The sequence below is a fragment of the Rahnella sp. BCC 1045 genome (assembly GCF_019049615.1).
Classification (GTDB): Bacteria; Pseudomonadota; Gammaproteobacteria; order Enterobacterales; family Enterobacteriaceae; genus Rahnella; species Rahnella contaminans.
Genome location: NZ_JAFMOZ010000134.1, coordinates 1 through 57,671, shown reverse-complemented (window position 1 = coordinate 57,671; position 57,671 = coordinate 1). Strand labels below are relative to the sequence as shown.

General features: G+C 55.2%; 56 protein-coding genes (1 of these 56 running past the window's edge). 27 read left to right on the top strand and 29 right to left on the bottom strand.

Annotated features, from left to right (window positions below; genetic code table 11):
* From hisD to J1782_RS17110, 5 genes are all read right to left on the bottom strand, one after another.
* Window positions 1-309, bottom strand: the 5' end (the start) of a protein-coding gene (gene hisD / locus J1782_RS17130) for a histidinol dehydrogenase (RefSeq protein ID WP_152326192.1). Its footprint begins 1,032 nt before the window's first position; 309 of the gene's 1,341 nt are visible here — the first part of the coding sequence; the start codon lies at window positions 307-309; its stop codon lies off the left edge, out of view.
* A gap of 16 nt (window positions 310-325) precedes the next feature.
* The gene (locus J1782_RS17125) at window positions 326-1,096 is read right to left on the bottom strand and encodes an ABC transporter ATP-binding protein (protein WP_101079694.1); all 771 of its coding nucleotides are present in this window, start codon (window positions 1,094-1,096) and stop codon (window positions 326-328) included.
* Entirely contained in the window at window positions 1,096-1,905 is an 810-nt protein-coding gene (locus J1782_RS17120; RefSeq protein ID WP_101079695.1) for an ABC transporter permease, read from the bottom strand. The genes J1782_RS17125 and J1782_RS17120 overlap by 1 nt, the downstream gene beginning before the upstream one ends.
* On the bottom strand, window positions 1,902-2,912 hold the full coding sequence (locus J1782_RS17115) for an ABC transporter substrate-binding protein (protein ID WP_217153579.1): 1,011 nt from the start codon (window positions 2,910-2,912) through the stop codon (window positions 1,902-1,904). Before J1782_RS17115 ends, J1782_RS17120 begins: the two co-directional genes overlap by 4 nt.
* A 278-nt stretch (window positions 2,913-3,190) precedes the next feature.
* Window positions 3,191-4,171, bottom strand: a complete 981-nt coding sequence (locus tag J1782_RS17110) for a LysR family transcriptional regulator (protein WP_165057494.1) — start codon at window positions 4,169-4,171, stop codon at window positions 3,191-3,193.
* Between the two features lie 187 nt (window positions 4,172-4,358).
* Between J1782_RS17110 and argH the strand changes: the two genes are divergently transcribed.
* From argH to J1782_RS17065, 9 genes are all read left to right on the top strand, one after another.
* Window positions 4,359-5,786, top strand: coding sequence for an argininosuccinate lyase (gene argH, locus J1782_RS17105; protein WP_152326197.1), 1,428 nt, complete (start codon window positions 4,359-4,361; stop codon window positions 5,784-5,786).
* A 37-nt stretch (window positions 5,787-5,823) separates the two neighbouring features.
* Complete coding sequence (locus tag J1782_RS17100) at window positions 5,824-6,696, top strand: amino acid ABC transporter permease (RefSeq protein ID WP_217153578.1); 873 nt, start codon at window positions 5,824-5,826, stop codon at window positions 6,694-6,696.
* 11 nt (window positions 6,697-6,707) lie between these two features.
* The gene (locus J1782_RS17095) at window positions 6,708-7,472 is read left to right on the top strand and encodes an amino acid ABC transporter ATP-binding protein (protein WP_101079700.1); all 765 of its coding nucleotides are present in this window, start codon (window positions 6,708-6,710) and stop codon (window positions 7,470-7,472) included.
* Window positions 7,473-7,510: 38 nt separating this feature from the next.
* Window positions 7,511-8,332: an ABC transporter substrate-binding protein gene (locus J1782_RS17090; protein ID WP_152326199.1), complete on the top strand. Its 822-nt coding sequence runs from the start codon at window positions 7,511-7,513 to the stop codon at window positions 8,330-8,332.
* A gap of 21 nt (window positions 8,333-8,353) precedes the next feature.
* Window positions 8,354-9,211 carry a polysaccharide deacetylase gene (locus tag J1782_RS17085; protein ID WP_217153577.1) on the top strand — a complete coding sequence of 286 codons (858 nt, stop codon included), beginning with the start codon at window positions 8,354-8,356 and terminating at the stop codon, window positions 9,209-9,211.
* Window positions 9,204-10,106, top strand: coding sequence for a polysaccharide deacetylase (locus tag J1782_RS17080; protein ID WP_165057499.1), 903 nt, complete (start codon window positions 9,204-9,206; stop codon window positions 10,104-10,106). Before J1782_RS17085 ends, J1782_RS17080 begins: the two co-directional genes overlap by 8 nt.
* A complete protein-coding gene (locus tag J1782_RS17075; RefSeq protein WP_217153576.1) occupies window positions 10,099-11,454 on the top strand; it encodes an MmgE/PrpD family protein in 1,356 nt (451 codons plus the stop codon). Before J1782_RS17080 ends, J1782_RS17075 begins: the two co-directional genes overlap by 8 nt.
* Before the next feature lie 114 nt (window positions 11,455-11,568).
* The gene (locus tag J1782_RS17070) at window positions 11,569-12,612 is read left to right on the top strand and encodes an oxidoreductase (RefSeq protein WP_152326203.1); all 1,044 of its coding nucleotides are present in this window, start codon (window positions 11,569-11,571) and stop codon (window positions 12,610-12,612) included.
* A 51-nt stretch (window positions 12,613-12,663) separates the two neighbouring features.
* Complete coding sequence (locus J1782_RS17065) at window positions 12,664-13,674, top strand: bile acid:sodium symporter family protein (RefSeq protein ID WP_217153575.1); 1,011 nt, start codon at window positions 12,664-12,666, stop codon at window positions 13,672-13,674.
* 77 nt (window positions 13,675-13,751) lie between these two features.
* Here J1782_RS17065 and add read toward each other — a convergent pair whose 3' ends face one another.
* From add to malX, 3 genes are all read right to left on the bottom strand, one after another.
* A complete protein-coding gene (gene add, locus J1782_RS17060; RefSeq protein ID WP_152326205.1) occupies window positions 13,752-14,750 on the bottom strand; it encodes an adenosine deaminase in 999 nt (332 codons plus the stop codon).
* Between the two features lie 137 nt (window positions 14,751-14,887).
* Window positions 14,888-16,075: a MalY/PatB family protein gene (locus J1782_RS17055; protein WP_217153574.1), complete on the bottom strand. Its 1,188-nt coding sequence runs from the start codon at window positions 16,073-16,075 to the stop codon at window positions 14,888-14,890.
* Window positions 16,076-16,136: 61 nt separating this feature from the next.
* Entirely contained in the window at window positions 16,137-17,750 is a 1,614-nt protein-coding gene (malX, locus tag J1782_RS17050) for a maltose/glucose-specific PTS transporter subunit IIBC (RefSeq protein ID WP_217153573.1), read from the bottom strand.
* Window positions 17,751-18,006: 256 nt separating this feature from the next.
* On the opposite strand from malX, the gene malI reads away from it, so the two are divergent.
* Window positions 18,007-19,038, top strand: coding sequence for a Mal regulon transcriptional regulator MalI (gene malI / locus J1782_RS17045; RefSeq protein WP_152326208.1), 1,032 nt, complete (start codon window positions 18,007-18,009; stop codon window positions 19,036-19,038).
* Window positions 19,039-19,167: 129 nt separating this feature from the next.
* Here malI and J1782_RS17040 read toward each other — a convergent pair whose 3' ends face one another.
* Entirely contained in the window at window positions 19,168-19,464 is a 297-nt protein-coding gene (locus J1782_RS17040) for a DUF1161 domain-containing protein (RefSeq protein ID WP_152326209.1), read from the bottom strand.
* 110 nt (window positions 19,465-19,574) lie between these two features.
* The gene (locus J1782_RS17035) at window positions 19,575-19,931 is read right to left on the bottom strand and encodes a DUF1283 family protein (RefSeq protein ID WP_152326210.1); all 357 of its coding nucleotides are present in this window, start codon (window positions 19,929-19,931) and stop codon (window positions 19,575-19,577) included.
* A 134-nt stretch (window positions 19,932-20,065) separates the two neighbouring features.
* On the opposite strand from J1782_RS17035, the gene J1782_RS17030 reads away from it, so the two are divergent.
* Entirely contained in the window at window positions 20,066-20,392 is a 327-nt protein-coding gene (locus J1782_RS17030; RefSeq protein WP_217153572.1) for a YnfA family protein, read from the top strand.
* Window positions 20,393-20,395: 3 nt separating this feature from the next.
* Here the strand turns inward: J1782_RS17030 and J1782_RS17025 are convergent, their stop codons facing one another.
* On the bottom strand, window positions 20,396-21,301 hold the full coding sequence (locus J1782_RS17025; RefSeq protein WP_217153571.1) for a LysR family transcriptional regulator: 906 nt from the start codon (window positions 21,299-21,301) through the stop codon (window positions 20,396-20,398).
* A gap of 329 nt (window positions 21,302-21,630) precedes the next feature.
* Here J1782_RS17025 and J1782_RS17020 point away from each other — a divergent pair, with 329 nt between their 5' ends.
* Window positions 21,631-22,926 carry an NCS2 family permease gene (locus J1782_RS17020; protein WP_104922061.1) on the top strand — a complete coding sequence of 432 codons (1,296 nt, stop codon included), beginning with the start codon at window positions 21,631-21,633 and terminating at the stop codon, window positions 22,924-22,926.
* Between the two features lie 121 nt (window positions 22,927-23,047).
* On the opposite strand, the gene ydfG is transcribed toward J1782_RS17020, so the two are convergent.
* From ydfG to J1782_RS16980, 8 genes are all read right to left on the bottom strand, one after another.
* The gene (ydfG, locus tag J1782_RS17015) at window positions 23,048-23,797 is read right to left on the bottom strand and encodes a bifunctional NADP-dependent 3-hydroxy acid dehydrogenase/3-hydroxypropionate dehydrogenase YdfG (RefSeq protein WP_152326213.1); all 750 of its coding nucleotides are present in this window, start codon (window positions 23,795-23,797) and stop codon (window positions 23,048-23,050) included.
* Between the two features lie 168 nt (window positions 23,798-23,965).
* On the bottom strand, window positions 23,966-25,021 hold the full coding sequence (locus J1782_RS17010) for an aldo/keto reductase (protein ID WP_217153570.1): 1,056 nt from the start codon (window positions 25,019-25,021) through the stop codon (window positions 23,966-23,968).
* A gap of 47 nt (window positions 25,022-25,068) precedes the next feature.
* On the bottom strand, window positions 25,069-26,514 hold the full coding sequence (locus tag J1782_RS17005; RefSeq protein ID WP_152326215.1) for an MFS transporter: 1,446 nt from the start codon (window positions 26,512-26,514) through the stop codon (window positions 25,069-25,071).
* Between the two features lie 115 nt (window positions 26,515-26,629).
* Window positions 26,630-27,724, bottom strand: a complete 1,095-nt coding sequence (locus J1782_RS17000; RefSeq protein WP_152326216.1) for an ABC transporter ATP-binding protein — start codon at window positions 27,722-27,724, stop codon at window positions 26,630-26,632.
* Entirely contained in the window at window positions 27,725-28,678 is a 954-nt protein-coding gene (locus J1782_RS16995) for a carbohydrate kinase family protein (protein ID WP_217153569.1), read from the bottom strand.
* Window positions 28,679-28,703: 25 nt separating this feature from the next.
* A complete protein-coding gene (locus tag J1782_RS16990) occupies window positions 28,704-29,543 on the bottom strand; it encodes a carbohydrate ABC transporter permease (protein WP_217153568.1) in 840 nt (279 codons plus the stop codon).
* Window positions 29,540-30,442: a carbohydrate ABC transporter permease gene (locus J1782_RS16985; protein WP_217153567.1), complete on the bottom strand. Its 903-nt coding sequence runs from the start codon at window positions 30,440-30,442 to the stop codon at window positions 29,540-29,542. Before J1782_RS16985 ends, J1782_RS16990 begins: the two co-directional genes overlap by 4 nt.
* 69 nt (window positions 30,443-30,511) lie before the next feature.
* The gene (locus J1782_RS16980; protein WP_208951140.1) at window positions 30,512-31,762 is read right to left on the bottom strand and encodes an extracellular solute-binding protein; all 1,251 of its coding nucleotides are present in this window, start codon (window positions 31,760-31,762) and stop codon (window positions 30,512-30,514) included.
* A gap of 316 nt (window positions 31,763-32,078) precedes the next feature.
* Between J1782_RS16980 and J1782_RS16975 the strand changes: the two genes are divergently transcribed.
* The 6 genes from J1782_RS16975 (at window position 32,079) to xdhC (ending at window position 40,017) form a co-directional block, all read left to right on the top strand.
* Window positions 32,079-33,251, top strand: a complete 1,173-nt coding sequence (locus tag J1782_RS16975) for an ROK family transcriptional regulator (protein ID WP_193333141.1) — start codon at window positions 32,079-32,081, stop codon at window positions 33,249-33,251.
* 120 nt (window positions 33,252-33,371) lie between these two features.
* Window positions 33,372-34,724: a guanine deaminase gene (gene guaD / locus J1782_RS16970; protein WP_217153566.1), complete on the top strand. Its 1,353-nt coding sequence runs from the start codon at window positions 33,372-33,374 to the stop codon at window positions 34,722-34,724.
* Window positions 34,721-35,392, top strand: a complete 672-nt coding sequence (locus J1782_RS16965) for a TetR family transcriptional regulator C-terminal domain-containing protein (protein ID WP_165057534.1) — start codon at window positions 34,721-34,723, stop codon at window positions 35,390-35,392. The genes guaD and J1782_RS16965 overlap by 4 nt, the downstream gene beginning before the upstream one ends.
* Window positions 35,393-35,403: 11 nt before the next feature.
* On the top strand, window positions 35,404-36,807 hold the full coding sequence (gene xdhA, locus J1782_RS16960) for a xanthine dehydrogenase small subunit (protein ID WP_217153565.1): 1,404 nt from the start codon (window positions 35,404-35,406) through the stop codon (window positions 36,805-36,807).
* Window positions 36,800-39,217, top strand: a complete 2,418-nt coding sequence (xdhB, locus tag J1782_RS16955; RefSeq protein ID WP_217153564.1) for a xanthine dehydrogenase molybdopterin binding subunit — start codon at window positions 36,800-36,802, stop codon at window positions 39,215-39,217. Before xdhA ends, xdhB begins: the two co-directional genes overlap by 8 nt.
* Before the next feature lie 11 nt (window positions 39,218-39,228).
* Window positions 39,229-40,017, top strand: coding sequence for a xanthine dehydrogenase accessory protein XdhC (xdhC, locus tag J1782_RS16950; protein WP_208951144.1), 789 nt, complete (start codon window positions 39,229-39,231; stop codon window positions 40,015-40,017).
* Window positions 40,018-40,044: 27 nt separating this feature from the next.
* Here the strand turns inward: xdhC and J1782_RS16945 are convergent, their stop codons facing one another.
* Both J1782_RS16945 and J1782_RS16940 read right to left on the bottom strand, forming a co-directional pair.
* Entirely contained in the window at window positions 40,045-40,347 is a 303-nt protein-coding gene (locus J1782_RS16945) for a helix-turn-helix transcriptional regulator (protein ID WP_152326227.1), read from the bottom strand.
* Window positions 40,331-40,669 (bottom strand): type II toxin-antitoxin system RelE/ParE family toxin, encoded by a 339-nt coding sequence (locus J1782_RS16940; protein ID WP_255562213.1) that lies wholly within the window; start codon window positions 40,667-40,669, stop codon window positions 40,331-40,333. Before J1782_RS16940 ends, J1782_RS16945 begins: the two co-directional genes overlap by 17 nt.
* 320 nt (window positions 40,670-40,989) lie before the next feature.
* Here J1782_RS16940 and J1782_RS16935 point away from each other — a divergent pair, with 320 nt between their 5' ends.
* The 5 genes from J1782_RS16935 (at window position 40,990) to J1782_RS16915 (ending at window position 46,548) form a co-directional block, all read left to right on the top strand.
* Window positions 40,990-42,051, top strand: coding sequence for an ABC transporter ATP-binding protein (locus tag J1782_RS16935; protein ID WP_217153563.1), 1,062 nt, complete (start codon window positions 40,990-40,992; stop codon window positions 42,049-42,051).
* Window positions 42,052-42,105: 54 nt separating this feature from the next.
* The gene (locus tag J1782_RS16930) at window positions 42,106-43,107 is read left to right on the top strand and encodes an ABC transporter substrate-binding protein (RefSeq protein WP_193333127.1); all 1,002 of its coding nucleotides are present in this window, start codon (window positions 42,106-42,108) and stop codon (window positions 43,105-43,107) included.
* 19 nt (window positions 43,108-43,126) lie between these two features.
* Window positions 43,127-44,860, top strand: coding sequence for an iron ABC transporter permease (locus J1782_RS16925; protein WP_217153562.1), 1,734 nt, complete (start codon window positions 43,127-43,129; stop codon window positions 44,858-44,860).
* 93 nt (window positions 44,861-44,953) lie between these two features.
* Complete coding sequence (locus J1782_RS16920) at window positions 44,954-45,568, top strand: dual specificity protein phosphatase (protein WP_254303104.1); 615 nt, start codon at window positions 44,954-44,956, stop codon at window positions 45,566-45,568.
* A gap of 284 nt (window positions 45,569-45,852) precedes the next feature.
* Complete coding sequence (locus J1782_RS16915; RefSeq protein WP_217153560.1) at window positions 45,853-46,548, top strand: GntR family transcriptional regulator; 696 nt, start codon at window positions 45,853-45,855, stop codon at window positions 46,546-46,548.
* A 50-nt stretch (window positions 46,549-46,598) separates the two neighbouring features.
* On the opposite strand, the gene fetB is transcribed toward J1782_RS16915, so the two are convergent.
* From fetB to manA, 4 genes are all read right to left on the bottom strand, one after another.
* A complete protein-coding gene (gene fetB, locus J1782_RS16910) occupies window positions 46,599-47,372 on the bottom strand; it encodes an iron export ABC transporter permease subunit FetB (RefSeq protein ID WP_152326232.1) in 774 nt (257 codons plus the stop codon).
* Complete coding sequence (gene fetA, locus J1782_RS16905; RefSeq protein ID WP_217153559.1) at window positions 47,359-48,030, bottom strand: iron ABC transporter ATP-binding protein FetA; 672 nt, start codon at window positions 48,028-48,030, stop codon at window positions 47,359-47,361. The genes fetB and fetA overlap by 14 nt, the downstream gene beginning before the upstream one ends.
* Window positions 48,031-48,221: 191 nt before the next feature.
* Complete coding sequence (locus tag J1782_RS16900; protein ID WP_152326234.1) at window positions 48,222-49,745, bottom strand: YdgA family protein; 1,524 nt, start codon at window positions 49,743-49,745, stop codon at window positions 48,222-48,224.
* Between the two features lie 144 nt (window positions 49,746-49,889).
* Window positions 49,890-51,071 carry a mannose-6-phosphate isomerase gene (gene manA, locus J1782_RS16895; protein WP_165057553.1) on the bottom strand — a complete coding sequence of 394 codons (1,182 nt, stop codon included), beginning with the start codon at window positions 51,069-51,071 and terminating at the stop codon, window positions 49,890-49,892.
* Between the two features lie 261 nt (window positions 51,072-51,332).
* On the opposite strand from manA, the gene fumC reads away from it, so the two are divergent.
* Entirely contained in the window at window positions 51,333-52,730 is a 1,398-nt protein-coding gene (gene fumC, locus J1782_RS16890) for a class II fumarate hydratase (protein ID WP_165057555.1), read from the top strand.
* Between the two features lie 84 nt (window positions 52,731-52,814).
* On the opposite strand, the gene tus is transcribed toward fumC, so the two are convergent.
* On the bottom strand, window positions 52,815-53,750 hold the full coding sequence (gene tus / locus J1782_RS16885) for a DNA replication terminus site-binding protein (protein ID WP_217153558.1): 936 nt from the start codon (window positions 53,748-53,750) through the stop codon (window positions 52,815-52,817).
* A 177-nt stretch (window positions 53,751-53,927) separates the two neighbouring features.
* Between tus and J1782_RS16880 the strand changes: the two genes are divergently transcribed.
* Entirely contained in the window at window positions 53,928-54,509 is a 582-nt protein-coding gene (locus J1782_RS16880; protein ID WP_165057559.1) for a DNA-3-methyladenine glycosylase I, read from the top strand.
* Window positions 54,510-54,536: 27 nt separating this feature from the next.
* Here J1782_RS16880 and J1782_RS16875 read toward each other — a convergent pair whose 3' ends face one another.
* Complete coding sequence (locus J1782_RS16875) at window positions 54,537-55,496, bottom strand: GlxA family transcriptional regulator (RefSeq protein WP_217153557.1); 960 nt, start codon at window positions 55,494-55,496, stop codon at window positions 54,537-54,539.
* Window positions 55,497-55,611: 115 nt separating this feature from the next.
* Here J1782_RS16875 and J1782_RS16870 point away from each other — a divergent pair, with 115 nt between their 5' ends.
* Window positions 55,612-56,253: an HD domain-containing protein gene (locus J1782_RS16870; RefSeq protein WP_152326240.1), complete on the top strand. Its 642-nt coding sequence runs from the start codon at window positions 55,612-55,614 to the stop codon at window positions 56,251-56,253.
* Window positions 56,254-56,309: 56 nt separating this feature from the next.
* On the opposite strand, the gene yqfB is transcribed toward J1782_RS16870, so the two are convergent.
* Window positions 56,310-56,618, bottom strand: a complete 309-nt coding sequence (yqfB, locus tag J1782_RS16865) for a N(4)-acetylcytidine aminohydrolase (protein ID WP_217153606.1) — start codon at window positions 56,616-56,618, stop codon at window positions 56,310-56,312.
* Between the two features lie 204 nt (window positions 56,619-56,822).
* Here yqfB and J1782_RS16860 point away from each other — a divergent pair, with 204 nt between their 5' ends.
* Window positions 56,823-57,431 (top strand): class I SAM-dependent methyltransferase, encoded by a 609-nt coding sequence (locus J1782_RS16860; protein WP_217153556.1) that lies wholly within the window; start codon window positions 56,823-56,825, stop codon window positions 57,429-57,431.
* Window positions 57,432-57,488: 57 nt separating this feature from the next.
* On the opposite strand, the gene J1782_RS16855 is transcribed toward J1782_RS16860, so the two are convergent.
* The coding region (locus tag J1782_RS16855) for a hypothetical protein (protein ID WP_217153555.1) at window positions 57,489-57,671 on the bottom strand (183 nt) is incomplete at its 5' end.

The following is a 57,671-nucleotide window of genomic DNA, read 5'->3' as shown; positions in this document are numbered from 1 at the left end:
GTGGAATGCGCGAATGTTTTCCACCGAGAAACGGATGGATTCGATGACCTGTGGATCAAGGCGTTCAAACGCCGTGGCGAACTCAGAATCTTCCGCCATGATGCTCATTTCCGGCGCGGTGACCGCGTCGAAATCGCGGGCAAAGCGTTGCAGGGCGGCGTCGCCATCGGTGCGCACGGCGTCGATAATCGGTGCCACACGCTCAATGAAAAAGGATAAATCCGCTTCGGTGCGCTGGAATAATGCCGGTGGCAGGTCAGTCGAATCGCTCAGGTCATGAAAAGTCACAGATTGAAAAGGTGCAGACATGGTAAATCTCCGGTGATCAGGCCAGCGCGGCGCGGGTGTGGCCGCTGCGGATAGTATGGAGAACCTGACGTTGCAGGTCAGTGAATTCAGGGCTGGCGGTCAGTTCTTCGCGGCGCGGGCGCGGCAAGGGCACATCAAACGTTGCCTGAATGGTGCCCGGTCCCATCACCACGATGCGGTCGGAAAGATAAACCGCTTCCTCGATATCGTGGGTGACGAACATCACCGTCAGCCGGTGTTGCTCCCAGATACCGGTGAGCAGTTCCTGCATCTGGTGGCGCGTCATGGCGTCGAGCGCGCCGAAAGGTTCATCCATCAGCAATATTTTCGGACGATAGGACAACGCGCGCGCAATCGCCACGCGTTGTTTCATACCGCCGGAAAGCTCGGACGGCCAGGCATCGGCAAACGCCGTCAGCTGAACCAGTTCGAGATGCTGATCGGCTTTTTCGCGGCATTCTGCCCGGCTGAACCCGGCGGCTTTGAGCGCAAATTCGATGTTCTGCCGCGCCGTCAGCCACGGTAATAAAGTATAGGACTGAAACACCACGCCACGGTCGATGCCCGCACCGCGTATGGTTTGCCCGTCAACCTGCACGTCGCCGCTGTCGTAATCCTCAAGGCCTGCCGCGATGGACAGCAGGGTGCTTTTGCCGCAACCCGACGTGCCGACGACCGAGACAAATTCGTTGTCCGCCAGCGTCAGGCTGATGTCGTGCAGAACTTCGCGCGTCTGTTTTCCGACCTGGAAACTTTTGTGCAAATGAGAAATGGTTAAAACCGACATTACGCACGCCTCTTGTTGTAGCGGAACAGTACGCGCTCGGCGGCACGCATAATCTGGTCGCTGATTAACCCCAAAATCCCCAGCAGCAGGATGTAACCGATGATGGTGTCGGTCTGGAAGAAGCGCTGGGAAACGACGATGCGGTAACCCAGCCCGGAGGTGGAGGCCACCAGTTCGGCCAGCACCAGCCACGTCCACGCCCAGCCGAGACTGATGCGCAGTGCGTCCCAGATGCCCGGCAGCGCGCCCGGTAAAACGATGCGGAAGAGAATTTTGCGATCCGGCATGCCGAGCGTGCGGCCTAAACCGACGAAATCACCCGGTACGCGTTTCACGGCGTCGATCACCATTAACACCTGCTGGAAGAAGGTACCGATCCAGATAATCAGGAATTTCTGCACGTCGTCTGTACCGGTCCATAAAATGGTCAGCGGCACGAACGCCACCACCGGCATGTAACGAATGAAATCCACCAGCGGTTCGGTCAGGGCTTTGAAGAAACCGTAGCAGCCTGCCAGCACGCCAATCACAATCGACATCACCGAGGAAATGGCGAATGCAATACTGATGCGGTAGAGGCTGCTTTTGACGTCACTCCACAGCGTGCCGTCCTGCGCCAGTGAAACCATTTTCAGCCACACATCGGTGAGTTTTGGCAGAAAAATCGGCGGAATGGCGCCGCTGCGGGTCGCCAGCCCCCATGCCAGAAACAGGACAACGAACAGCGCCACGGCGATGCCGACGAACAATTTGCGCGAGGGCAGGCGGCCAATCACCATCAGGTTGAGCGGTTTACGGCGCGAACTCATGGCAGGCTGTTCACAAAGCTGGCATCAATCACCTGCGCGGTGGTCACCGGTTTTGGGATCAGCCCGGCGGCGGTGGCGGCTTTCAGCACATGCGCAAACGTCTGGTCGGAGAACGAATGGCTGAGCACCTGTTTGTTTTCGGCCAGCGAATAGTATTTCACGCCGTCAAACGCTGATTCCAGGTCCGCCGGTGTGGCCCCCACGGCTTTGGCGATCAGGGCGCGGTCGGCGGTGGTATTGGCCTGATAATGGGTCAGGGCGGCGTCCCAGCTTTTAATCAGCGCGGCAATCTGGCCCGGTTTTTCTTTCAATACGGAATCGCGAACCACCAGAACGTCGCCGATCAGGCCCGGATCGGAAGAGCCGCTGTAGAGCATTTTCAGCGACGGATCCTGTTTTCTGGCGGCAGAAATGTACGGCTCGTAAGTCACGGCGGCGGTGACGCGTTTGGCAATCAGCGCGCTGCCTGCGGAATCGGCAGGCATCGGCACCGGCGTGATATCACTCCATTTCAGCCCGGCCGAGTTGACGGCGCTGTGCAGCAGAATGTCGCTGGTGGTGCCTTCTTCGAACGCCACCTGTTTACCTTTCAGGTCTTTCAACGTGGCGATATCCTTGCCGACCAGCAGGGCGTCGGCGGTTTCGCTCTGATCGAGCAGCAGGACGACTTTCACCGGCAATCCTGCGGAAACCATCGCCATGGCGGTGTGTGTGGCGATGTTTGCGCCGTCAATCTGCCCGCTGGCTAACGCGGCGTTGATGTCTTTGTCTTCGGCGAAGTTAATGATGTCGACCTTTTCCAGCCCCTGCTGTTTAAAAATGCCCTGACTTTGTGCGACGTGCCACTGCCCGTAGCCCAGCCAGGGTTCGATACCCATTTTGAAGGTACCGGCTTCCGGCGCTGTCGTTGCCGCGCCAGCACTCAGGCTGAATGTCGTGAGCGCGCCAATGCAACAGGCCAGCGCAACTTTGTTTTTTAAGGCGTTTAAGGTCTGAGTCGGTGACATGGTGATCCTCGCATGGTGTTGAAAGAGAGAAAGACGGCTAATAGAAATCCTAATGTGCAACCCTGTATAGACAAGTGAGTAAAGCAATTACTACGCCACAGTTGAAATCACGGAAGGAAATCAGGCAGGGCATTGATGTTATACATTTTTGGATAATTAATGAGAAGGAGGTAAACGAATTTATAATTAAAAGTGATAACCTGCACCACAATATGACTTTCATTGCTCTGCGCCGGTGCATAAGACGACGGAGCCGGCAATATTCCCGCTTAATCGAATCAGCTGGCTTTCGCTTCAGGCCGGGGAATGAGTGCCTGTTTGAGAGCATTAAAGAATAAATTCAGCACGGAATTAAACGGGGCGCCTTTTTTAACCACCAGGCTGAAGGGAGTGGCGATTTCAATATTGTCCGGCATCAGCGCTTTGAGTTTATTTCCGTCCATGAACGCACTGGCATAATGTTCCGGTAAAAAACCGAGATAATTACCGGTCATCAGTAACATGGTGACCGCTTCGACCTGTACGGCGATGGCGTGCGGCGTCGTGACGTCAGAGAAGATATTTTTCTTACTGTGATTGGCGTAAAAGTGATTCACCATTTGCGAGGATTTGATTTGTGATTCTTTAATTTCCTGAGCCGGAACGGAGAAGAGCGGGTGTTTATCGCCGCAATAAAGATAGGTCATTTCGTGATACAGGAAAAAGTAATCAAATTCCGGTTTTTCCTGATACACCGGCATGATGCCGCAGGTAAAACGGCCATCAATCACGCCGCGTTCGATCTCGTCGAGCTGGGTGGCGTGCAGGCGTATGTTCACCTTTGGCGCCTGACGGTAAACCTCGCCTAAGCCACAGACGACGGGCGATTGCGGATCCGTAATGGTGTTGTCGATAATGCCGATGTTCAGCTCTCCGAACAGTTCGTGGCGCGCATGATTGAGTTTGTCGCGAAAGAGGTTGATGGAAGAAAATAAATCCAGACACGCCTGATACGCGACTTTTCCGTGTTCGGTTAAATAAAACCCCTCACGCCCGCGCGTACAAAGTTTCATCCCAAAGCGGATCTCCAGATCCGATATTTGTTTGCTGATTGCCGCCAGGCCAATATTCAGTTCATTACAGGCTGCGGTAAATCCACCGGCCTCTACCACGGTTTTAAAGACGCGCAAAAGTTTTAAATCTGCGACGCCAAGGCTGTGCTGGTTAATATCACTTTTTGCGGGTGATGTGTTTCCTGATTTGGAAAGTGGACTTTCCATAATAAATATTTACCCCCGCTCTAAAAATCTACAACATCAAATTCACTTAGCCTCACTCGTTATTACGCTGTAAGCCTGAGATTGTTCAGTGTCATTCGAAACACTGTTGGCTGAAATTTATTTAAACGCCGTCAGACAATACGCTGGATTCAGGTTTGCAACATCTATGCCATAAAAGGAAACGATCATGTCCCAGCAGCCAGAACTTCTTTGGGGAGCCCGCTTCAAACACGGGCCAGCCGCGGCGTTAAGCGCCTTATCGCGCAGCCCGGAATATTATTTTTCACTTGCTGAATATGATCTGGAAGGGTGCCGCGCACACGCTTATGAATTAAAGCGCGCCGGTTTACTTGATGAGAATGAAACCCGTCAGATGGTTGAGGCCATTGAGCAACTGGCCGCCGATTTTCGCGCCGGAACCGTGACGCCGGTTCAGGGCGATGAAGATGTGCATACGTTTATCGAACGCAGCCTGACCGAACGGCTGGGCGCGCTTGGCGGCAAACTGCGCGCCGGACGTTCCCGTAACGACCAGACCGCCAACGATTTGCGTCTGTACCTGCGCGATAACACCCGCAAAATCGTGGTGGCGCTGCTGGAATTACAAACCGCGCTGATCAAACAGGCGGAACAGCATATTCATACCCTCGCGCCTGGTTTTACGCATCTGCAACAGGCGCAGCCGATTGTGTTTGGTCATCAGCTGATGGCGCATGCGCAGTCGTTTTACCGCGACGTTGAACGCCTGCGTGACTGGGATAAACGCTGCGCACTTTCTCCGCTAGGGGCGGCGGCGATGGCCGGTTCTGCCATCGCGATGCACCCGGAATTATCCGCTAAAGATCTGGGCTACGACGGCGCGTGTGAAAACTCCATTGACGCCGTTGCCAGCCGTGACCACGTCGCTGAATTCCTGTTTGCCGGCAGCATGCTGAGCGTCAACCTATCGCGCATTTGCGAAGAAGTTTGTCTGTGGGCGTCGCGCCAGTTCCGCTGGGTCGAGCTTGACGACGGTTACGCCACCGGCAGTTCCATCATGCCGCAGAAGAAAAACCCCGACATTGCCGAGCTGACGCGGGGCAAAAGTGGCCGTCTGATTGGCAACGTGACGGCGATGCTGACCACCATGAAAGGGCTGCCGCTTTCGTATAACCGCGACCTGATTGAAGACAAACGCAACGCGATGGACACCGTTGATCAGCTGTTGCTGGTGCTGCCTGCAATGGCCGGAATGATCGACACCATGAAGGTGAACGTTGAACGGCTGCGCGAACAGGCACCTGAAGGTTTCACGCTGGCGACCGAAGTGGCGGACTGGCTTTCCCGCCGCGGCGTGCCGTTTAAGGAAGCGCACGAAATCACCGGCCAGCTGGTGCAGGTTTGCGAGCAACACAATCTGGCGCTGCATGAACTCAGCGATGCCCAGCTGCTGGCCGTGGATCCGCGTCTGAGCGCTGACGTGCGCGATTGCCTGACGTTAGAAGCCGCGGTGAATGCCCGCAGCGGCTGGGGGGGTACGTCTCCGGTGCGCGTGGCCGAGCAGATTGAGCGGCTGAAAGTGCGTCTGGCCGGGCAGTCGGCCTGGGCAACGGCCTACACCGGCCTGTCTTTATAACGTCTGCATAACTTCTACACCTCGCGGGGAGCGGCGAATGACTTTGTATCAGAAGACGTCTGAAAACGTGAAAACCGCTGATGTCGATCTCAGCGAATACCACTATGTGCCGCAGCGTTATTACGGCCGGATTTTTGCCTCGGTCGCGATCCTGGTGCTGCTGGCCTTGCTGGTGAACGCCTTTGCGCACGGCAAAATCGAATGGCAGTACGTGGCGCAGTTTCTGACCGCCAAAGCGATTTTGTTCGGGCTGGGCAACACCATTGTGATGTCGGTGCTGGCGATGGCGCTGGGGATTGTGTTCGGGGTGATTATCGCAGTGATGCGCATGTCGCAAAACCCGGTGCTGCGCAGTGTGGCGATGGGCTACACGTGGATTTTTCGCGGTACGCCGCTGATTTTACAACTGCTGCTGTGGTTTAACCTGGCACTGATTTTCCCGACCATTTCCATTCCCGGCCTGTTCAGTATTCAGACCGTGGACATCATGACGCCATTCACCGCCGCACTGCTCGGGCTGAGTATTAATCAGGGCGCGTACACCTCGGAAGTGGTGCGCGCCGGGCTGATTTCGGTCGATCTCGGGCAGTACGAGGCGGCGAAGTCCATCGGCATGACGCGTCTGCATGCGCTGCGGCGGATCATTTTGCCGCAGGCCATGCGGGTGATTATTCCGCCTATTGGTAACGAATTTATCAGCATGGTGAAGACCACCAGTCTGGCGAGCATGATCCAATATTCCGAAGTGCTTTATAACGCGCAGACCATTTACTTCGCCAATGCGCGGGTGATGGAACTGCTGTTTGTCGCCGGTATCTGGTACCTGGTGGTGGTGACGGTGTTGTCGCTCGGGCAGAACCGTCTGGAACGCTATTTCGGTCGTGGCACCCGCCGCCGCACCAGCCACTGAGGAGCCAGACCATGAAAAGTATTATCAAAGCCGTCAACGTCAATAAGTACTTTGACCAGTTTCAGGCGCTGAAAAACATCAATCTTGAAGTTAAACACGGCGAAGTGATGTGCATCATCGGGCCATCGGGGTCGGGGAAAAGTACGTTTCTGCGCTGTATTAATCAGCTTGAGCGCATCGACAGCGGCGGCGTCTGGGTGGATGACGAACTGGTCGGTTACCGCATGGACGGCAAAAAACTTTACCCGCTCAATGACCGGCAGATTGCCCGCCAGCGGCTGAAAACCGGCATGGTTTTCCAGCGTTTCAATCTGTTCCCGGACAAAACGGCGCTGGAAAACATTATCGAAGGGCCGTGTCAGGTTCTGCTGCGGCCGGTGAAAGAGGCGACGCAGGAAGCCATGGCGCTGCTCGAACGCGTCGGGCTGGCGCATAAACGCGATGCGTATCCGCTGGAGCTTTCCGGTGGTCAGCAACAGCGCGTGGCGATTGCCCGTGCGCTGGCCATGAAACCCAAAGTGATGCTGTTTGATGAGCCGACGTCGGCGCTCGATCCGGAAATGGTCGGCGAAGTACTGGCGGTGATGCGCGGCCTGGCCGCTGAAGGGATGACGATGATTGTGGTCACGCATGAATTAGGTTTCGCGCGGGAAGTCGCTAACCGCGTGGTCTTCATGGATGAGGGCGGAATTATAGAAAGTGGTAATCCGGAAGACATTTTGCTTAATCCACAAAACCCGCGGACGCAGAACTTTATCTCTGCCGTCCTCATTTGACCCTTTTGCCGTTAACTTTTGACTATGGGAATGCCTTCATGAAAAAAACACTGTTGTCCCTTATTACTGCGGCGGTTCTGTTGCAGGGCGCGGTTCCTGTCGCCAGCGCCGCTGAGCTGAAACAAAAAGACGAAATCAAAGTGGCGATGATGCCGAACTATCCGCCGCTGGAATTCAAAGATCCGGCCACCGGCCAGCTGACCGGCATGGATTACGATCTGGGTATGGAACTCGGCAAGCGCCTGAACCGCAAAATCAGCTGGCAGGAAATCGGCTTCGAACAGATGGTGAACGCCGTCGCCACGCATCGCGTGGACATGATCCTTTCCGGCATGACTGACACCAAGCCTCGCCAGGATATCGCCACGTTTGTGGATTACTACAACAGCGGGCCGCAGTTCTACACCACCGTCGCGCACAAAGAAATCAACACCCTGTCAGATCTCTGCGGCAAGAAAGTTGGTACCAGCCGCCGCACCACTTTCCCGGCTGAAATCGCTGCATGGAGCGAAGCAAACTGCGTGCCGGCAGGCAAACCGGCCATCGTGGTGATTGGTGCGGAAGGCACGGCGGATGCGCGTACCCAGCTGCGTCAGGGGCGAATCGAAGGCGTGGTGCAGGGCAGCGAGACTCTGCCGTACATCATGAATCTGGAAAAAGACACCTATAAACCGCTGGGCAAAGCCTTTGCGTATCAGGTCACCGGCATGGGGATCAGCAAAGACGATCAGCCGCTGATTGACGCGGTAAAAGGCGCGCTGACCGGCATGATTGCCGACGGTACGTATCTGAAAATCCTCACCAAATGGGGCCTGCAGGACGGTGCAGTTCAGGAAGTCACCATCAACAAAGGCAAATAACCTCAGGTAACGGACCGACTCATGACGATTTCAGCACAACACACGGCCAGTCTATGGCCGGAAGGCAAACGCGGCTGCATGGCGCTGGCGTTTGATCTCGACGGCCCGACCGGCGACGCGATGCTTAACGGCACAATCTGGCAGAAAGCGGATTACTTTACCTTCGGCGCTTACGGCCCTTACCGGGCGCTGGGGCGGATCCTCGATTTGCTCAGTGAACATCAGCTTCCGGCGACGTTTTTCATTCCCGCGTGGGTGGTGGAAAACTGGCCGAAACAGTGTCAGGCGATTGTCGAGCGCGGCCATGAAGTGGCGTATCACGGTTATCGTCATGAGTCTTTTTACGCCATCAGCGCCGAAAAACAGCGCCAGGTGATGGAGAAGTCCCGCGAGATTTTCTGGCAGGTTTTAGGGATACGCGCCGAAGGTTTCCGCACGCCGTCAGGCGACTGGCACAAGGAAACACCGGCGATGCTGCTCGACGCGGGCGTGACGTATTCCAGCAGTATGCGCGGCGACGACCGGCCCTATCTGATCACCGTGCCCGGCCATGAACGGCCGCTGGTGGAAATTCCCGGCCGCTGGGAAATGGACGATTACGCGTCTCTGGCCTACACCCGCGAGCCGAATTTCCCGTCGGGGCTGGATCGCACCGCCAGTTACGCGCTGACGCTCGACAACTGGTGCCGTGAATACGACGGCGCGATGAATGAAGGGCTGAGCCTGACGACGTTGTTCCATCCGAAAATCAGCGGAAAACCGGGACGCATCATGCTGCTTGATCAATTTTTCAGCCACCTGAAAGCGCGTGACGACGTGTGGTTTGCGCGCTGCCGCGACGTGGCGCACTGGTGGATGCAGGAGCATGCCAATGACTAATCAAAACTGGCCGCAGGGCTATCGCTGCGCGGTGATTATTACGGTGGATTTCAACGATATTCACGGCATTCTCAGCCAGGTTCCCGCCGTGGCTGGCCGCGAAAAAACGCTGTCGGTCTGGCGATACGGCACGCTGCGCGGCATCGACCGTTTGCTGGCGCTGCTGGATGAAAAAAACCTGCGCAGCGCCTGGTGTGTGCCGGGCATTGTGGCGGACGAAAACCCGGAGAAAATCCGCGAAATCGACCGCGCCGGTCACGAGCTGGCGACCTGTGGCTATGAATTTGCGCATTTCGACGGGCTGACGCTGGCGCAGCAAACTGACAGCCTGCAACGGGGCAAAGCGGCGCTAAAAGCCCTGACCGGCAAGGTGCCACGCGGTTTTCGTCTGCCCGCAGGAAACTGGGCACCGGGTTTTGCGGATGTGCTGACGGATGAAGGTTTCAGCTGGACCTCCGGCTGGCGCGGCGATGATTTGCCCTATTTCCAGCCCATGCAGGATGGCTTGCCGTCGCGGCTGGTGGAACTGCCGCTGCATTATGAGATGGAAGACGAGCCGTATTTCGCCTTTAACCTCAGCCCGGCGGTGCCCCCGGCGCAGTCACGCATTGCGTCCTACAGCCAGACGCTGGGCAACATGAAGATGGATTTCGACGGTTTCTACCGTTTTGGCCTGTGCTATGTGCTGCGGCTGCATCCGGAAGTGATCGGCACCGCCGGACGCATTGGCGTGCTGGCTGAACTGCTGGACTACATCACGTCAAAACCGGATGTCTGGGTCGCCAGCGCCAGCGAGGTGGCCGACTGGTGGTCACAGAATCAGCCGCAAAACGAGGCGTCCCATCCGGCGCAGATCTGGATGCAACATACCGCGCCGGGAGTCAGCCATGAGTAAGCTTTCGCAGCAGCAAATTCTGAGCGAATTTGTGGTGAATACCCATTTCGACGATTTGCCGCCACGGCTGGTGGAACGTACCAAACGGCATATTCTCGATACGATTGGCGCGGGGCTGGTGGGTGCGACCAGCGACGTGGCAAAAGACGTGGCCGCGATGATCCTCGGTGAAGGCGCATTGCCGCTTTCCCCGGTCTGGGGCTACCGCGAGCTGACGTCTGCGCGCAACGCTGCGCTGCTCAACGGCGTGGCGGCGCACGCGCTGGAACTCGATGACACCGGCGGCTGCGATCATTCCGGCGCGGTGGTTATTCCCGCCGTGCTGGCGGTGTTGCCGCTGTGCCCGCAACCGGTCAGCGGCAAAGCGTTTATCACGGCAGTCGTTATGGGTTACGACGTGGCGCGCCGCGTGCTGGAAGCCTGTGGCGGCTATTCCCCGCACAACCGGGCGGGCTGGCATTCCACGTCAACCTGCGGCGTATTTGGCGCAGCCGCGGCCGCGGGGAAAATTCTCGGCCTGAGTGCAGGGCAGATCAGCTCTGCACTGGGCATTTCCGGCAGTTTCAGCGGTGGCCTGTGGGCGTTTATCCATGACGGTTCGCAGAGCAAAAAGCTGCACGCAGGCCGCGCCGCAGAAGGCGGAGTTCTCGCCGCGCTCAGCGCCCGGCAGGGCATCAGCGGGCCTGCGCAGTTATTCGAAGATCAGTGGGGCGGATTCCTCTCAACGCTGGCACCGCAAAGTGCAATGCCCGAAATGCTGACGGCCAGTCTGGGTGAAATCTGGAAGCTGGAGCGTTGTTCCATCAAGCCTTACGCCTCGTGCCGTGGTACGCATTCCGCGATCGACGCGACGGGCATTTTGCTTGAGGAAATGCACGCGACCGCCGGTGATATCGAAAAAATCGTCGTCCGTTTGTGCCCGTTCCTCAACGGAATGTGCGGAGATAATGAAATCGCCACGCTGGCGGCGGCACAGATGAGCCTGCGTTACGCCATCGCGGCGCGTGTTGTTTTCGGCCACGCCGGGCTGGACGTTTACGGTGCGGCGCAACGGCAGGATCCGGATTTGCTGGCGATGATCGCCCGGATCGTGCTGACGGAAGATGCCACGATGAGTTCCGACAGCGAGCCGGATGTGACGGTTTTCATCCGAACCGGCGAATCAAAAACCTTACGAGTAGATGTCGCGCTGGGCGCACCGGGGAATCCGGTGTCGGATGAGCAGCTTAAGGAGAAGTTTGTGTCGCTGGCGACCCGGGTGATTTCAGTGGCGGGTGCGGAGAGGATTTGGAACAGCGGGATGGAAATGGAGAATTTGCCTGATGTCCAGGGGGTGTTTGGGCGGTGAGCCCAGGGCCCTGTTGGCCCGAACCAAATTTTTACTTGTCCCGCTCTGTAAGCTGGTGTCAAATCAGGTGATTAGCGTCCTAACGGGCAAGACCGTTAAACAGAGGAAAATCCCATGTCCCAGACTCTCCGCGTTGGCCTGATCGGCTATGGCTTCGCCAGTAAAACTTTCCATTCACCTTTGATTGACGGCACGCCGGGCCTTGAGCTGGCTGTGGTGTCGAGCAGTGACGCTGCAAAAGTCCATGCCGACTGGCCAAATGTCACGGTTGTTGATTCCCCGGAGAAGCTTCTTGCCGATCCGTCCATCGATCTGGTGGTGATTCCTACGCCAAACACCACGCATTTCCCGCTGGCGAAGCTGGCGCTGGAAGCCGGTAAACACGTTGTTGTCGATAAACCGTTCACCGTGACGCTTGAAGAAGCCCGCGAGCTGGACGCGCTGGCGCGTGAAAAAGGCAAAGTGCTTTCTGTGTTCCACAACCGTCGCTGGGATTCTGATTTCCAGACCGTGAAAGCGCTGATCGAAGAGGGATCGCTGGGCGAGATCGTGTATTTCGAATCGCATTACGATCGCTACAAACCGCAGGTGCTACAGCGCTGGCGTGAAAGCGATGCGCAGGGCAGCGGCATCTGGTACGACTTAGGTTCACATCTGCTGGATCAGGCGCTGCAATTGTTTGGTACGCCGGATTCGTTACAGGCTGACCTGGCCGTGCTGCGTCCGGGCGGTAAAGCGGTGGATTATTTCAATGCCGTGCTGACGTATCCGCGCCGCCGCGTGGTGTTGCACAGCACCGTGTACGCCGTGGCGGAAACGGCCCGCTTTATCGTGCAGGGCGAAACCGGCAGCTATGTGAAATTTGGTCTGGATCCGCAGGAAGATCGTCTGAAAGCGGGCGAACGTCTGCCGCAGGAAGACTGGGGATACGACAAACGTGACGGCGTGATTACGCTGAGCCACGAGGGTGTGCTGGCAGAGAAATCCCTGCTGACCATTCCGGGGAACTATCCTGCGTATTACGCGGGTGTGCGCGATGCGATTAACGGTAACGGCGAAAATCCGGTTCCGGCATCGGATGCTATCCGCGTAATGGAAATGATTGAGCTGGGCATGCAATCTTCAGAACAACAGGCGACGTTGAAAGTAAAAAAATAAGCCGCCGTTAACCCGATTCTCTTTTACTCGTTCAACTGGCAAGGAAGGTTCATGTCCTGGTTAAAAATCGATAAATTTTTGCTGATTCTGATTTGTGTGGTCGTGGTCGCGTCGTTTTTCCCTTGTGAAGGGATTTATAAAACGATTTTCGAACATCTGACCACCGCTGCCATCGCGCTGCTGTTTTTTATGCACGGCGCGAAGCTCTCGCGTGAGGCGATTATGGCGGGGATCGGCCACTGGCGTTTGCATGTTGTGGTTTTCCTCAGCACGTTTGCGCTGTTCCCGCTGCTGGGGCTGGGCATGAAATGGCTGGTGCCGGTCGGTATTCTGACACCGACGCTGTATTACGGTTTTCTGTATTTGTGTGCGCTGCCGGCTACCGTGCAGTCGGCGATTGCCTATACGTCGGTGGCGGGCGGGAATATCCCGGCGGCGATTTGCAGCGCGTCGGCGTCCAGTATTCTCGGCGTGTTTTTGTCGCCGGTGCTGGTGGGTTTGCTGATGCACACGCAGGGCGGAACCAGCGATACGCTGCACGCCATCGGCTCGATTGTTTTACAACTGATGGTGCCGTTTATCATCGGGCATTTGTGTCGTCCTCTGATTGGCGGCTGGGTGCAGCGTCATAAGAAGATCGTGAATATTACAGACCGTTCGTCGATTCTTCTGGTGGTGTACGTGGCGTTCAGTGCGGCAGTCGTGGAAGGCATCTGGCGCCAGATTGATGGCTGGTCACTGCTGGCGGTGCTGGGTTGTTCGATTGTGCTGCTGACCATTGTGCTGATCATCAATACGTTTGTGGCGCGGCTATTTGGTTTCAATACCAAAGACGAAATCACCATTGTTTTCTGTGGCTCGAAGAAGAGTCTGGCGAACGGTATTCCGATGGCGAACGTGCTGTTCCCGGCGTCTGCGGTGGGGGCGATGGTGCTGCCTCTGATGATTTTCCATCAGATCCAGCTGATGGTGTGCGCGGTTCTGGCGTCGCGTTACGCGAAACGTGTTGCACGTGAAGAAGCCGCTAAACTGGCCGTGAAAGAAGAAATCAAATCGGCATAACGGATTGATTGAAAAGAAAAGGGCGGGAATGAATCCCGCCCTTTTTTTTGCGCTCAGGGAACGGTTTTCAGAAAACGTTACGCAGACACTTTGTCGCGAATCGCCTGTTTTTCTGCGCCGGTCAGGAAGGCCATTGTCAGGCCATTTTCCTGCGCTTTGCGGATTTCATTCTGAGTCAGACCGGCGGCTGGCGCGGCAACGTTGTATTCGTTGGCAATTTCGATGCCCTGAACGGCCGGATCGTCGGTATTGATTGACGCCAGAACGCCGTGGCGCAGGAAGGTCGCCAGCGGATGTTGTTCAAACGAGGAGACGGTGCTGGTCTGAATATTCGACGTCAGGCAGGACTCAATCCCAATCTGGTGCTTCGCCAGGAAATCCATCAGCGCCGGGTCTTGCGCGGCTTTCACGCCGTGGCCGATACGCTCAGCGCCCAGTTCACGAATTGCCTGCCAGATGCTTTCCGGGCCTGCGGCTTCACCGGCGTGAACGGTAATGCGCCAGCCTGCGTCGCGCGCACGGTTAAAGTGGCTGAGGAACAGACTGCCTGGGAAACCGAGTTCATCACCGGCCAGATCCAGCGCGGTAATGCCATCGCGGTGCGCCAGTAAACCTTCCAGCTCTTGCAGACACGCATCTTCACCGAAAGTACGGCTCAGAATACCAATCAGACGCACATCGATGTCGTGATTTTTCTGGCCTTCACGGATGCCTTCGATCACGGCTTCCACCACGCCTGCGACCGGCAGTTTGTGGTTCATCGCCATGTAGTAAGGGGAGAAACGCAGTTCGGTATAGTGCAGACCGGCTTTGGCCGCATCTTCAACGTTTTCTTTCGCAATACGGCGGCAGGCGTCGAGATCGCCCAGCACTTTGACGCCCCAGTCCAGTTTTTGCAAAAAGCTCACCAGATCGGGTTCTGCGTGCATCACCTGCACATGCGGGCGCAGGGCTTCAAGTTCATTGGCGGGCAGCGTCAGGTTAAACTGACGGCCTAAATCGAGAATCGTTTGAGCGCGGATGTTGCCATCAAGGTGGCGGTGAATGTCGGTCAGGGGAAGGCGTGTGTCGATCATGGGGTGCACTCGTTATTATTGAAATGTGCGGGGCATTATAACGTCAGATCGGGGGATAAGAAAACGTTGTTGCGCAACGGCAGGAGAAAGCTCCTTCCTCTGTACAAGGAAGGAGCGAAACGGAAAATTCTTGAACGTTACGGCAGCAGGGTATTAATCGCGCGAATTAAAGCCTGTACACCCGCTTCTACCTTCGACCTTGGGCAGCCGACGTTCAGGCGCAGGAACCCGTTGCCTTCTTCACCGTAGGTATAACCCGGCATGATCGCGACTTTTTGATGTTCGATCAGCTCTTTTTGCAGCTGCTTGTCGTCGATGTTTAACGCACGCAAATCAATCCACGCCAGATACGTTGACTGCGGAGGTTGCCAGTTCAGCTGCGGGAACGCGGCGTTCAGCTGTTCCGCCACATAATGCAGATTTCCCTGCAAATAGTCGCGCAACGCGTCCAGCCACGGTTCGCCCGCGTGATACGCCGCGACGTGCGCATGTACCGCCAGTACCGCCGGAGAGGATAAACCGTCGCAGGCTTTCAGCTGATGCAGATAAGCATCACGCGGCGTTTTATGGCTGATAAAGCCGTACGCGCCGGTCAGCGCAGGGATATTGAAGCTTTTCGAGCCGGACGTCAGCAGCGCCCATTCACCGCGCGCCACCTCATTCCACGGCGTATGTGGGTTCCCGCCCCAGACCATATCCATGTGGATTTCATCGCTGATCACCCGCACGCTGTGGCGCTCGCAAAGTGCTGCAATCCGCGTCAGTTCTTCGCGCGTCCAGACCTTTCCGGTCGGATTGTGCGGGCTGCACAGCAACAACAGCGAACAGTCCGGCTGCGCCAGCAGGCTTTCCAGATTTTCGGCATCCAGCGACCAGTCGTTGCCGTTTTTAATCAGCGGGCAAGCCAGCAGGTTGCGCTGATTACCATCAACCACTTTAAAGAACGCATCGTAGGCCGGGGTGAATGTCACCACACCATCACCCGGCTGGCTCCACTGGCGGATAAGCTGCGCCACCATGTAAATCACCGACGGGCCATACACCACCCAGTCGCGGTCAATCTGGCTGTTAAAACGCTGCTGATACCAGTGTTCAACGGCACCGAGAAAATCGTCATGATGCCAGCGGCTGTAGCCAAGCACGCCGTGTTGCAGGCGTTTTTGCAGCGCATCCAGAATGCACGGCGCGGTGGCGAAATCCATGTCTGAAATGGTAAATGGCAGTAAATCATCATGGCCAAAACGGTCGGCGACGTAATCCCACTGAGTACACCAGGTTCCGTGACGATCAACGACGGTAGAGAAATCAAAAGAAGCTGAGGACATTTTTTCACTCCCTGAAGAAAGCAGAAAAGGGCGACACGAAGTCGCCCTGTGGATTCAGTGTTTATACCATCGCCGGTTCGGGCGCGGGCTGATTGGCTGCTTCACGGATGAGGTAATCCAGCTCATCTTTCACCGACTGCACCTGAGGGCCGATCACCACCTGCAGGTTGTGTTCGTTGAGATGAACCACACCAATTGCACGGTTGGCTTTAAGCGTCGCATCGTCGACCAGCGACATATCCGCCACGGAAAGACGCAGGCGGGTGATGCAGTTATCGAGTGAAATGATGTTACCGGCACCGCCCAGCGCGCTTAAGATCACCGGCACGTTGTAACCGGATTTGCTGGAAGACGGCACGGCCGCGGCGGCTGGCGTACTTTCAGATTCACGGCCCGGCGTTTTGATATTAAAGCGCGTGATAGAGAAGCGGAAGATTACGTAGTAAGCCGCGAACCAGATTGCTGCGACCACCGGCACCAGATACCACTTGGTGGCTGTGCCGTGCAGGATACCGAAGACCACGAAATCGATGATGTTACCGTCGGTATTCCCGATGGTCACGCCCAGTACCGACATAATGGTGAAGCCCAGACCGGTCAGAATTGCGTGGATCACATACAGAACCGGCGCAACGAAAAGGAACAGGAATTCGATCGGTTCAGTGGTTCCGCCGACAACACAAGCGACAACACCGGAAATCAGCAGGCCTTTAATTTTATGACGGTTTTCAGGTTTCGCACAGTGGTACATCGCCAGCGCAGCACCCGGTAACCCCCCGAGGAATGCAGGCATTTTGCCCTGCGACAGGAACTGTGTCGCGCTTTCAGAGAAACCGTGCGTGGTCGGGCAGGAAAGTTGCGCCTGGAAGATGGTCAGGGCTCCGCTGACTTCGCGGCCACAGACGTCCATTGTGCCACCGGCTTCGGTGAAGCGGATCAGCGCCACCAGAATGTGGTGCAGCCCGAACGGTAACAGCAGACGTTCGCCGGAACCGAAAATCATCGGTCCGAACACACCTGCACCCTGAATCAGACGGCCCAGACCGTTAATCCCGGCGGCGAAGAATGGCCAGATTAACGGGATCAGCAAACCGACTAAACCGAGCACGACGGTGGTGACGATAGGTACAAAACGCGTACCGCCGAAGAATGCCAGCGCATCCGGCAGGCGGATGGTGTTGTAACGCTCGTGCAACATGTACACGATGATACCCACGATAACGGCGCCCAGAATACCGGTGTCGATAGACTGGATACCAAGGATCATCTGGATGTTATTGGCTTTCAGAACCAGCGGATCAACCGTTGGCAGTGTGCCGTTGGCGGTCAGGTAGAAGTTGATTGCCAGGTTCAGCACGGCAAAACCGACAAAACCGGAGAAGGCGGCAACGCCTTTGTTCTCACGCGCCATACCCAGCGGGATAGCGATGGCGAACATGACCGGCAGGAAGCTGAATGCAAATGAGCCGACTTTGCTCATCCACACGAAAATCAGCTGAAGAACAGGATTGCCCAGTGCAGGCAGCAATGTAACGACATCGTGGCTGCTTAACGAGCTGCCGATGCCCAGCATGATGCCGCAAAATGACAACAACGCGACGGGCAACATGAAGGTTTTACCAAGGCTTTGGAAGAATTCCCAAAGTGTGACTTTTTGTTTTTTATTTGCAGGCATGACTGCTCCCTGAGTGGTTTGGTGTTGGCTGTGTGGTAATGGCGGCTAAGATAAAACGTTTTACCAAAACAATACGTGTCGGAACTCACAATATTGGAAGATGGCTGCACCATCAGGGTGAAATGGAGGTTTAACGTTTTACTCAATCTGACGAGTCGGGTATAACTGTTTGACCGCGCTAATGATTTAAACGCTTAAGTCCGACGAACGGGTCATAATCCCGCTTCATGGAGTCTGGAATGAACGACACAGCCTGATGAATCATAAAAAAATTACGATTATCGATGTTGCGCAGCACGCCGGTGTTTCTGTCACCACGGTGTCGCTGGTGCTCAGCGGCAAAGGGCGCATTTCCCTGAGTACCGCTGAGCGGGTAAACCGTGCGGTGGATGAACTGGGTTTTGTGCGTAACCGGCAGGCCAGCACGCTGCGCGGCGGTGAGTCCGGCGTGGTCGGGCTGATTGTGCGTGATATCTGTGAGCCGTTTTATGCGGAAATGACCGCCGGTCTCAGCGAGATGTTTGAAGCGCAGGGCAAAGTATTATTTCTGCTGCAAAGTGGCCCGTCAGGCAAAGGTCTGATGCGCTGTTTCGACACTTTGCTGACCCACGGCGTTGACGGTATTGTCATCGCCGGTGGCACCAGTTCTATTTCCGGCCTGAAAGAAAAGGCCGATGAACAGGGCGTTCCGCTGATTTGCGCTGCGCGTTCCGGTGGTATTGAAGGCGTCGATGTTGTCCGCCCGGACAATATGCTCGCCGCCAAAATGGCCACCGAATATCTTATCCGCCACGGCCACAAACAAATCGCTTACCTCGGCGGCCTCAGTAATTCGTTAACCCGCGCCGAACGCCTCGGCGGTTTCTGCGCCACGCTCGTGCAGTACGGCCTGCCGTTTCGCAGTGAATGGATTATCGAGTGCGATTACCAGCAGAAATGCGCCGCCGACGCCGCCGAAACGCTGCTGACCCATTACCCGAAAATCAGCGCCATCGTCTGCCATAAATCGTCCGTCGCGCTCGGTGCTTATTTCGGCGTTTTGCGCACCGGCGCAGAAGTCGGCGGCGGGGCGGTCGACAGTTTCTTCCAGCAAAAAGTGGCCCTTATCGGCATGGAAGATGCACCGGAATCCGAACTGACCGAACCGCCGCTGACGTCAATCGCGAACTCCGCCCGGGAGATTGGTCATGCGACGGCGAGACGGTTATTGCTGAGGATCGGGGGGCAGAATCTCGAAGCACAGAATATTATTGTGCCACCGGGGCTGGTAGAGAGGGAGTCGGCCTGAAAGCCACTTTGAGAAAGGTGACAAATTTCGTTTTTGGCCAGGCTGGCCTTAAACTCAAGACCTTGGGTGGCAACCCAAGGTCTTGACCTGGGTTGCACAAAATATAACCGAGCGTGATACCGGTCCGTATCACTGAGAATCCTGGCTTGTCCCCGTCTTAGGACTCGCTGCTGTCGTATCCTCCGCGCCAGCGGTCTTCGTGTAGATAATCTTCTGCGTATCATTCCCGCAATGACCCACAACCTGACCACCGGCCTGATCTGCCTGATCGTTCGGGACGATATCAAGCTTAAAACCGGATTCCGGCAAACCGTTGGCGACGATTTTCTGGGTGATATCCGCTTTCACGCTTTCACAGGTGGCAGCCTGAACCGCCAGCGGCGCTAACATCATGACCGCAAGGCCAGCTAAGAGTGTCTTTTTCATCATTCATTCCTTTTATGAGAAACAGTGTATTAATGAGTTTAGCAGATAGAGACAGCGGCACAGTTCGCCGCTGTCGGGCAGGAAAAGGGCGGAAAGACTTATTTACGGTATTACGGTGCCATCAGCTGACGGCCGGTGCGGCGGTCGAGGCAGCGCTGGGTGTTATCTTCCCAGTACGCGTTGATATTCTGGCTGGCGTTGCATTTATCACGCAGATCCACAGAATTATCGTACTTGGAATAATCCTTCTCAGCGCGCTGGTTTTTCAAAGCCCGCAGACGCTGGGTTTCGTTCCATTGCTCTTTGCTCTGACGCGCTTCTTCGTTGGACATGGCATCATTGCCGCTGCCGCCAAAGACACAGGTTCCGCCCGCACAGTTGGTGGCTGCCAGCGCAGGTGCCTGCCAGCTTGCGGTCATAACAAGCAGCGCAACAGGCAGTAAACGGCGTAAAAACGTTGTATTCATTAGTTAATCCTTTTAATTTACACATCGCTCAGGCGAATACTTTCAATTATAACATCACCCTGAGTCACGTCACCCAAAGCCTGCTAACGGGTTGAATTCATGTTTAACTTACGACTGTAAACCTGGCGATTCACATGCTCAAAACGACTTTACTGTTCTTTGCGACCGCGCTGGCGGAAATCATCGGCTGTTTTCTGCCGTATCTCTGGCTGCGCAAAGGCGGCAGCTGGCTGCTGCTTTTCCCGGCGGCGCTGAGCCTGGCGGCGTTTGTCTGGTTGCTGACGCTGCATCCGGCAGCCAGTGGCAGGGTGTATGCGGCTTACGGCGGAGTCTATGTGATGACGGCGATGTTGTGGTTGCGGTTTGTCGATGGCATAAAACTCAGCACCACTGACTGGCTCGGCGCCTGTGTGGCGCTGGCCGGGATGCTGATTATCATTTCTGGCTGGAAAGCGGCGTAACGGTTACTGCGACAATTGTTCCATCATCACGATCACTTTCTGAATCACAATCTGCGCGGCGCGGGAAAGCTGACGGCGTGGCGCAACGCACAGCGCGAGCGTCAGCGGTTTGGCGCTGCGCCCTTGCAAGGGCACAAACGCCAGCCGGTTTTCCTGCAAATCGGGCAATACGTCGAGCAGACTCAGCACACCCACGCCAGCCCCTTTGCGGATAAGTTCGCGCATCATCCGCACGTCATTACAGACAATTGACGGCGTATCCAGCAACTGATAACGGTTATACAGCAGCTTCGCGCGGGCATTCACCATCAGTGGTTCCGACGGAATAATCTGCCGGTAAGACGCGATATCGCTGAACGACAGTGATTCCTGCTTTGAAAGTTCATGCCCGACCGGCATCGCGATGCCAATCGGCAATTCCGCGAACGCCTGTACTTCCAGACCGGTATGTTCAATGGGGTCGAGCAGCAGGCCAAAATCCACTTCAGCCGAACTGACCTGTTCACTGATATTCCGGCTGTCTTCAATGCGGATATCAAACGTGAGGTATGGATGCTCAGCGCCGACTTCGGCAATCAGCTGCGCCATAATTCCTTCACTGAGCGCCGCGATAATGGAAATGGTGACGTGCCCGCGCCGCAAACCCTGAATTTCATCAAAGCGTTCGCGGGTACGGGAAAATTCTTTACGCCAGCGACGGATATCATCGAACAAAATCTCACCGGCGGACGTCAGTTTCAGGCCGGTCGGCAGACGCTCAAACAGCGGCGTTTCCAGCGTCTGTTCAGCCTGTAAAATCTGCCGGTTAATGGCCGAAGCGGAGACGTGCAGCGCTTCCGCCGCTTTGCGCAAACTTCCTGTTCGGGCGACTTCGGTAAAATATTGCGAAAAACGGGAGAAGGGTGACATAGGTGTACTAATTTATGCAGTGAATAAGTGAGATATCTATTATGGACTGCATCACTCATTTTTCCTAGATTGTGCGATGGCCTTTGTAAACAATCACCTCAGATTGTTTTATGCGCAAATCTCTGCGCAAAAAAGGTCAATAAAGGGTAATGACAGGGTTCGTCAAAACACGTTTAGCACGTGAGCCGCTTTTCTTTGGACAGAAGGGGTGCGAATTGTGGCATTCGTACTGCTGGCGCGCGTGCGTGTTTTGAAAAACAACACTAATAACAAGCGTGCGCTTTTGATCACCCGGTTGAAGTGATCACGCGACCAAGAGATTCCTTCTCATGTTAGAAAAACTATTCAAGTTAAAAGCTCACCGTACTAACGTGCGGACTGAGATTGTGGCAGGACTGACTACATTTTTAGCAATGGCCTATATTCTGTTCGTTAACCCGTCCATTTTGGGCGCGACGGGGATGGATAAAGGCTCAGTTTTCGTGGCAACGTGTCTTGCTGCCGCAATCGGTTCCGCACTGATGGGCTTTATCGCCAACTACCCGATTGCACTGGCACCGGGCATGGGTTTAAACGCCTTCTTCACCTACACCGTCGTGCTGCACATGGGTTACACCTGGCAGATCGCGTTGGGTGCTGTTTTCCTTTCCGCGTGTATCTTCTTCGCGTTATCAATTTTCAAAATTCGTGAATGGATTATCCGCAGTATTCCGCTGCCGCTGCGTTCGGCGATTGCGGCCGGTATCGGGTTATTCCTGGCGCTGATTGCGCTGGAAAACGCCGGTATTGTGATTGCAAACCCGGCCACGCTGGTAGGCCTGGGTGACCTGACCAAACCGGGTCCGCTGTTTGCGATGCTCGGTTTCATTCTGATTGTGGTTCTCGAAGCGCGTAAAGTGACCGGTGCTGTGCTGATTGGCGTGCTGGCTGTGACGGTTCTGGCGATTGCGCTGGGCTACTCACCGTTTGGCGGCGTGATGTCTATGCCACCTTCTATCGCACCAACCTTTATGCAGCTGGACATCAAAGGCGCATTCAACGTTTCGCTGATCAGCGTCGTGTTCGCATTCCTGTTCGTAGACGTGTTCGATAACTCAGGCACCCTGATCGGCGTAACCAAACGCGCAGGTCTGGCGGACGAAGATGGCAATATCCCGAAAATGGGGCGTGCGCTGGTCGCGGACAGTGCGGCTGCGCTGTTCGGTTCACTCTTAGGGACATCAACTACCACCAGTTATATCGAGTCTGCTGCGGGCGTGAGCGCCGGTGGCCGTACCGGTCTGACGGCGATCGTGGTCGCGATCCTGTTCCTGCTGAGCCTGTTCTTCGCACCGCTGGCAGGCAGCGTTCCGGCATTCGCCACCGCGCCTGCTCTGCTGTTCATCGCGGTTCTGATGACCTCAGGTCTGGCAGAAATCGACTGGAAAGATATCACCGTTGCCGCGCCGGTCACCGTGACCGCGCTGACCATGCCGTTCACGTATTCCATCGCTAACGGCATCGCGTTTGGTTTCATCACCTGGACGCTGGCAAAACTGCTTACCGGCCGCTGGCGTGAACTGAATTCTGCGCTGATCGTTCTGTCGATTCTGTTCGTGATCAAACTGGGCTGGCTGAGCGCGTAACCGCTCTGCGGGTCGGAAAAGGCGCGGGTTTGACTCCCGCGCTTTTTTTATGCTCAAAATCGGGTGAAAACCCAATAAAAAAGCAGCCGGAGCTGCTTTTCATCTACATCACAATGTCTGATCAGTCTTCGCGGTGAACCTGCAAACCGGCCAGAGACTGGCTGACAGGCATCATCTCGATGCTGTTGATGTTCACGTGCTCAGGCAATGTCGAAACCCAGAACACGGATTCAGCAACGTCGGTGGCCGTCAGCGGGTTAGTCTTGTCGTAGGTTTTGCTGGCTTTCTCGTCATCACCTTTAAAGCGGATGTTGGAGAATTCCGTTCCGCCGCACAGGCCCGGCTCGATATTGGTCACGCGAACGTGAGTGCCATGCAGGTCGGTGCGCAGGTTCAGGCTGAACTGACGGACGAAGGCTTTGGTCGCGCCATACACGTTGCCACCGGCATACGGCCAGTTGCCCGCCGTTGAACCGATGTTAATCACATGGCCGGTGTTGCGTTCAACCATGCCCGGCAGGACGGCGCGGGTCATGTACACCAGACCTTTGGTGTTGGTGTCGATCATTTTGTCCCAGTCTTCCAGCGACGCTTTGTCGGCTTTTTCCAGACCGAGCGCCAGACCGGCGTTATTGACCAGCACATCGATGTTGCTCCATTCGGCAGGCAGGCTGTCGATGGCATCTTTGATGGAAGCACGGTTGGTCACATCCAGCTCAACGGTATACAGCGCGTCACCCAGCTCCGCCTTCAGGTCGTCCAGACGCTCTTTACGGCGGCCAGAGGCAATCACTTTATGGCCTTCTTTGACAAAGCGGCGCGCGATTTCAGCACCAAATCCGGCGGTCGCGCCGGTCACAAAAATAATCATCCCGGTATTCCTTAGTATTTAAATAAATAGAATGAAATAAAAATCGAATCAAAAATGAACGCGTTTGCTCGCGCACGGCGTGCAGAAAAAGAAACTCTATAAGTATTAACACAAAAATAACCAGACCGGCAGCGGATGCCGGTCTGACTTGGTATCATTTTATTGCGGTCACTTTTTCAAATAGGGCGCAATCAGCGATAAATCTGCCGCAGAAAGCCGGTCCGGCGCGGTCTGAGCCTGATGCCAGTAAGGATACAGCAACGGCAACTGGCTGACCTGATTAAGTCTTTCAATTTCTTCGCTATTAAGGGTCAAATCTGCCGCGAGCAGGTTGTCCTGCAACTGGGTGTCGTTACGCGCACCGACAATCACTGACGTTACCTGCGGGCGCGCAATCAGCCATGCCAGCGCGATTTGCGCCGCGGAAACGCCGCGCTGCCCGGCGATATCCACCAGAACATCCACCACGTCATACAGCGCATTTTCGTCACGCACCGGCGGCTCACCCCAGTCAGCCAGATGACGTGTGCCTTCCGGTGCCGCCTGATTGCGGCGATATTTACCGGAAAGCAGGCCACCGGCCAGCGGACTCCACACCAGTACGCCCAGCCCCTGATCCTGTGCGACCGGCAGCAGCTCATATTCGGCTTCACGTGCCTGCAGGGTGTAATGGATTTGCTGACTGACCGGGCGGATATAGTGGTTTGCTGCTGCCACGCCCAGCGTTTTCATCACATGCCAGGCAGAAAAGTTGGAGACACCGACATAACGCACTTTGCCGCTGCTGACCAGATCGTCGAGCGCGCGCAGCGTTTCTTCCAGCGGCGTCTGACCATCCCATTCATGCAACTGATACAAATCCAGATAGTCCGTATTCAGGCGCTTCAGGCTGGCTTCGCAGGCGCGCAAAATATGGTGACGTGATGAACCGCGATTGTTCGGGCCATCGCCCATCGGGAAGCGGGCTTTGCTGGCAACCAGCACGTCATGACGCTGACTGCCCAGCGCCTTGCCCAGAATCACTTCCGATTCACCGCCTGAATAAACGTCGGCGGTATCGAATAAGTTAATTCCGGCATCCAGACACAGACCGATCTGGTGCTGTGCGGCACTGACGTCGGTCTGGCCGGTTTTAGCGAATTTGCCCTGACCACCAAACGTCATGGTGCCCAGACTGAGAACTGAAACTTTCAGGCCGGAATGGCCTAACAGACGGTATTCCATGGGTTTTCTCCATTTATCGGATACTTAATTTCAGTTTAGCAACGTCATTATTTTTGCGACGAAGCCGGTTGCGGTACAGATTCTTTTTTTCGGCGTATTTCATCGCCCGCGGTAGGGTCGAGCGTCAGACTGTCGAGGGTTCCCGCCAGAGAAAACACCCCGATAATAATAAAAGCGATATGGAACGTGCCGGTCTGCATCCCGGCGCTGGCCGGTAAAAAATGTTCTGCGACGCGCAGGGAAAGCGCGCCGATGGCAATGCCCAGCCCGGTAGAGAGCTGTTGCGCGGTGTTAAATAACGTATTCGCGCCACCCATTTGTTCTGCCGGAACCTGCGAAAAGGCCAGTGTATTGAGTGCCGTGAACTGCATCGAACGGGTCATGCCGCTGGCGAACAGCAGCAGCAACGTGATGGCAGTCGGCACGTCCGGCGTCAGCAACGCGCAGGCAAATATCGTCGCAGAATTGAGCAGGCCGTTAACCAGCATAATCGACTTAAAGCGAAAGCGGTGCAAAATCGGCGAGGTAAAAGGCTTCATTGCCAGATTACCGGCGAACACGGCAAGCACCAGCAGCCCGGCATCAAACGCGTTCATGCCGTAACCCAGCTGGAACATCAGCGGCAGCAAAAACGGCAGGGCGCCGATAGCTACGCGGAACAATGAACCGCCGTAAATCGTGACGGCGTAACTTTTAATTTTCAGCGCCGTCAGCGGCAGCAACGGGTGCGTTGCCCGCCCGGAATGCCAGACCGCCAGCGCCCCGACGATCACCGCGCCGCCCACCATCGTCACCGGTTTCCAGTTAATGGTGCCCTGATTAAACATATCCAGCCCGAAGATTAACCCCAGACACGCTGCGCCGGTCAGCACAAAACCGGTGACATCAAACGGCACTCCTTTCTGCCCCTCAACCTGCGGGATCAGCTTACGACTGAACACCAGTGCGATAATCCCGAGCGGCAGATTGAGCAGAAATATCCAGTGCCAGGAGGCATAGGTCGTAATGAATCCGCCCAGCGGCGGTCCGAGGATCGGCGCCACCAGCCCGGGCCAGGTAATCGTCGCAATTGCGCGGATCAGATCTGATTTTTGCGTATTTTTCAGTACCACCAGACGCCCGACCGGCACCATCAGCGCACCGGCAAACCCCTGCAACATGCGGGCGGCGGTAAACGTGCTGAGACTGACGCTGGCAGAACATAACAGTGACGCGAGGGTGAACAGGATCAGCGCCAGCGAAAAGACGTTACGCGTGCCAAACCGGTTAGCGATCCAGCCGCTGGCAGGAATAAACACCGTGAGCGTCAGAATGTACGCCGACACGCCGATATTCATATCGACCGGATGCACGCCGAAATCTTTCGCCATCTGCGGCAGCGCGGTGACAATCACCGTGGCATCCAGATTTTCCATAAAGAACGCGCCAGCCACCAGTAACGGCAAAGCGGATCCCGGCGGCAACGAGAATTTTTTGTTTGAGAAGAAGCTCATAGAAGGTAAGCGCGCTAATGAAATAAGGAAAGTCTGAGCATAGCGCATCGGGGGAAGGCGTCAACGGCGGGATTGAGGATCTCCCCCGGTGAAAGGGGAGATTTTGCACATTAATTCAGAGTTCAGTTTCTTCCAGCCGTTCCCCGGTCTGTGCATCGAACAGATGAATGGCGTCGCTGTTAGCTTCGAGGTACAGCGGTTGTTCGGTACTGACGCGGGCGCGGCCAGCGAACTGGACGTGCAGCGGGAAACCGCTCCAGTCGATATGCAGCAGGCTGCTTTCGCCGGTGACTTCCAGCAGACGCAGCGTGGCGGCGGGTTGCGCGCTGTGCTGAACCGGTTTGAGATCATGCGGGCGCAGGCCGAGCGTGACCGGTTCGCCTTCGGAATGTCGCGCCTGTAACGCCCATTTCTCCGGCAGGGCAAACCACAGCTGATTGCAGGTCACGCCAGGTTTGCCGTCGATGCTCTGGAACACGCCGCTGAGTAAATTCATCGGCGGTGAACCGATAAAGCGCGCCACAAAGGTGTTCACCGGTTTGTCGTAAATCGACAGCGGATCGCCTTGCTGCACGATAAAACCGTCTTTCATCACCACAATGTTATCCGCCAGCGTCATGGCCTCAATCTGATCGTGCGTGACGTAAACCGTGGTGGTGCGGAACTGCTGGTGCAGGGATTTGATTTCCGCACGCAGCTCCATGCGAAGCTGCGCGTCAAGGTTAGACAGCGGTTCGTCGAACAGGAAAACTTTCGGATTTCGCACCAGCGCGCGGCCCATTGCGACGCGCTGGCGCTGCCCGCCGGACAAATCTTTCGGCAGGCGTTTCAGCAGATGATCAATCCCTAACACCTTCGCGGCTTGCTGTACTTTGGCCTGTTGTTCGGCTTTCGGCACCTTTTTCACCTGCATATGGAACGCCATGTTCTCGGCCACGGTCAGGTGCGGATACAGCGCGTAGCTCTGGAAGACCATGGCGATATCACGATCCGCCGGGTCAAAATTATTGATTTGCTGTTTATCGAGCAGGATGTCCCCGTCGGATAAGGATTCCAGCCCGGCCAGCAGGCGCAGCAGGGTGGATTTTCCGCAGCCGGACGGCCCGACCAGCACGGTAAAGCTGCCATCGGGAATGGTCAGATCCAGCGGTTTGAGCACCTGTACTTTGCCATAATGTTTGGCGACTTTTACCAGTTCTACCAGAGCCATTCAGAGTTTCTCCACAGGGCCAAAAAGCGATTGCCAGTCAGGATAAAGGCGCGGGGAACTGCTGATCGCACAACCGGCGACGCGGACACCCCATTGCAACGCCGTGGCAGGCGGCAGGCCATAAATCAGCGCGGATAAAAATCCGGCGTTAAAACTGTCTCCGGCGCCGATAGTATCGACCACCTCAACCGGTTCGGCGTGCTGATGCAACGCCTGATCCGCGCTCCACAGACGCGCACCGTCCGGGCCGCATTTCGCGACGCAAAAAGCATTCCCAGCCATCTGCGCCAGCAGTTTTTGCGCGGCAGCGTCCAGCGACTGAGCATCGGCCAGCCCGAGCGTTTCGACTTCATTGAGCAGCAGCGCATCGCAATACGGCAACCATTTGGACGCCTGTTCACGTAGCGCATCGCTCCAGTCTTCCGGCGGCCAGCCGCTGTCTACTGCCACCTGATAGCCACGCTGTTTCAGCGTTGCCAGCAGGAGCGGATAACCGGCGTAAAGCGCGGTACACAACCAGGTTCCGCACAGTAAAACCCAGTCGCCGGGTTGTGCGTTTTCGGGTAACTGAGCCAGAACGTCCTGCATGGAAAGGCGGACAATATGCCCCTGATTGCTGAAAAACGTCCGTTCGTGGTCGGGATGCGTGACGCCAAACGTCAGCGACGTTTCGCAGTCGCAGGTCGGCCAGTGGGGCGCGCTTTCCGGGAACAAACTCGCCAGCCAGCCGGTGAACTGGTCGTTGCCCTGATTGGCCACCAGCCGGTGCGGGACGTTCAATGCCGACAGCGCCAGCGCACAGTTTCCGGCAGAGCCGCCGGGGCGCAGAGAGCTGCTTTCGAGCATCGCTTCGGTGCCTTTTTCCGGCCACGAGTGGAGCGTGCTCATGATCAAATCCACGTTAATATTGCCCACCACATACAGCGTGGCGCGGGTGTCAGGTCTTGTAATCATTGATGAGATCCCCTGATGTTCATATTCAGCCTTTGCTGCCGCCGGCGGTTAACCCGCTGACCAGCGTTTTTTGCAGCCAGAGCGCAATAAAGAGCGGCGGAATGGCCGCGAGAATGCCGACGGCGGCAATCAGCCCGTCATCGGTGGCGCGCCCGGCGGTGAATCCGGCGATAGTCACCGGCAATGTCTGGGCGTTGATATTGTTGGTAAACAGCAGGGCGTAGAAAAATTCATCCCAGGCCAGCAGCCAGCCGAACATCGCCGAAGCGCCGAGCGCCGGTTTCGCCAGCGGCAACGTGATGCGCAGCAATACCTGCCAGTACCGCAATCCGTCGAGGCGTGAAGCCTGTTCGATATCCACCGGCAGTGCATCGAACTGGTTTTTCAGCATCCAGGTCAGGAACGGCAAAATCATCGAGCAATACACCAGAATCAGCCCGATATGCGTGTTCAGCAGGGTCAGCTTTTCCAGAATGAAATACAGCGGCAGCACGAAGGCCACCGGCGGCACCATATAGATTGCCAGGCTGCCAAACAGCCAGCCGTCGCGGCCAGGATAACGGGAAAAGCTGTAGGCCGCCGGAATGGCCAGCAGCAGGGAAATCACCGTTGCGCAGCAGGCCACCAGCAAACTGTTGCCGAGCGCGTGCAGGAACAACGCGCCTGGTGTTCCTGCCTGCAACGTCAGCAGGCTGGCGTAGCGGCTGAAATCCCAGTGGCGTGGCACCCATTCCAGCGGAATGCGGGTCAGATCTTCCGCCGAACTGACGCTCATCAGGAACATCCACAACAGCGGCGCGAGTATGGATACGGCCAGAACCAGCGCGGCGAGATAACGTAAAACGAGCCGGATTTTCTGTTTCATTCTGCATTCCCCGAACGGCGCTGGCGCAGCAGCATGACCATATAAACCAGAATTAACAGGGCGCAAATCAGCGTCATGAGAATGGCGTAAGCGGCACCGCTGCCCGCCCGCAGATAGCTGAAAGATTCCTGATAGACAAAGAAGCTGACGGTTTTGGTGCTGTCGAGCGGGCCGCCGCGGGTCATCACGTAGATGATGTCGAAGACTTTAAACGCGTCGATGGTGCGCAAAATCAGCGCCACTGCCAGCGGAGCCGCAATCGCCGGTAAGGTGATTTTACGAAAGCGCAGGAACGCCGACGCGCCGTCGAGCCGCGCGGCTTCAAATAAATCCTCAGGAATGGTTTGCAGCGCCGCCAGCACCAGCAGGGTGATCAGCGGATAGTTCTTCCAGATATCGGCAAACATCACGGCGTTAATGGCCGACGACGGGTCGCCGAGCCAGCTGCGGTAGGTGTCGATAAGACCAAGCTGGGAAAGCAGGGCGTTGATGCTGCCGTAGTCCGGATTGAAGTTCAGCCGCCACATTGTGGCGTTAACAATCGTCGGCAGCGCCCAGGGCAAGATCACCAGCACGCGTAACGCACTGCGCCCCCGGAATTTCTGGTTCAGCAGCAGCGCCACCAGCACGCCGATGAAGCCTTCGAAAATCACCGAAACTACGGTGAAATAGAGCGTCCGCCACAGTGCGGCGCGAAAATCCGGATCGGTCAGAGCATAAATAAAATTGTCGCTGCCGACCCAGTTGGGCGCAGAACCGTCGCCAATCAGGCCAGCGTCGGTGAAACTGAGCCACAGCGTGCGTGCCAGCGGCCAGGCGGTCAGCAGAAACATCATTAACAACATGGGCACAAGGAGCAACCAGGCCTGTCGACGTTCTCGTTGCGGTAAAGTCAGCATAATTTTCCGTGGTGTTGGTTTGCCCCGCATACCGCAGTATCCGGGGCGTTGTGTTGGCTTTAAAAAAACTTAACGTAAACGGTCAGCGGCTGTGGTTGCGGCTTCCATACCGTCTTTCGCCGGGGTTTTACCCTGCAATACCGCCTGAATGTTTTGCTGCAAAATGTTCGACAAGCGTGAGTAATCTGCCGTCACCGGGCGCGAAAGCATCACATTCAGCGAGACTTTTGCCGCCGCAATCAGGGCTTCCTGATCTTTCTGCACCGCCGGGTCGTCATAAGAGGATTTCCAGATTGGCAGGCTCAGTTTGGCGTATTTGTTCTGTACCGGCTGGGAGGTCATGTAGCTGATGTATTCCCACGCCTGATCCGGATGCGCACTGGCTTTGGCGATGCCCAAACCCATCGAACCGTTCACGCCGGACGCCTCACCTGCGGTTTCGCCCGGTGCCGGGATCACACCGACGTCACCCGCGACTTTGCTCTGTTTCGGGTCGTTGGCCATGTTGTACATGTAGGTCCAGTTCAGCGCGAAGGCCGCGTCGCCGTTGGAAAACGACTTACGCACGTCCTCTTCCAGATATTCGCGGGAGTTCGGGTTGGTCAGCCCTTTATCCAGCGTCTCTTTCATGTAGTTGATGGCTTTCATCGCGCCGGTATTGGTGAAGTTCAGCTTACCGTCTTTGTAGAAATCGCCTTTGAACGCCGAAACCAGCGTGGTGTAGTCACAGAGCAAGGCTTCGGATTGTGACCAGCTCCAGACCAGCGGGAATTTTACGATGCCTTTTTCTTTCAGGATCTCAGACTGTTTCTCAACGTCAGCCCAGGTCGCAGGCGGGGTGGTGATCCCGGCTTTTGCCAGCATCGCTTTGTTGTAGTACAGATATTTGGTGTCGAGGATCCACGGCATGCCCCAGCGTTTATCTTTGTAGGTCACGGTAGAAATCGCGCCGTCAAAAATCTTGCTGCTTTCGTCTGCGGGAATACGCGCCGTGACATCCTGCAACAGGCCGTATTTGTTGAATTCGGCTGGCCATATCGCATCAAACAGCACCACGTCATAACCTTTGTCACCGGCACCGCGGGCGGCCACGATTTTGTCGTGCAGCGCTTCGTACGGGACAAATTCCAGATTCACTTTGATGTCAGGGTGTTGTTTAGTGAAGTCCGCGGTCATGGCGCGGATATCGGCTTCGCTGTACGCCGCCTGAGTCATAAACAAGGCACTGAGCGTGGTTTCAGCCAGTGCATTCACCGAATATCCCAGGGTGAGGGCAGAGAGGGCGCACAGGGTGGCCGCAGGGGTAAGTCGTAGGCTCATCGTCATTCTCCGAAACAGGGTTAAGTTTATTAAATCAATTTGATTGCTTTAATGGACTAAAAAAAATGGGATGACCGTTGATGACGGCAACCCCTGCATCCCTGCCGGATTGATACTTGCTACCTGAGGCTTAAAACGAATTCTATAAACGGTGCAAACTGAATAGTGACTGACGATTATTATTAACATACCAATAACATTGAAAGCTGTGATGGCATCGTCATATTCATATTCTGATATTTATAAAATCAATTTGATTGCTGTAATCACTCTCCGCATACTGCCCACAGGTTTCCCCTTTGGGTACAAAGCCGTGATAACAACTTCTGGTACCAATCTTGAACATGCCCGCGCGCACAATCGCCGGGTCGTCATCGAAGCCATTCGCCTCAACGGTGAGCTGACCCGCGCGGAAATTGCCCGGCTGACGTCACTCACGCCGCAGACGGTTTCCAATATTGCGACCGAACTCGAACAGGCGGGCATACTCTCTTCCCATCTGCCGCGTCGTGCGGGCGGACGTGGTCAACCGGCAACGCCACTGACACTCAATCCTGACAGCGCCTATTCCATCGGCATCCATCTTGATCATCAGTCGCTGCTGATTGTGCTGGTGGATCTCACGGGCTCGGTGCGTTTTCGCCACCAGATCCACATACAGAAACCTCAGCCTGAGCCCACGCTGGCCCTGATTGATCAGATACTGCAAGAAATGCGCCAACAGGTGAAAATCGACTGGCGCAAAATGCTGGGCGTCGGCGTGGTGATGCCGGGGCCGTTTGGCGTTGAGGGCATTTCTTCGCAGGGGCCGACCACGCTGCACGGCTGGGATAATGTGGATATTGAAGCGCGGTTGAGTGCGTCTACCGGCTGGCCGGTCACGCTTGAAAACGATGCGACGGTGGCGGCCATCGGCGAGCGTTTTCACGGCATTGCCAAGCAGCTTTCCTCGTTTGTGTATCTCTATATCGGCACCGGCCTCGGCGCGGGGATCTTCACCGACGGGCGGATTTACACCGGTCATGCACATAATGCGGGCGAGGTCGGCCACATTGTGGTGCAACCGGGCGGTCGCGAATGCTATTGCGGCAACAAAGGATGCCTCGAACGCTACGTTTCTTTGCAAGCCGCGTACGAAGCCTGCGGGCTGGATCCGATGTCCGCCATGCCGGAGGATTTGCTGAATGTCGATGAGGCCTTGTTTGATAAATGGCTGGATACTGCGGTCGAACCGGCGCTTCAGGCCATCAATATTATGGAATGCGTGTTTGATGCGCAGAGCGTGATTATCGGCGGCACGATGCCGAAACCGCTGGTGGAGAAGCTGATCAGGCGCCTGACGCCGCTCTACAGCTCAGTGCGCAGCCGGTATGCGCAAAGTGCTCGGATCCGCATCGGGATGTCCGGCAGCGATACCCCGGCGCTGGGCGCGGCGGCGTTGCCGATCTTTGATGAATTCAATCCGCAATATGAGGTGTTGCTGAAGTAGTTTTGGCTGGCGCACAGAAAAAGAACCAGACGGTCTGACCGGTTGGTCAGATTTGGCATAAGCTTTGCAAACGTTCTGTTATTAATCATCAATAAGAATGTTGCACAGAAGGACTATGCCATGAGTCAGGTTATCACCCGCGCGGTACGCGGAAACTTCTTTGATATCCGCCAGCCGGTCTCCGGGCCGGAAGAACTTGAAGCCAGCGTACGTTATATCGAAGACGGCCTGATGCTGCTGAGCGGCGGGCATATCGTCTGGCTCGGGGAATGGCTGGAGGGCGAAGCAAAGCTCGCTGGCGTTCGAAAAACCGCCGGGCTGGAAATTGATGATTACCGCGACAAACTGATCGTTCCCGGTTTTGTCGATACCCATATTCACTACCCGCAAACCGAAATGATCGGCGCGTACGGCGAGCAACTGCTCGAATGGCTGACGCGCTATACCTTTCCGACAGAACAACAATATCACTGCGCGGATTACGCAAAGCGCATGTCGAAATTCTTCATCAACCAGCTTTTACTCAACGGCACCACCACGGCGCTGGTGTTTGGAACCGTGCATCCGCAGTCCGTCGATGCGTTGTTCAAAGAAGCGTCTGACATCAACATGCGGCTGGTGGCAGGCAAAGTGATGATGGACAAAAACGCCCCCGACGCACTGCTGGAAACCCCGGAGCAAAGTGAAGCCGATACGCGCGCACTGATTGCGCGCTGGCATAACCGTCAGCGCCTGAGCTACGCGCTGACGCCGCGTTTTGCGCCGACATCCTCGCCTGAACTGCTGCAAAAAGTCCGTCTGCTGAAGCAGGAATTCCCGGACGTGTATATGCACACCCATCTCAGCGAAAACGTGGCGGAACTCTCCTGGGTAAAAGAAATGCACCCGGAACATCAGCATTATCTCGACGTTTATCATCAGCACGGTCTGACCGGCGAGCGCTGCGTATTCGCGCATTGTCTGCATCTTGATGACAGCGAATGGGACTGTCTGAGCGAAACGGATTCGACGATTGCGTTTTGCCCGACGTCCAACCTGTTTCTCGGCAGCGGTTTGTTCAACCTGCAAAAAACCTGGCAGAAGCAGATCCGCGTGGGGATGGGCACCGACGTTGGCGCAGGCACCACTTTCAACATGCTGCAAACGTTGCTCGAAGCTTACAAAGTTGGCCAGCTGCAACGTTACCGGTTATCGGCTTTCGAAGCTTTTTACCACGCCACGCTGGGCGGCGCGCGGGCGCTGCATCTCGATGACAAAATCGGCAATTTTGACGCCGGAAAAGAAGCCGATTTCGTGGTGCTCGAGCCGGGCGTCAGCGCGCTGCAAAAACTGCGTGCGACCAACAGCAATACGCTTGCCGAAAAGCTGTTTGTGCTGATGACGCTGGGCGACGACCGTAATGTTTACTGCACGTATGTCGATGGCGAGCAGGTCTATGCGCGCGATGCTTTGCAGGGGGAACGTTCAGCATGATGAACAATGAAACCGGCGGCAAAGTCCGCGTCGCACGTGAACGAACACTGGAGAATATCCACGCCGCCGCCATTGCAGAATTTAGCGAAAAGGGCTTTCAGGGCGCGACGACTCAGGCCATTGCTCAGCGCGCGGGGATCAAAAAAGCCCAGCTGCATTACTACATCGCCGGAAAAGAGGAGCTGTACGAAGAACTCTTGCAGAAAGTGCTGAAAGTCTGGGGCGACATCATTCAGTTCGACCCGACGCTCAGTGAACCTGAAGCCGTGCTGAGCCGCTACATCCGCAACAAGCTGAGTTTTTCGTTCGACCAGCCGGAACTGTCGCGCATTTTCACCAGCGAAGTGCTGAGCGGTGGCCATTATTTGCAGAAGTACTGGCCGCAGGCGACACAGAACATCGTCGGAAAAGAAAACCTGATCCATCAGTGGATTGTTGAGGGCAAAATCCGCCCGCTGGATGCGCGTCTGTTCATCATGCACATCTGGGCGCTGACGCAGTATTACGCCGATTTCGCCGTGCAGGTGAAACATATGTACGGCAATTTCGGGGGCGATACACAGGCGCGCGAGCACATTATCGGCGAAGTGACGACACTGATTCTGAATGGCTGTAAAGCCTTTGCTCCTCCCCCTTCGCAGGGTAGAGAGCAAACCAGTGATTTTTGAAGGATATGATCATGATCCAGTTTCTGATGAACGGCAGGATCCAGACGGAAAATCTGCCGGACGATACCACGGTTCTCCAGTATCTGCGCCGCGATGCCGGGCGCTGCGGTACCAAAGAAGGCTGCGCCTCCGGTGACTGCGGCGCCTGCACCGTCGTGCTGGCCGAAAAAGAGGGCGACAGGCTGAAATACACCACGGTCAACGCCTGCCTGACGTTTATGCCTGCGATACATGGCAAACAGCTGATCACCGTGGAAGATCTCAAACATCGTGGCGAACTGCATCACGTGCAGCAGGCAATGGCGGATAACCACGCCTCGCAGTGCGGTTTCTGCACGCCGGGGTTTGTGATGTCGCTGTTTGCGCTGGAAAAACAGCAGCAGGCTTTCAGCGTGGAGCATACTCAGCACGCGCTTTCCGGCAATCTCTGCCGCTGCACCGGTTATCGTCCGATCATGGATGCGGCGAAAGCCATTTGTGATGCGCCGCAGCCCGATCAGTTTGATGCTGATGCACAGCAGACGCTTGAAAAGCTAAGGGCAATTTCTGCCACTGACCAGCCGGTGAGCATGGATGAACTGGCCGCACGTTATCTTGCTGAACCGGTTTCCCGTCTGGTGGCCGGTGGCACCGATCTGGCGCTGGAAGTGACCCAGCGCTATCAGCGTCTGCCGAAACTGATTTCACTGAGTCATATTCCTGAACTCAAAATGATTACGCTGACCGGTCAGGCTATTCACATTGGCGCTGCGGCACCGCTGAGCGACTGTATGCCGGTCTTACACGATGAATTCCCCGAATTCGGCGAATTGCTTGAACGCTTTGCTTCGCAGCAAATCCGTAATCAGGGCACATTTGGCGGCAATATCGCCAACGGCTCACCGATTGGCGACGGCGGCCCGGTTCTGCTGGCGCTGGGGGCGTCATTACTGTTGCGTTGCGGCGCGGAACAACGCGAATTACCGCTGGACGAATTCTTCCTCGGCTATCGCAAAACGGCGTTACAGCCGGGCGAATTTATTGAGCAAATCCGCATTCCGCGCGTGACGTCTGAGGCTCGGCAGTTGCGGGTATACAAAGTGTCGAAACGGCTCGAGGACGACATTTCAGCGGTGTGCGCCGCGCTACAGATTGAAGTCCGCGACGGCGTGGTGGTGCATGCACGCATCGCGTTCGGCGGCATGGCGGAAGTGGCGAAACGCGCTACCCATTGTGAAGCGCAACTGCTCGGGCAACCGTGGCAAACCGCCACCCTTGAGCACGCATGTCAGGCACTGGAGAAGGATTTCACACCGATCACTGATTTCCGCGCCAGCCGCGAATACCGCATGCAGGTCGCCAAAAACCTGCTGCGCCGCTGCCATATCGAACTGACTTCTCCTGAAACGCTGATGCGGGTAACTCATTATGTCTGAATCCAAACCGTCACTTTCCCGGCAGGAGATGGAACAGTTGTTCCGTGCCGGACTTCAAAGCGGCGTGGGCAAAAGCCAGAAACACGAAAGCGCGGATAAACACGTCAGCGGAGAAGCGGTGTACACCGATGACCGGCTGGAGTTTCCGCGTCAGCTGCATCTGGTGCCGCTGCTCAGCCCGCACGCGCACGCCGACATTCTGCATATCGATACCGGACCTTGTTACAGCGTGCCGGGCGTGGTGCGGGTGATGACGGCGGAAGATGTGCCGGGTAATCCTGATATTGCGCCGCTGACCCACGGCGACCCGCTGATGGCGCAGGGCGTGGTGGAATACGTCGGGCAGATTGTGCTGGTGGTCGCCGCGACTTCTCCGGAAGCCGCCCGCGCCGCCGTTGCGCTGGCGAAAGTGGATTATCAGCCCCGTGACGCCGTGCTGACCATCAAACAGGCTCTGGCACTTGAGCATTACGTAGAAGAACCGCATCAGCATAAACGTGGCGATGCCGGAATGGCGCTGGCCAGTGCACCGCACCGCCTGCAGGGCGAGCTGGAGATTGGCGGGCAGGAGCATTTTTATCTGGAAACCCAGATTGCGTCGGTGATGCCGGGCGAAGACGGAGCGATGCTGGTTTACAGCTCGACGCAGCATCCGACCGAAGTCCAGAAACTGGTGGCCTCGGTGCTGGATTTACCGATGCACAAAGTGGTGGTCGATATGCGTCGCATGGGCGGCGGTTTTGGAGGTAAGGAAACGCAGGCGGCAGGCACGGCCTGTCTGGCCGCGCTGGCGGCTCATCTTACCGGACGCCCGGCGAAAATGCGTCTGGCGCGGCAGGACGACATGTTGATCACCGGCAAACGACATCCGTTTCACGTCAGCTACGACGTCGGGTTTACGGATGACGGCATCATTCACGGTATCGACCTGAAGCTGGCGGCCAACTGCGGGTATTCGCTGGATCTCTCCGGTTCCATTGTTGACCGGGCGATGTTCCATTCCGATAACGCCTATTACCTCGGCGACGCCTTAATTACCGGTTACCGCTGTAAAACCAATATGGCGTCTAATACTGCGTACCGCGGTTTTGGCGGGCCACAGGGAATTCTGGCCATCGAGCATATTGTCGATCACATCGCCCGCGAACTGGGGAGGGATCCGCTGACCGTGCGCAAAAACAATTACTACGGCCAGGAAACCCGTAACGTCACACATTACCACCAGCCGGTCGGTCAGAATCTGCTTGAGGAGATGACCCGCCAGCTGGAAGAAAGCGCGGAATATGCCGCAAGGCGTGACGCTGTCACTCTGTTTAATCAAAGCAATCCGTATCTTAAAAAGGGACTGGCGCTGACGCCGGTGAAATTCGGCATCTCCTTTACCGCCAGTTTTCTCAATCAGGCGGGGGCTCTGGTGCTGGTTTACACCGACGGCAGCATTCAGCTCAACCACGGCGGCACGGAAATGGGACAGGGGCTCAATACCAAAGTGGCACAGGTGGTCGCCGAAGTTTTTCAGGTTGATATCAGCCGCATTCAGATTACGGCTACGGACACCGGAAAAGTGCCGAATACCTCGCCAACGGCCGCCTCTTCAGGCGCGGACCTTAACGGTAAAGCGGCGCAGAATGCAGCCGAAATCATTAAAGCGCGCATGGTGGAAATGCTGATGCGTGTTCACGACGCGGCAGAAAGCGACGTGGAGTTTAGCAACGGCCTGGTGCGGGTCAAAAACCAGTATTTCAGCTTTGAGCAGGTCGCCACCCAGTGCTGGCTCAATCAGGTGCCGCTTTCCAGCACCGGCTATTACAAAACGCCGAAGATTTTCTATGACCGCAGCAAGGCCGCCGGGCATCCTTTCTATTATTTCTCGTATGGTGCGGCCTGCGCCGAGGTGCTGGTTGATACGCTGACCGGCGAATACAAACTGCTGCGCGCCGATATTTTGCATGACGTTGGCGATTCGCTGAATCCGGCGATAGACATCGGCCAGGTGGAAGGCGGATTTGTTCAGGGCATGGGCTGGCTGACGACCGAAGAACTGGTATGGAACGACAAAGGGCGGCTGATGACCAGTGGCCCGGCGGCGTACAAAATCCCGGCCATTGGTGATATCCCGCAGGATTTGCGCGTTCATCTGGTGGAAAACCGAAAGAACCCGGAAGACACGGTTTTCCATTCCAAAGCCGTGGGTGAACCACCGTTTATGCACGGAATATCTGTCTGGTGCGCGATTAAAGACGCGGTTTCCAGTCTCGCGGATTACCGCGTTCATCCGCATATCGATGCACCTGCCACGCCGGAAAGGGTGCTGAACGGCATTAATCAGCTGAGATTTTACGGTGACGTTGTCACAAGGGACGGCTGTGAAACACCCCTCAGCGAAATAACCGAAAAAGCGAACGGTTAACGGAGGTTTTTATGCGTACCGATGACTGGATAACCCGTTTACATGACCTACGGCAGCGCGGCGAGCCTTGCGTGGTGGCGACGCTGGTCGATCAGCAAGGTTCAACGCCGCGTGATGCGGGCAGTAAAATGCTGATCACCGCCGGTGACCAGTTTTATACCCTGGGCGGCGGAAATCTGGAGTTTCAGGTCACTGCCATTGCCCGTGAAATGCTGCAACAGGGCGCGAAAACCAGCCGGTTAGAGCGTTTCTCGTTAGGCGCACGGCTCGGTCAATGCTGCGGGGGGATGGCGTCCGTTTTGCTGGAACCCCTCGGGCAACCTCAGCCGCATGTGGTGGTGTATGGCGCCGGACACGTCGGCCGCGCGCTGGTGAACATACTCAGTACGTTACCGTGCCGGATAACCTGGGTGGATGCGCGTGCCAGTGAATTTCCTGTTCACGTTGACCCGCAGATTACCTGTGTGGTGGATGACGAGCCGGAAGGCACCGTGGCGCAAATGCCCGCGGGCAGTTACTTCATGGTTTTGACCCACGATCATCAGCTGGATTTTGCCCTCAGCGAAAAGATTCTGAAACGCGGTGATTTCCGCTACTTCGGACTGATTGGTTCTGAGACGAAGCGTAAACGCTTTGATTATCGTTTATCCGGCAAGGGGATTTCCGGCGAGCAACTGATGAGAATGCGTTGCCCGGTCGGCCTGCCGGATGTGCGGGGTAAACTCCCCGCTGAAATCGCAGTGGCGATAGCGGGGGAATTTATCGCGGCGTACGGGGCGCAAAATCAGGCGGTTAACTGACAGACTTTTGTCCGGACCCGCTGAAGGCTAGCCGTGCAGTTTTTTGAATTCAAAAGTGCCGCCAAGCGCGACCGCGTAACGACTGACGGTATTAAGCGTCGGGGATGCGGCACCGTTTTCAAACCGGCTGATATTTTGTTTTTTCATGCCGGTGCGCCGCGCGATATCCTCCTGCGTCAGGGATTCCGCCAGTCGCGCTGCCTTGAGTTCGGCGACCATTTTTTTGTGTACCTGAATGGCCTCATATGCTGCGGCGAATTCAGGATCCTGCATCATCTCCTCCATAACTGCGCTGAGGGGAATGAGTTTGTTTTCATCGTAATCTTTCATATTCATCCTTTTTAATATTTTTCATACGTTGTAATGCCAGTTCTAAATCCTGAAGCGGCGTTTTAGCCGTTTTCTTATGCAGGATATGCACGACATAAATGCGGCGACCCTGCATAAAAAAATAAAACGCTCTGCCCAGGCCCTCCAGACTGGTTACCCGGACTTCCCGTATTCCATTTCCGACATACCGGACCTGCGGATCCTGTAACGCGGCACCGTAGATCTCCAGCTCCTTCAAAGCATCAGCAATGCTGGCACTCAGCGTGGGAGGCAACTTGCGAAGCTCCTTCATGGCAGCGGGTAATACCGTCACGTCGTACACAATGGCGTTCCTTGCGGTGGAGTATGATTACGTTTTGTGCAAAGTGGAAGTAATCATTTATGATTATTTTTAAACGGGAACGGGGTTCACATACTTTCCCGCACCCGACGCGTTGTGCCATCGCACCCGCGCATCCTGTCGGGTAATTACAGGGAATTCAGAAGGGCGATCTTTTCCTCCGCGATGCCTCGCAAAAAATAAATCACTGAAACATAGGACAAACCAAACCTTCGCAACCCGTTCATAAAACAGTCACAAAACCGCAGTAATTTGTTTTCTCATTGAACAGGCCATCGCCGCTTTGAGGAAAACACCGACGCATGTCTGCCATCCAGATTTCCCACCTGAGTAAATCCTTCGCCACACAACCGGTGCTTAACGATGTCTCCCTGCATATCCGGCCGGGGGAATTTGTGGCCGTGCTGGGTCCGTCGGGTTGCGGAAAAACTACACTCCTGCGTACCGTGGCGGGGTTCGAGCCGGTCAACAGCGGCACGATCACCGTTGGCGACCGTCTGTTTTCATCGCCAGATGTGCATGTGCAGCCGGAGAAACGTGAGCTGGGAATTGTGTTTCAGAATTACGCGTTGTGGCCGCATATGTCGGTGGAAGAAAACGTGGCGTACAGCCTGAAAGTCGTGGGAATGGACCGCAATGAACGGCGCGTACGCACACAAGAGGCGCTGACGCTGGTCGGGTTACGCGAATTTGCGACACGGCGGCCATCGGATTTATCGGGAGGTCAGCGGCAGCGTGTTGCGCTGGCACGTTGTCTGGTTACACGCCCGGGCGTAGTGCTGCTCGATGAACCGCTGGCAAACCTGGATGTACACCTGCGGGCGGCGATGGAAGAAGAGTTCAGCCGTTTTCATCAGCACACCGGCGCGACGCTGCTGTATATCACTCATGACCAGCAGGAGGCGATGTCGCTGGCGGACCGCGTGGTGGTCATGAACGAAGGGCGCGTGATGCAGTTTGCCACGCCACAGATTTTGTACCGGGAACCGGCCAATGAAATGGTCGCCACGTTTATCGATGAGGGGCGCGTCATTCCGGTGACGGATGTTCAGCCGGACGGCAACGGTCATGCGCGGGTAGCGATTTTCGGCACCCAGGTCAGGTTACGTACGGCGGTTTCACAGCCTTCCGTGGCAAAAGCGCAGGCATGTGTTCACGCGGCGGATTTACGTTTTGCCGAACCGGGCGAAGCGGGGATTGCCGCACGGGTTTCCCGGCAGATTTATCGCGGCGGCTACTGCCAGACAGACATCACGCCATATGCCGCGCCGGAACTCCGATTATCCATTCATTCTAAAAATGAGGTTCAGCCGGGTGACAACGTCACTTTTATCATCACAGACGGCTGGGTACTTCCTCAATGATCCCTTCTCCATTCACTCATTCTTAAAACTATTGATTCTCAAAAGGACAGGGCTATGCACATTTCTAATACCATCAGATTGAGTTTTTGCACGCTGTCACTGGCTACCGTGCTGTTCACTTCTGCCAATGCGGCAGAAACGGCGTCGGGCAAACTGGTGATTTATACTTCTCAGGCACCGGAAATCGCACAACAGACAGTCGATGCCTTTAAAGCGGCATATCCCGACGTTCAGGTGGAATGGACGCGTAACGGCACCACGCAGCTGATGAATGTGTTGCAGACGGAAATGATGGCCGGAGATGTGAAAGCCGATGTGCTGCTGGTGGCAGATTCCATCAATCTGGGTGCCCTGAAAAAAGACGGCAAGCTGATGGCGTATCCTGATGCGCCGGTCAGTAATATCAGCCCGGATTTTTACGATAAAGATAAAACCTGGTTCGGCACAAAAATCATCGCCACGGTCATTGCTTACAACACGAAAAATGCCAAACCGGTCGGCAGCTGGATGGCGCTGACCGACGCACAGAATAAAGGCCAGGTGGCGGTGCCAAGCCCGTTGTATTCCGGGGCTGCGCTTTATCACCTGCACACGGCCATTAACACGCCGGATATTGGCTGGGCGTTTTATCAGAAACTGGCGGCAAACGGGATTACGCCGGAAGGTGGAAATGGCCCGGCGCTGAAAGCCGTTGCCAGCGGCATGGCGAAATACGGTGTGATCACGGATGCCGATATTATTCGTGCGAAGAAACAAGGCTCACCGATTGATCTGGTGTATCCGAAAGAAGGCGCGTCATTTGTGACAGAGCCGGTAGCCATCCTCGCCGGGGCGCATAACGTGCCGGCAGCCAAAGCGTTTGTGAATTTCATGCTCTCGCCGCAGGGACAGCAACTGGTGGCAAAACAGGGTAACCGTCCGATTGATGCAACCGTTCCTGCACCGGAAGGGTTTGCGCCGGTGGGTTCCATCAAACTGCTGACGCTCGATTCTGACAAAGCCGTGGCTGACGATAAGCAGGTACGTGCGAAATTCACAGAAATCTTCGGCGGCTGATGGCTGAAGGGAAAGGCAGATGAGCGTGATGAGTGAAATTCAGCGCCGCACAGTGGCTGCGCACAGGCGTTACTGGCCGGGCAGCGAAAAGGCGGTTCTCTGGGGGCTGACGCTGCTGATTGGCATTTTGTCTGTAGCACCGCTGGCGCGACTGGTGTGGGCGGCGGTGGCACCGCAGGGTATCCCGGATTTCTCGCGGTTGAGCCATCTGCTGGGAACACGACGGGTGCTGACCGCCACGCTGAATACGCTGACGATTGCCGTTGTCTCCACGTTGCTGGCGATGTTGCTCGGCACCGTGGCGGCGCTGCTTATCGCGTTAACCAATTTACGCGGCAAGCAGGCATGGGTTTTCACGTTCATCCTGCCGCTGATGATCCCGCCGCAGGTGACGGCGCTGGCGTGGGTTCAGGCGCTTTCGCCGTCCAGCCCGGTCTTGCAGTTCTTCGGACTGAGCCTGCCGCCGGGTTCCCCTTCGCCGTTATATTCGATGAGCGGCATCCTTCTTTTACTGGGTTTGCACAATGCGCCGCTGGTTTTTCTGATGGTGCGCGCGGGGCTGCGTCGTTTGCCCGCCGATCTGGTTGAAGCTGCGCGGGCAGGCGGGGCGCAACCGTGGCGGGTTCTGTTTACGATCATTTTGCCACTGGTACGTCCGGCGATTTTTGCCGGTGCGGCGCTGTCGTTTGTTACGGCGGCGGGTAATTTCGGTATTCAGGCGATGCTGGGCATTCCGGGGCGCGTTCCCACATTGATCACGCTGGTTTATCAGCAACTCAATACCCTTGGTGCATCGGCGCTGGCGGATATGGCGGTGCTGTCTTTGCTGATTGCCACGATTACGCTGGGCGGTCTGATGATCAGCCGGTGGCTGGGCGGGCGTCAGGATGTGCGCGTGACCGGTACGCCACGATCTTTACATCAGTCACTCGGGCGCTGGCGTTTACTGGTAGAGATTATCGTCTGGCTCTGGATGATCCTGACCCTGTTATTGCCGCTTTCCGCGCTTCTGACAACATCACTGACGCAGGGATTCGGGCAGGCGCTGACGTTTAGCAGCCTGACGCTGACTAATTATGCCAATGCGCTGTTCGGGTATCCGGCTATCCGCCAGGCCTTTTTCACCAGTCTGGGGCTGACGCTGCTTACGGCGGTGATCCTGACCGTCGCCTCGCTGTTTCTGGCTTATTTTCTCAGCTGGCAGCGCACGCGGCTGGTGCGCGTTTTACAGTTATCCACGGAGCTGGCTTATGCGTTACCGGGGATTGTCACGGGCATTGCCGCCATTCTGTTTTTCCTTAAACCCCTGCCGCTGATCCACGTCAGCCTGTATGGCACGGTGTGGATTATTCTCGCGGCCTATCTTTCCAACTTTATGGCGCTGGTTCTGCGGCCCACGATGGCGGGCTTTGCGCAGATTGAACGTTCTCTGGATGAGGCCGCACAAATCTTTGGTGCCGGTTTCCTGCGGCGGATGCGCGATATCCTGATGCCGCTGGCGGCACCTTCAGCAATGGCAGGGACGATTCTGGTGGTCCTGACGGCGCTTAATGAAATTCAGGTGTCGGTTCTGCTGGTGACGTCCGGCACTCAGACGCTTGGCCCGATGATTGTGTTTCTCGACGAGGGCGGCTCTTCGACGCTCGCGGCGGCTACAGGTTGCCTGATGATTGGTGTGGTGCTGATGCTGATGTTACTGGCGTCGGTGTTTGCCCGACGTTTGCCGGAAGGTGTGCTGCCGTGGAGGGTATGAATTAAGGAAGTCGGTAAAGTGCTAAACAGGCAAAAGTTTGCGGCTTTCGAATGTGTTACCGTTTCGGAACTCACTGATATCAGGAAGATGATAATGACTGATCCCCGGCAAACGCGTAAACACGCTGAACAAGAAGAAGACAGCCGACCGCTACTCATTAAACTCGTTCCGGTTACCGGACAAAGCCACCGCTGGTTATACCTCGGAAATGGCCCGGCGGCACAGGATGCTTATCTGTTACACCAGCACAACATTACTTCGGCGCTCAATATGGCCGTTAATCTCCAGCTCGGTGATCTGGCGCTGCCGGATGGCACCTGGCTGCGGCGAACTCAAATCGGGCTGATTGACGGGGCGGGCAATACGGTAAATCACCTGCTTGCGGGCGTGCTGGCGCTGGATGGTTTACTCGGACAGGCCAGCCCCGGTAAACGCAGTTATCCGCCACACCGTGCGGCAAATGTGCTGGTTCACTGTCGTGGCGGGCGCAGCCGTTCGGTGGCGGTGCTGGCGCTTTATTTGTATTTCACCCAGCAGGATAAATTCCCGACGCCCGAAACCGCGCTGACCTTTTTACGAACCCTGCGCGGCCTCGATAATGCACATCCCTGCGAACCGTTGCTGGCGCTTATTCATCAGGTTGCGGAATTGCCGGTAAAATTTATGTTCGGGCAAATTGCGCAACCAGAGACAGGATCCATGCCGTAATTCCCCTCGTTTCATCACATCCAGCAACAGATTTATTTCAAAGACCCGCACTCCCTGTCATCGCGGGGAGCCTGCGCTGATTCGTCAGCCTGAATCCGGATTCGTATTGATCATGTAAGAATTTAGGGAATGCGTGCGGGAATGATAATTATGATGAATAATACGTGCCGTTTTGTTGCGGACTTGTGCATTATTCACGGCCAGACTTCATTTGCTAATGACGAAAGTTTACGGCCGGTGATAGTTTGCACGAAAACTGCCATAAAGAGGCTATTTAGCATTCCATGAGTAATCAAATTACAACCGCCAAGCAGCTGGAAGTTCAGCGCATTGTCGACGTTTTATCGAAGGCTATCGCACAGCAACGTCTGCGTCCCGGCACCCGCCTGGTAGAGTCGCAGCTGGTTGAGGCTCTCAGCGCTAACCGTAATCATGTGCAGGTTGCGCTACAGCGCCTGTCTATGCAGCGCATCGTCACCATTGAACCTAACCGCGGGGCGATGGTGTCACAGCCGACGGCGAAAGAGGCCCGTGAAGTGTTCATTGCCCGCCGTGCGATTGAACGCGCGATAGTGGAAGGGATTAACCCGGACTGTATCCGTCAGCATCGCCAGCGTATTCAGACGCATCTGGACGGCGAGCGGGAAGCGGCGAAATCCGAAGATCGTCGCGTGATTGTGCGTGAGCTGAGCGAGTTTCATCTGATCCTTGTGGAAATCTCGGGCAATAGCGTGCTGAGTGAAATCCTCGCGAACCTGATGGTGCGCAGTTCCCTGATTGTGGCGTTGTATCAGCGCGCCGACGTATCTTCGTGCCAGTGCGATGAGCATCAGGCGATTATTGAGGCGCTGGAAAGGGGAGATAATGCACTGGCCGTGCAGCTGATGCAGGAACATCTGAACGAACTGGAAAGGGTTCTGGATCTGGATGATGAAGCGTCGGGAGAAATTAATCTTCGTCAGGTGCTGTCGGATCTGTAGCCGCAAGTCACGTGCGCCCGCCGCGGATCCGCGGACAGGCGCTTTGACAGCTATGAAGATTTCAATGAGCGCAACTGCGCGCGGTCATTGTAGAAGCGCTGATACGCCAGATAACCGGCAATAATTGTCGATAAACTGGCGGTCGCCAGCAGCATAAATGTCACCATAATCTGATATTTAATCGCTTTCACCGGGTCGATCCCCGCAAAAATCAGGCCAGACATCATGCCCGGCAGACTCACGATCCCCACGGTTTTTGCGGCATCAATTGTCGGGATCATCGCCGCACGAATGCTGTCACGGATAATCTTTCCGGAGGCCATTTTTGTCGGCGCGCCGAGGCTCAGCATTTCGAGGATTTTCTGCTGATTGTCGATAAAGCGCTGATTCAGGTTGCTGTAGCACAAACCGACTGCCACCATCGCATTCCCTGCAATCATCCCTGAAATGGGGATCACCTGCATTGGCAGGAATTCAATTGATCCGCTGAGGATCAGAATCGTTAACGTCAGCGCCGTGCCGACTGTTATGGCGATAAACGAAATGACAAAACCGTTATCGATATTCTTGCTGCGTTTCTTCGCATTCAGCGCCGCATTGACGCAGATAAAAAGCACCATGAGCACGGTTAACAAGCTGTTATTGATATCAAAAATATATTTCAGGACATAGCCGACCACCACCAGCTGAACAATGGCGCGCGCCACGCTCCAGATGATGTCTTTTTCCAGCCCGAGTTTTTCTTTCTTGCTGACCAGCAGGGCGACGACTACCAGAATCAACGCCAGAGCCAGTGACTGATCGGTAATATTATGCTGATTCATGAGCCGGACTTCCTTGCGTGTGGCGGGTCAGGGTAATGACGTGTTTGGCGTGACGAATTTCGTTCAGGTCATGGCTGACCCACAACACGGCCAGCTGTTTTTCGGCGACCAGGCTGGCAATAATGTCATTAATATTGACCTTATTTTCCTCGTCCAGCGCACTGGTGATTTCATCGAGCAGCAGCACATCGGGCATAAACTGCAAATTACGCAGCAGGGCGACGCGCTGTTTCTCACCGCCGGATAACTCCTGAACCCGTTTCGTCAGCATATCCTCTGCCAGGTTTACTTTGGTCAGCCAGGCGCGCAGCTGTGTTTCATCGACCTTTTTATTGCGGATCTGGTAAGGCAGCGCCAGGTTGTCGTAGACTGTTTCGCCAAACAGCGACGGCGTCTGGAAGCAGTATGAAACACGCTGACGATAGGTTTCAGGCTTAATCCGGCGGATGTCTTCGCCTTTAAAATACAGGTTGCCGCCGGTCGGGTTTTGTAATGATGCGATGATTTTCAGCAGCGTGCTTTTTCCGCTGCCGGAAGGGCCGGTCAGCAGGGTAAATTCACCGGGATTCAGGGTTAATGAAACGGGCTCAAGGAGCGGAATATTATTGAGGGTGAACGAAACATCGTTCAGCCGGAGGAGGTCAGCGGGGTCAGACACGTCAGAAGATCCTTGCGAGAACTAATTGATAGTGTGAATGATATCACTCTTTGTGGTGATATTGGCTGGCGTGGAAGGTCTAAAACGATTTCAAAATATTCGGCAGGTGGTTGTGCTAATGCCACAAAAAACGGCTCCCGCCCGGTGAGGACAAGAGCCGCCAAGAAAACCGTTAAGGCAATCTGTGATGACTACTGTGCAGGAGCAGCAGGCGCTTCCTGTTCAGGCGTTGGAGCTGGCGCTGCTGGCCCGCCCAGAATACCGAACAGACCGGCGAATTCCTGCAACGTCATTTTCTGTCCATTCAGGTCAACCTGATTGTCAGCGTAATGGAAGCTGCTGGTGATGGTGTCATCTTTCACGGTAGTCAGTTTGAACATCTGACCCATCGCGGCCAGACCCTGAACCTGTTGCTGAGCCAGTTTTGCGGCATCGTCAGCGTTATAGCCTTCGAGCTGCGCGACCTGAGTGGTCACCTGAGTCGCCATTGGCAGAGGAATCGTCAGTTTGGCATCCACTTTATTCACCAGCTGCGACAGCATTTGATCCTGCGTTTGTGCCGGTGTGGCAGCCGGGTCTTTCAGATCCAGTTGCAGGGTAAAGCTGCTCTCGCCTTTGCTGTTTTTCCAGCTCAGCGGAGCGATGTTGATGCTCGGATTACCCTTGAGCAGTAATGGCAGGTTCGCCAGCAGTAAATCAGCTGCCTGTTGCTGATAAGCCGCAGGATCCAGTTCACCCTGTTTCATCAGCAAATCACGCGACTGCTGATTGTAGTTATCTGCAAACTGTTTCAGCGCCGCACCATCCAGCTTATCCAGTCTGAGGGACAGTTTTGCTGAACCGAAATCCTGACCCTGCACTTTCAGAGCGTCGATGGTGTAATCCTGCTGACCGGTGATGTTATTGCCGTTTTCAGCGAATTTGCTCACCAGCTTGAAGTTATCCAGAGAACCTGCGTCTTTACCGTCAACGTTCACCAGAATTTGCTTCACGGTCAGATTCTGATCGCCCACGCCTACCTGGAATTTACCCTGATGGGTATCGCTGTCCATGCTGAAACCGGCCAGCGTGACTTTCTCAAGCTGGCCCCACTGATTTTTAGAGGTAAGCGCCACGCTGTCTGTGCTGGCTTTCAGTTTCATCGCAGTCAGGTCTTTATCAACATCAACATCGATTGTACCGCCGGAGAATTGCAGCTGACTTTCGTCTTTCTGGTAAGTCACCGGAATGATATCAATCGCTGAAGCGCTGGCGCCGCTGTAAGACAAACGCGTGTCCGCGGTGATCAGCGATTTGCCTTTGGTGACGTCAAACAGACCTTTCAGCGTCGGGGTGTTTTGCAGTTCTGAATGCACGGATGCCATGCTTGGGATCAGATTGAATTTCTTCAGCTGAGCGGCAGGGAACGGGCCATGATCGATGGTTTCGATAAAGGCAATTTCATCACCGGTTTTCAGCACGCTGGTACCGGCCGCGGCAGCCGCGGCATCGGGTTGCAAAACAAGACGCAAGTTGCTGCTGAACAGCCCGCGATGGTAATCCTGATAGCTGACTTTCAGACCTGCTTTTGGATAAGCGCTTTGCAACTGGCTGTTAGCCGCAGCAACCTGCTCATCCAGATGTTGTTCGATAAGTTTACCCGTATACCACGAGACGCCTGTCCAGGCCGCGCCAAGGACTACAATGACGCTTACAGCGACTATCGACTTCTTCATATCTCTGTTTATCCTTATGAAATATCCCGAAAATAAAAAACGCCTTACGGCGTTCTTAGTCTCCTGAGTGTAGCTGAATCAACAGAAAAATCATCAAATTGGGGCACGCAGCCCCAATTTGTTTCATCTTCGTTTCATCTCACCTTACTTGCTCAGGGTATTGAAGACCCGCGCAATGCGACCGTTACCGCTCACGGTCACCGGTGATTCGCTGGCGGCCAGGTAACAGGATTCGCCCGGCAGCAGCGTCAGCGTTTCACCCTGTCTGGACAGCACACTCTGGCCTTCGATACAGAAGACGATTGCTGCGCTGTCCTGTTCCAGCGTTTGTGGTTCCGCGGCAATCTCATGAACCGAGAAGGCAAAATCTTCGACAGGAATAGGGAAGTTGAGTTCCGCGCCTTTTTGTACCGGCGTGGTGAGCAATTCACCGGCAGGCTTGGCGTTAAATTTCAGGTTGGCCAGCAACTCAGGGATATCGATGTATTTCGGGGTCAGACCGGCGCGCAGCACGTTGTCTGAGTTCGCCATGACTTCCAGAGACACGCCTTTAAGATAGGCGTGCGGCGTTTCGGCGTACAGGAACATGCCTTCGCCCGGTTGCAAAGTGATCACGTTGAGCAGCAGCGGGGAGAACAGACCGGAATCGTCCGGATAGAATTCAGAAATACTGCGCACGGTATCCCACGGTTCGCCATGTTGTTCACGGAGCACAGATTTCAGCACGTCCAGCGCACGGGATTTGTCTTCACCTTCCAGACTCAGCAGGCCGGCAAAAAGGGCACGCAGATGGTCGACATCGGGATAATTCAGGAAGCTGGCAATCAGCTGATGCGCACCGGCTACGGGTTGCAGCAGGGAAACGATGTCACGCAGTTCACGGAAACCGTTCATCGCCTGGAAAGGCGTCAGGGCGTAAACCAGCTCAGGTTTATGGTTCGGATCTTTATAGTTACGTTCTGCGGCGTCCAGAGGAATGCCCGCAGCATTTTCTTTCGCAAAACCAATCTCGGCGGCACCTTTGCTCGGGTGAACCTGAATGGAAAGCGGCTGGTCGGCACACAGGACTTTAAACAGGAAAGGCAATTCGCCGAAACGTTTGGCGACTTTTTTACCCAGCTGGCCATCAAGGTCAGCGCTGATTTGATCACGCAGGGAAAGGGTCAGGCCTTCGGCATTCACAACCTGAGAACTGCTTTTCGGGTGAGCACCCATCCACAGTTCTGCCATCGGACGGCCTTGCGGGTCGGTGATCCCATAGAGTTTAGTCAGTGCGTCTTTACTGCCCCAGGCGTAATTTTGTACACCGTTATGCATCTTTTGCATTGCTTCATCCTGAATAGAAAAGTTCTGGGCATAGTAAACAATGACAAAGCGGGCTTTACAACTAAGATGCCTCAAAAAGTGCGGTTAGGGCGAAAACTCGGAATCAGGATCGATTCGAATTATACGTCTGCCTTATATGACACTATACTCGACCCATAGCTTCGTGAATGCGTGGGACCGCATCCGGCACTCAAAAACCTGCAAAAAACCACAATTATCAATCGAATTCATCATTCGGGCAAAAAAGCTAAGGAGACTGTAATGGCAGCGACTCGCATTGAAAAAGACTCAATGGGGCCTATCGATGTTCCGGCAGATAAGCTTTGGGGCGCACAGACACAACGTTCGCTTGAACACTTTCGTATTTCCTCGGAAAAAATGCCGGTGGCTCTGATCCACGCGCTGGCACAAACGAAACGTGCAGCGGCCAGTGTGAATATCGATCTGGGTTTGTTACCCGCCGAACGGGGTAACGCTATCATTGCGGCAGCAGACGAAGTGCTGGCCGACAAACACACCACAGAATTCCCGCTTTCAATCTGGCAGACCGGTTCCGGCACCCAGACCAACATGAACATGAACGAAGTGCTGGCCAACCGGGCGAGTGAAATCCTCGGCGGCGAGCGCGGCGAAGGGCGCAAAGTTCATCCGAACGATGACGTGAATAAAAGCCAAAGCTCGAACGATGTCTTCCCGACCGCAATGCATGTGGCGGCGGTGACTGAGCTGCGCGAAAAGCTGATCCCTGAGCTGAACGTGTTGCACAAAACTCTTCAGGCTAAGGCCGAAGCATTTCGCGATATCGTCAAAATTGGCCGTACACACCTTCAGGATGCTACGCCGCTCACGCTGGGCCAGGAGATTTCCGGCTGGGTGGCGATGCTGGAACATAACCTTAAGCATATCGAAAACAGCATTCCGCATATCGCCGAACTGGCGCTGGGCGGCACTGCGGTCGGTACCGGCCTGAATACGCATCCGGAATATGCCGTTCGCGTGGCGAAAGCGCTTGCCGAACTGACCGGTCAACCGTTTGTGACGTCACCGAATAAATTTGAGGCGCTGGCCACCTGCGATGCGCTGGTTCACGGCCATGGCGCGCTGAAAGGTCTGGCCGCGTCGCTGATGAAAATTGCCAACGATGTGCGCTGGTTGTCATCCGGCCCGCGTTGCGGCATCGGCGAGATTTCCATCCCTGAAAACGAACCGGGCAGTTCCATTATGCCGGGTAAAGTGAATCCGACGCAGTGCGAAGCAATGACCATGCTGTGCGCGCAGGTGTTGGGTAATGATGTGGCGGTGAATATCGGCGGCGCTTCCGGTAACTTCGAGCTGAACGTGTTCCGCCCGCTGGTGATCCACAATTTCCTGCAATCCGTTCGTCTTCTGGCTGACGGGCTGCGTGGCTTTAACGAGCATTGCGCAGTGGGCATCGAGCCAAACCGTGACCGTATTTCGCAGTTGCTGAACGAGTCGCTGATGCTGGTGACCGCGTTGAATACGCATATCGGTTACGACAAAGCGGCAGAAATTGCCAAAAAAGCGCACCACGAAGGCCTGACGCTGAAAGGCTCAGCCCTGAAACTCGGCTATCTGACGGAAGAGCAGTTTGATGAGTGGGTGCGTCCGGAAGACATGGTGGGCAGCATGAAGCGCTGATCGTTTCCGGTTAAATGTTAGAAAGCAAATTGAGGTCCGGATTTCCGGACCTTTTTTGTGCGCGCCGCGTTCAGTAACAGCGCTTTATAACGGATAGTCGGTATATAAATGAAGACGTTTGATCAACAGGCTGAGCGGCTGTGATTTCGGCTTATATTTGTGTGTTACCGACGACGCATCGTAATCCTGCAATTCGCCGAGTTTTGGCACCTGCATGACCGGCGTGCGCAGACACAGCGCAATCAGCGGCAGCGGGCAGGGATGCTGCACCTGCTTCTGGCTGTTGCGGTACCACACGCGCGCAATCGGCTGGACTTTCACCGGACGTTTAAATTTCAACGCCGCATGCTCTGGCAGGCGCTTAACGTCGTTCATCTCACGGTTAATATTTTCCATCCACTGCTCGCGTGTGTACGGCGAAACAGCGCGGCCTGCATTCAGGCTCTTTTCCAGCTGAGCCAGCACTTCATCGCGCGTGACGTTTTTGATGATGTGTTTGTTCGCCCAGCCAAACCGCACGGAATCCGGATCATTCAGAAAATTGACCGAGCGGTAAGCGTTCAGCGTAATCAGCCCGCGTAGATGAGTATGAACAAATTCAAAGCGCTGTTCGCGGGCGAGACCTGATTCAACGGTGACAATATTCTCCAGCTCGGCTTTTAATTTATTCACTTCTTCAATCAGCAACAGGGCGGACTGATGCTCGGCTTCGTCCACCGCATAACACAACACGCCGGGCAGACGGACGGCGGATTTACTGCTCACATTCTCGTTATTATGATGGATAAACAGACGCTGAAAATGCTGTAACGCCAGCTGCTGCGCGGTTTCACCGGTAAAAGGGGTCACCTGAATTTTGTCCGCAGGATTATGTTCTTCGCCCTTGGCAATCTCCGGCAAGGCAAATACTCTGGCCTGCAATAACTCCAGCTGATTCAGGAAATTCCCCAGGTCGTGCAAAGCCAGTTCCAGTTCGTTAAAACAGCCGTTCATCCGGGCAATTAGATCATAATCTGCCATAAACCCTCCAATTAGTTACAACATACAGTTTATGACATAATTCAAAACCGTGCACACCTGACCTTCGGTTTTTTAAACAATAACCGGATTGAATGCTGTTTGGCAGGTGAAAAGGGGCGGTTTAAACCTGCCCGGCTTTATCGTAAGCTTATTCATCACATCGCCAGAAGGCCTGCCATGAACTCTGAATTTCCTGATGATTTACCGCGTTGCCCCTGGGGTGATAACGACCCGATGATGCGCGATTACCACGATCGCGAATGGGGAAAACCGGTTCGCGACAGCCGGGCCTTATGGGAAAAGCTGATGCTGGATGGTTTCCAGGCGGGCTTATCATGGCGGATCGTACTGAAAAAACGCGATGCTTTGCGGCAGGCATTTTACCATTTTGACCCGCAAAAAGTGGCTGAATTTACTGAAGAAGATATCGAAAGATTGGTGAACGACGCCACCATTATTCGTTCGCGCATCAAGATCACCGCAGTGATTAAAAATGCCCGTGCATATCTGGCCATGCAGGCATCAGGTGAAGAATTTGGTGAGTGGATTTGGGCGCAAATTGACGGTAAAGCCATTCAGCACACTGGCCCGGTTCCCACGAAAGATGCGCTGTCAGAACGGATTTCGAAGGATCTGAAGAAAAGGGGATTTACCTTCGTCGGCCCGACGATTGTCTATGCCTGGATGGAAGCGACGGGCCTGATCAATACGCATCATCCCGACTGTTTTCGTCGTGCTCAGGTAGCGGAAGATGCCTGAAACCTACTGAATTATAAGTAAAAAATATCATGAGCTGTGATACTTTTGATATTGTGACGGTGTCACTGAAAGTTGTCTGACAAACGCCCGCCGCAGGATATCGACGCTGGAAAATCCGCATTCCGCTGCGATTTGTTTTACCGCCAGCTCGCCAGCTTCCAGCAGCTGACGCGCGTAAAATACACGCTGCTGTTCAAGCCATTCGGCCGGTGACTGATTCAGTTCCTGATTAAATAAACGGGTAATGTGTCGGGCGCTGATCCCCATATGTGTGGCAAGACTTTGCACATTATGCGGCTGATCCAGAGAATTCAGCACCCAGCGCTGAACGTCCTGCAAAGCAGAACGTCCGCTTAACGAGGCCTGCCCATGGCGGCTAAATTGTAACTGGCCGCCGGGACGTTTGAAAAACATCACCAGCTGCGCGGCAACGACGAGAGCTGTTTCGCGCCCGAGATCTTCCTCCACCATATTCAATGCCAAATCCAGCCCGGACGTTACGCCAGCCGCGGTGCGAAGTTCGCCATCGGCAATAAAAATAGCGTCAGCTTCTACGCTCACCTGCGGATATTCCTGATGAAGCCGTTCCGCGACAGTCCAGTGTGTGGTAACGCGACGCCCGTTGATTAATCCAGCCGCCGCAAGCAGCATCGCGCCGCTACAAACCGAACCGAAACGCTGTGCGTGATGGCTCCACCGGCAAATATTTTCATGCAGCTTTTCGTCTGAAAGGTAGTTGTCGAGTACCGGCGCACCGGCAATCAGGAAGGTATCCAGTGTGTCAGGTAGCGGGGCGTCGAGGGTCAGATCGGCCAGAAGCCGGGCGCCGGAAGACGAAACAATGACCGGATCGGCCACGGCCATCACACTGAGTTTATACACCTCACGCCCGCGTTGTTGATTTGCCTCGGCAAAAACGTCCAGCGGGCCGGAAACATCCAGCAACTGAACGCCGGGCACGGCCAGGATAATGATGTGTTTGGGCATGAGAGAATTTCCTGTCGCAGAATGCGGTTATGTCCTTAATCGTCACATTGAGACGATTGATGACATTTATAGTGAAGCTTATTCTGGACTCATTCAACCCAACCGGAGAAATATTATGAGTCTGAACATTCAGGGCATCCGCATTCCCGACAGCAAAATGGCGCGCGAAGCCACCGAACTGGTGCGCGATACAGAAACCGATTTACTGTTCCATCATTCCAGTCGCGTGTATTACTGGGCGGCGCTTGCCGGTCAGCAACGTCAGCTTAAAGTCGATCACGAATTGTTGTATATCGGCTGTATGTTCCACGACATGGGGCTGACCCACGAAAATTGTAGCTGCGATAAACGCTTTGAAGTGGACGGCGCAAACGCGGCCCGCAAATTTATGCAGCAACACGGTGTCAGTACGCAGGATATTGATAAAGTCTGGACCGCAATTGCCTTGCACACCACGCCGGGGATCCCTGAATTTATGGATCCGGTCATAGCGCTGGTGACAGCGGGTGTGGAAATGGACGTTCTTGGGATTAATTATCAGGGATACGAAGACGATGTTCGAAATGCGGTTGTGGATGCGCATCCGCGGACACCGGCATTTAAAGAAGACATCATTCAGGCATTTTATGATGGCATCAAAAACAGACCGCAAACCACATTTGGCAACGTAAAAGCGGATGTCATCGCCGACAAAGAACCCGATTTCATCAGAGGCAATTTCTGTTCGGTGATCCGCGGATCCCGCTGGCAGGGTTAAGGAGAAAAGGGCGCACCGGGCAAGATTCCGGTGCGTTTTCCTGTCAAACAAAACTGTCAGACCAGACGAAACGCGATCATAAACAGTGATTTCAGACCCGGGTAAATCTCGCTGATCACCTGTTTCAGCTCAGGTAATGTCATATTTTCCTGCACGGCATGGGCGTTATTCAGCTCGTCAAACTGTACCGGCGTAACGTCGAGAATCTCGATATTGCAGAAGAAAACGTTGTCTTCATAACGACTTACGCGAACACGATCGCCCGTCACAAAATCCGCATCGCTGGCTTCACGGAGCGTGATCGTTTTGCGCCCGGCCAGAATATCGGCCTCGAAACGACCGTAAAAAGTGATGTCTTTCATCAGATGTTATCTCTCAGCGCTACGTTAAACTCCTGTCCGCCACATCATACGAAGCATGCCGATAAAATCAATAAACACATTGATAAATATGATAAAAAAGTGATGAATTGGGAACAAATCCAAATCTTTCGCTGACAGGCGCTGAGGTCGCGTGAGACACTCAGAATTCACGTAGCGCGATCAAATGACGGTCAGAACGGAGAGAAAATGGACGATATTTCGGCGAAAAACATCATTTCACTGTATCAGCGACATGCTGATATCTGGGATAAATTGCGTAAAGATCAGGGATATGAAAAGGCGTGGCTGGACCGTTTTCTGGCTCTGATCCCGTCAGAAGGCTGTATTCTGGACATCGGTTGCGGAGCAGGAAAACCCATCGCCGGGTATTTTATAGAACGTCATTTCTCAGTGACCGGCGTCGATGCTTCAGAACCGATGATTTCGATTTGCCGCGAACGTTTCCCGGAACAACACTGGCAAGTTGCCGACATGCGTTTGCTATCGCTGAACGAGAAGTTCGACGGGCTGATTGCCTGGGACAGTTTTTTCCATCTGACGCGCGATGATCAGCGCGCCATGTTCGCCATTTTTGAGAAACACGCAAAGCCTGATGCAGCATTGATGTTCACCAGCGGTCCCGGCAACGGCGAGGCGATTGGCACATTTGAAGGGGAAGATCTGTATCACGCAAGTCTGGCTCCGGAAGAATACCGGGCGCTGTTTGATGAACATGGTTTCAGGGAAGTGAAGATGGTTGCCGAAGACCCGACATGTGCCGGACATACCATCTGGCTGGCACAGTTTAAAGGCTGAGATAGTCAGTGAAGTGGTGAAAGCTGCCGGAATGAAAGGATGCAGAACTGGCAGATTTTACGGAATGACGAGACGGACTAAAGCCGGACATCCTGGGTTTCTTAGATAATCAATGTTTAGGCTGGTTTTAAATGTCCGCCTTTTGGCTAAGTTAAAATGTCCGTCTGATAAAGCACCGTCTGGTTTAGCCAGGTTTGCCAAAGATGGATTCTGACTGCGTTTGTAATTGTGTGAGCGCGT

Coding starts and splice junctions, on each gene's coding strand:
- J1782_RS17085 (WP_217153577.1), top strand. CDS start 8,354: ATGACGATTTCAGCACAACACACGGCCAGTCTATGGCCGGAAGGCAAA.
- J1782_RS17030 (WP_217153572.1), top strand. CDS start 20,066: ATGCTCAAAACGACTTTACTGTTCTTTGCGACCGCGCTGGCGGAAATC.
- J1782_RS17080 (WP_165057499.1), top strand. CDS start 9,204: ATGACTAATCAAAACTGGCCGCAGGGCTATCGCTGCGCGGTGATTATT.
- J1782_RS17005 (WP_152326215.1), bottom strand. CDS start 26,514: ATGAGCTTCTTCTCAAACAAAAAATTCTCGTTGCCGCCGGGATCCGCT.
- J1782_RS16935 (WP_217153563.1), top strand. CDS start 40,990: ATGTCTGCCATCCAGATTTCCCACCTGAGTAAATCCTTCGCCACACAA.
- J1782_RS17075 (WP_217153576.1), top strand. CDS start 10,099: ATGAGTAAGCTTTCGCAGCAGCAAATTCTGAGCGAATTTGTGGTGAAT.
- J1782_RS16925 (WP_217153562.1), top strand. CDS start 43,127: ATGAGCGTGATGAGTGAAATTCAGCGCCGCACAGTGGCTGCGCACAGG.
- malI (WP_152326208.1), top strand. CDS start 18,007: ATGAATCATAAAAAAATTACGATTATCGATGTTGCGCAGCACGCCGGT.
- J1782_RS17100 (WP_217153578.1), top strand. CDS start 5,824: ATGACTTTGTATCAGAAGACGTCTGAAAACGTGAAAACCGCTGATGTC.
- J1782_RS16875 (WP_217153557.1), bottom strand. CDS start 55,496: ATGCCCAAACACATCATTATCCTGGCCGTGCCCGGCGTTCAGTTGCTG.
- J1782_RS16980 (WP_208951140.1), bottom strand. CDS start 31,762: ATGAGCCTACGACTTACCCCTGCGGCCACCCTGTGCGCCCTCTCTGCC.
- J1782_RS17055 (WP_217153574.1), bottom strand. CDS start 16,075: ATGTCCTCAGCTTCTTTTGATTTCTCTACCGTCGTTGATCGTCACGGA.
- J1782_RS17115 (WP_217153579.1), bottom strand. CDS start 2,912: ATGTCACCGACTCAGACCTTAAACGCCTTAAAAAACAAAGTTGCGCTG.
- J1782_RS17010 (WP_217153570.1), bottom strand. CDS start 25,021: ATGGAATACCGTCTGTTAGGCCATTCCGGCCTGAAAGTTTCAGTTCTC.
- J1782_RS17090 (WP_152326199.1), top strand. CDS start 7,511: ATGAAAAAAACACTGTTGTCCCTTATTACTGCGGCGGTTCTGTTGCAG.
- xdhA (WP_217153565.1), top strand. CDS start 35,404: ATGATCCAGTTTCTGATGAACGGCAGGATCCAGACGGAAAATCTGCCG.
- J1782_RS16920 (WP_254303104.1), top strand. CDS start 44,954: ATGACTGATCCCCGGCAAACGCGTAAACACGCTGAACAAGAAGAAGAC.
- xdhC (WP_208951144.1), top strand. CDS start 39,229: ATGCGTACCGATGACTGGATAACCCGTTTACATGACCTACGGCAGCGC.
- add (WP_152326205.1), bottom strand. CDS start 14,750: ATGATCGACACACGCCTTCCCCTGACCGACATTCACCGCCACCTTGAT.
- J1782_RS16995 (WP_217153569.1), bottom strand. CDS start 28,678: ATGATTACAAGACCTGACACCCGCGCCACGCTGTATGTGGTGGGCAAT.
- fetB (WP_152326232.1), bottom strand. CDS start 47,372: ATGAATCAGCATAATATTACCGATCAGTCACTGGCTCTGGCGTTGATT.
- J1782_RS16930 (WP_193333127.1), top strand. CDS start 42,106: ATGCACATTTCTAATACCATCAGATTGAGTTTTTGCACGCTGTCACTG.
- J1782_RS17065 (WP_217153575.1), top strand. CDS start 12,664: ATGTCCTGGTTAAAAATCGATAAATTTTTGCTGATTCTGATTTGTGTG.
- J1782_RS16870 (WP_152326240.1), top strand. CDS start 55,612: ATGAGTCTGAACATTCAGGGCATCCGCATTCCCGACAGCAAAATGGCG.
- J1782_RS17125 (WP_101079694.1), bottom strand. CDS start 1,096: ATGTCGGTTTTAACCATTTCTCATTTGCACAAAAGTTTCCAGGTCGGA.
- J1782_RS16945 (WP_152326227.1), bottom strand. CDS start 40,347: ATGAAAGATTACGATGAAAACAAACTCATTCCCCTCAGCGCAGTTATG.
- J1782_RS17110 (WP_165057494.1), bottom strand. CDS start 4,171: ATGGAAAGTCCACTTTCCAAATCAGGAAACACATCACCCGCAAAAAGT.
- J1782_RS17035 (WP_152326210.1), bottom strand. CDS start 19,931: ATGAATACAACGTTTTTACGCCGTTTACTGCCTGTTGCGCTGCTTGTT.
- J1782_RS16965 (WP_165057534.1), top strand. CDS start 34,721: ATGATGAACAATGAAACCGGCGGCAAAGTCCGCGTCGCACGTGAACGA.
- J1782_RS16880 (WP_165057559.1), top strand. CDS start 53,928: ATGAACTCTGAATTTCCTGATGATTTACCGCGTTGCCCCTGGGGTGAT.
- J1782_RS16900 (WP_152326234.1), bottom strand. CDS start 49,745: ATGAAGAAGTCGATAGTCGCTGTAAGCGTCATTGTAGTCCTTGGCGCG.
- J1782_RS17040 (WP_152326209.1), bottom strand. CDS start 19,464: ATGAAAAAGACACTCTTAGCTGGCCTTGCGGTCATGATGTTAGCGCCG.
- J1782_RS17095 (WP_101079700.1), top strand. CDS start 6,708: ATGAAAAGTATTATCAAAGCCGTCAACGTCAATAAGTACTTTGACCAG.
- J1782_RS16990 (WP_217153568.1), bottom strand. CDS start 29,543: ATGAAACAGAAAATCCGGCTCGTTTTACGTTATCTCGCCGCGCTGGTT.
- J1782_RS16860 (WP_217153556.1), top strand. CDS start 56,823: ATGGACGATATTTCGGCGAAAAACATCATTTCACTGTATCAGCGACAT.
- xdhB (WP_217153564.1), top strand. CDS start 36,800: ATGTCTGAATCCAAACCGTCACTTTCCCGGCAGGAGATGGAACAGTTG.
- malX (WP_217153573.1), bottom strand. CDS start 17,750: ATGCCTGCAAATAAAAAACAAAAAGTCACACTTTGGGAATTCTTCCAA.
- J1782_RS17000 (WP_152326216.1), bottom strand. CDS start 27,724: ATGGCTCTGGTAGAACTGGTAAAAGTCGCCAAACATTATGGCAAAGTA.
- manA (WP_165057553.1), bottom strand. CDS start 51,071: ATGCAAAAGATGCATAACGGTGTACAAAATTACGCCTGGGGCAGTAAA.
- J1782_RS17020 (WP_104922061.1), top strand. CDS start 21,631: ATGTTAGAAAAACTATTCAAGTTAAAAGCTCACCGTACTAACGTGCGG.
- fumC (WP_165057555.1), top strand. CDS start 51,333: ATGGCAGCGACTCGCATTGAAAAAGACTCAATGGGGCCTATCGATGTT.
- J1782_RS17120 (WP_101079695.1), bottom strand. CDS start 1,905: ATGAGTTCGCGCCGTAAACCGCTCAACCTGATGGTGATTGGCCGCCTG.
- tus (WP_217153558.1), bottom strand. CDS start 53,750: ATGGCAGATTATGATCTAATTGCCCGGATGAACGGCTGTTTTAACGAA.
- argH (WP_152326197.1), top strand. CDS start 4,359: ATGTCCCAGCAGCCAGAACTTCTTTGGGGAGCCCGCTTCAAACACGGG.
- guaD (WP_217153566.1), top strand. CDS start 33,372: ATGAGTCAGGTTATCACCCGCGCGGTACGCGGAAACTTCTTTGATATC.
- J1782_RS17025 (WP_217153571.1), bottom strand. CDS start 21,301: ATGTCACCCTTCTCCCGTTTTTCGCAATATTTTACCGAAGTCGCCCGA.
- J1782_RS17070 (WP_152326203.1), top strand. CDS start 11,569: ATGTCCCAGACTCTCCGCGTTGGCCTGATCGGCTATGGCTTCGCCAGT.
- ydfG (WP_152326213.1), bottom strand. CDS start 23,797: ATGATTATTTTTGTGACCGGCGCGACCGCCGGATTTGGTGCTGAAATC.
- J1782_RS16915 (WP_217153560.1), top strand. CDS start 45,853: ATGAGTAATCAAATTACAACCGCCAAGCAGCTGGAAGTTCAGCGCATT.
- J1782_RS16985 (WP_217153567.1), bottom strand. CDS start 30,442: ATGCTGACTTTACCGCAACGAGAACGTCGACAGGCCTGGTTGCTCCTT.